The organism is Mesorhizobium sp. M0139 (assembly GCF_040322455.1).
Lineage (GTDB): Bacteria > Pseudomonadota > Alphaproteobacteria > Rhizobiales > Rhizobiaceae > Mesorhizobium.
Genome location: NZ_JAMYTN010000014.1, coordinates 54847 through 111236, shown reverse-complemented (window position 1 = coordinate 111236; position 56390 = coordinate 54847). Strand labels below are relative to the sequence as shown.

Annotated in this window: 52 protein-coding genes, 1 tRNA gene, 1 pseudogene and 1 riboswitch (2 of these 55 only partly in view); of the genes and pseudogenes, 24 read left to right on the top strand and 30 right to left on the bottom strand. The window is 63.8% G+C overall.

Annotation, left to right across the window (positions count from 1 at the left end; genetic code table 11):
• The 3 genes from NKJ58_RS23815 to NKJ58_RS23805 all read right to left on the bottom strand — a co-directional run.
• On the bottom strand, positions 1–470 hold the 5' end (the start) of the coding sequence (locus tag NKJ58_RS23815) for a UbiA family prenyltransferase (protein ID WP_352519664.1). 964 nt of this gene lie to the left of the window's left edge; only the first 470 of its 1434 coding nucleotides appear in the window; its start codon is at positions 468–470; its stop codon lies off the left edge, out of view.
• Positions 471–676: 206 nt separating this feature from the next.
• On the bottom strand, positions 677–940 hold the full coding sequence (locus NKJ58_RS23810) for a hypothetical protein (RefSeq protein ID WP_023670370.1): 264 nt from the start codon (positions 938–940) through the stop codon (positions 677–679).
• Positions 941–1085: 145 nt separating this feature from the next.
• Entirely contained in the window at positions 1086–3575 is a 2490-nt protein-coding gene (locus tag NKJ58_RS23805) for a mechanosensitive ion channel family protein (RefSeq protein WP_352853942.1), read from the bottom strand.
• 309 nt (positions 3576–3884) lie between these two features.
• On the opposite strand from NKJ58_RS23805, the gene NKJ58_RS23800 reads away from it, so the two are divergent.
• The 5 genes from NKJ58_RS23800 (at position 3885) to NKJ58_RS23780 (ending at position 10666) form a co-directional block, all read left to right on the top strand.
• A complete protein-coding gene (locus NKJ58_RS23800; RefSeq protein ID WP_352519662.1) occupies positions 3885–5144 on the top strand; it encodes a sarcosine oxidase subunit beta family protein in 1260 nt (419 codons plus the stop codon).
• A gap of 11 nt (positions 5145–5155) precedes the next feature.
• Positions 5156–5452, top strand: a complete 297-nt coding sequence (locus NKJ58_RS23795; RefSeq protein ID WP_023670367.1) for a sarcosine oxidase subunit delta — start codon at positions 5156–5158, stop codon at positions 5450–5452.
• Positions 5449–8460 (top strand): sarcosine oxidase subunit alpha, encoded by a 3012-nt coding sequence (locus NKJ58_RS23790; RefSeq protein WP_352519661.1) that lies wholly within the window; start codon positions 5449–5451, stop codon positions 8458–8460. The genes NKJ58_RS23795 and NKJ58_RS23790 overlap by 4 nt, the downstream gene beginning before the upstream one ends.
• Positions 8453–9070: a sarcosine oxidase subunit gamma gene (locus tag NKJ58_RS23785; protein WP_352853940.1), complete on the top strand. Its 618-nt coding sequence runs from the start codon at positions 8453–8455 to the stop codon at positions 9068–9070. Before NKJ58_RS23790 ends, NKJ58_RS23785 begins: the two co-directional genes overlap by 8 nt.
• Before the next feature lie 153 nt (positions 9071–9223).
• Entirely contained in the window at positions 9224–10666 is a 1443-nt protein-coding gene (locus tag NKJ58_RS23780; RefSeq protein WP_352519659.1) for an MFS transporter, read from the top strand.
• Between the two features lie 18 nt (positions 10667–10684).
• Here NKJ58_RS23780 and NKJ58_RS23775 read toward each other — a convergent pair whose 3' ends face one another.
• Positions 10685–11389, bottom strand: a complete 705-nt coding sequence (locus NKJ58_RS23775) for a nitroreductase (protein WP_023725586.1) — start codon at positions 11387–11389, stop codon at positions 10685–10687.
• Positions 11390–11650: 261 nt separating this feature from the next.
• Between NKJ58_RS23775 and NKJ58_RS23770 the strand changes: the two genes are divergently transcribed.
• The 5 genes from NKJ58_RS23770 to NKJ58_RS23750 all read left to right on the top strand — a co-directional run bounded on the left by NKJ58_RS23770 (position 11651) and on the right by NKJ58_RS23750 (position 19285).
• Entirely contained in the window at positions 11651–12214 is a 564-nt protein-coding gene (locus tag NKJ58_RS23770; protein WP_084558266.1) for a helix-turn-helix domain-containing protein, read from the top strand.
• A gap of 96 nt (positions 12215–12310) precedes the next feature.
• Positions 12311–14764, top strand: a complete 2454-nt coding sequence (locus tag NKJ58_RS23765) for a GcvT family protein (protein ID WP_352519658.1) — start codon at positions 12311–12313, stop codon at positions 14762–14764.
• A complete protein-coding gene (locus NKJ58_RS23760) occupies positions 14761–15660 on the top strand; it encodes a homocysteine S-methyltransferase family protein (protein ID WP_023698308.1) in 900 nt (299 codons plus the stop codon). The genes NKJ58_RS23765 and NKJ58_RS23760 overlap by 4 nt, the downstream gene beginning before the upstream one ends.
• Positions 15660–16841: a pyridoxal phosphate-dependent aminotransferase gene (locus NKJ58_RS23755; RefSeq protein ID WP_352519657.1), complete on the top strand. Its 1182-nt coding sequence runs from the start codon at positions 15660–15662 to the stop codon at positions 16839–16841. The genes NKJ58_RS23760 and NKJ58_RS23755 overlap by 1 nt, the downstream gene beginning before the upstream one ends.
• Positions 16838–19285 carry a GcvT family protein gene (locus tag NKJ58_RS23750; RefSeq protein ID WP_352519656.1) on the top strand — a complete coding sequence of 816 codons (2448 nt, stop codon included), beginning with the start codon at positions 16838–16840 and terminating at the stop codon, positions 19283–19285. Before NKJ58_RS23755 ends, NKJ58_RS23750 begins: the two co-directional genes overlap by 4 nt.
• 170 nt (positions 19286–19455) lie before the next feature.
• On the opposite strand, the gene NKJ58_RS23745 is transcribed toward NKJ58_RS23750, so the two are convergent.
• From NKJ58_RS23745 to NKJ58_RS23715, 7 genes and pseudogenes are all read right to left on the bottom strand, one after another.
• Complete coding sequence (locus NKJ58_RS23745; RefSeq protein ID WP_023690990.1) at positions 19456–20037, bottom strand: NAD(P)H-dependent oxidoreductase; 582 nt, start codon at positions 20035–20037, stop codon at positions 19456–19458.
• Complete coding sequence (locus NKJ58_RS23740; protein WP_023700354.1) at positions 20037–20618, bottom strand: NAD(P)H-dependent oxidoreductase; 582 nt, start codon at positions 20616–20618, stop codon at positions 20037–20039. The genes NKJ58_RS23745 and NKJ58_RS23740 overlap by 1 nt, the downstream gene beginning before the upstream one ends.
• 286 nt (positions 20619–20904) lie before the next feature.
• The gene (locus tag NKJ58_RS23735; protein WP_352853970.1) at positions 20905–22308 is read right to left on the bottom strand and encodes an FAD-binding oxidoreductase; all 1404 of its coding nucleotides are present in this window, start codon (positions 22306–22308) and stop codon (positions 20905–20907) included.
• A complete protein-coding gene (locus tag NKJ58_RS23730) occupies positions 22308–23609 on the bottom strand; it encodes a cytosine deaminase (protein WP_352853937.1) in 1302 nt (433 codons plus the stop codon). Before NKJ58_RS23730 ends, NKJ58_RS23735 begins: the two co-directional genes overlap by 1 nt.
• Before the next feature lie 198 nt (positions 23610–23807).
• Positions 23808–24659 (bottom strand): ABC transporter permease, encoded by an 852-nt coding sequence (locus tag NKJ58_RS23725; protein WP_023670772.1) that lies wholly within the window; start codon positions 24657–24659, stop codon positions 23808–23810.
• Positions 24646–25471 (bottom strand): annotated as a pseudogene (locus NKJ58_RS23720) (ABC transporter ATP-binding protein). Before NKJ58_RS23720 ends, NKJ58_RS23725 begins: the two are co-directional and overlap by 14 nt.
• A gap of 2 nt (positions 25472–25473) precedes the next feature.
• The gene (locus NKJ58_RS23715; protein ID WP_352853934.1) at positions 25474–26478 is read right to left on the bottom strand and encodes an ABC transporter substrate-binding protein; all 1005 of its coding nucleotides are present in this window, start codon (positions 26476–26478) and stop codon (positions 25474–25476) included.
• A 255-nt stretch (positions 26479–26733) separates the two neighbouring features.
• Here NKJ58_RS23715 and NKJ58_RS23710 point away from each other — a divergent pair, with 255 nt between their 5' ends.
• On the top strand, positions 26734–27117 hold the full coding sequence (locus NKJ58_RS23710) for a RidA family protein (protein ID WP_023731928.1): 384 nt from the start codon (positions 26734–26736) through the stop codon (positions 27115–27117).
• Between the two features lie 53 nt (positions 27118–27170).
• Positions 27171–27974, top strand: a complete 804-nt coding sequence (locus NKJ58_RS23705; protein ID WP_023805479.1) for a creatininase family protein — start codon at positions 27171–27173, stop codon at positions 27972–27974.
• Positions 27975–27983: 9 nt separating this feature from the next.
• On the opposite strand, the gene NKJ58_RS23700 is transcribed toward NKJ58_RS23705, so the two are convergent.
• Together NKJ58_RS23700 and cobD are read right to left on the bottom strand one after the other, a co-directional pair.
• Positions 27984–28493 carry a tyrosine phosphatase family protein gene (locus NKJ58_RS23700; RefSeq protein ID WP_352853932.1) on the bottom strand — a complete coding sequence of 170 codons (510 nt, stop codon included), beginning with the start codon at positions 28491–28493 and terminating at the stop codon, positions 27984–27986.
• A complete protein-coding gene (cobD, locus tag NKJ58_RS23695; RefSeq protein ID WP_352853968.1) occupies positions 28490–29545 on the bottom strand; it encodes a threonine-phosphate decarboxylase CobD in 1056 nt (351 codons plus the stop codon). The genes NKJ58_RS23700 and cobD overlap by 4 nt, the downstream gene beginning before the upstream one ends.
• On the opposite strand from cobD, the gene cbiB reads away from it, so the two are divergent.
• Complete coding sequence (gene cbiB / locus NKJ58_RS23690; RefSeq protein ID WP_023710809.1) at positions 29544–30533, top strand: adenosylcobinamide-phosphate synthase CbiB; 990 nt, start codon at positions 29544–29546, stop codon at positions 30531–30533. The genes cobD and cbiB overlap by 2 nt on opposite strands.
• Before the next feature lie 14 nt (positions 30534–30547).
• On the opposite strand, the gene NKJ58_RS23685 is transcribed toward cbiB, so the two are convergent.
• The 6 genes from NKJ58_RS23685 to NKJ58_RS23660 all read right to left on the bottom strand — a co-directional run bounded on the left by NKJ58_RS23685 (position 30548) and on the right by NKJ58_RS23660 (position 33996).
• Positions 30548–30862, bottom strand: a complete 315-nt coding sequence (locus tag NKJ58_RS23685) for a hypothetical protein (RefSeq protein WP_352853930.1) — start codon at positions 30860–30862, stop codon at positions 30548–30550.
• A gap of 24 nt (positions 30863–30886) precedes the next feature.
• Complete coding sequence (gene cobO / locus NKJ58_RS23680) at positions 30887–31501, bottom strand: cob(I)yrinic acid a,c-diamide adenosyltransferase (RefSeq protein ID WP_352790934.1); 615 nt, start codon at positions 31499–31501, stop codon at positions 30887–30889.
• Positions 31501–32013: a bifunctional adenosylcobinamide kinase/adenosylcobinamide-phosphate guanylyltransferase gene (cobU, locus tag NKJ58_RS23675; RefSeq protein WP_352794357.1), complete on the bottom strand. Its 513-nt coding sequence runs from the start codon at positions 32011–32013 to the stop codon at positions 31501–31503. Before cobU ends, cobO begins: the two co-directional genes overlap by 1 nt.
• Positions 32006–32809 carry a CbtA family protein gene (locus tag NKJ58_RS23670; RefSeq protein ID WP_352853928.1) on the bottom strand — a complete coding sequence of 268 codons (804 nt, stop codon included), beginning with the start codon at positions 32807–32809 and terminating at the stop codon, positions 32006–32008. The genes cobU and NKJ58_RS23670 overlap by 8 nt, the downstream gene beginning before the upstream one ends.
• Positions 32810–32824: 15 nt before the next feature.
• Complete coding sequence (locus NKJ58_RS23665) at positions 32825–33004, bottom strand: CbtB domain-containing protein (protein ID WP_023670784.1); 180 nt, start codon at positions 33002–33004, stop codon at positions 32825–32827.
• A gap of 36 nt (positions 33005–33040) precedes the next feature.
• Positions 33041–33236: riboswitch (cobalamin riboswitch) on the bottom strand.
• A 67-nt stretch (positions 33237–33303) separates the two neighbouring features.
• A complete protein-coding gene (locus tag NKJ58_RS23660) occupies positions 33304–33996 on the bottom strand; it encodes a gamma-glutamylcyclotransferase (RefSeq protein ID WP_352853925.1) in 693 nt (230 codons plus the stop codon).
• 133 nt (positions 33997–34129) lie between these two features.
• Here NKJ58_RS23660 and NKJ58_RS23655 point away from each other — a divergent pair, with 133 nt between their 5' ends.
• Positions 34130–35305: an aromatic ring-hydroxylating oxygenase subunit alpha gene (locus NKJ58_RS23655; RefSeq protein ID WP_352853923.1), complete on the top strand. Its 1176-nt coding sequence runs from the start codon at positions 34130–34132 to the stop codon at positions 35303–35305.
• Positions 35306–35312: 7 nt separating this feature from the next.
• Here NKJ58_RS23655 and NKJ58_RS23650 read toward each other — a convergent pair whose 3' ends face one another.
• Positions 35313–36509, bottom strand: a complete 1197-nt coding sequence (locus tag NKJ58_RS23650; RefSeq protein ID WP_352853921.1) for an MFS transporter — start codon at positions 36507–36509, stop codon at positions 35313–35315.
• 233 nt (positions 36510–36742) lie between these two features.
• Between NKJ58_RS23650 and NKJ58_RS23645 the strand changes: the two genes are divergently transcribed.
• Complete coding sequence (locus NKJ58_RS23645; RefSeq protein ID WP_023710816.1) at positions 36743–37753, top strand: heparan-alpha-glucosaminide N-acetyltransferase; 1011 nt, start codon at positions 36743–36745, stop codon at positions 37751–37753.
• Positions 37750–38256 carry a methyltransferase family protein gene (locus NKJ58_RS23640; RefSeq protein ID WP_352723555.1) on the top strand — a complete coding sequence of 169 codons (507 nt, stop codon included), beginning with the start codon at positions 37750–37752 and terminating at the stop codon, positions 38254–38256. The genes NKJ58_RS23645 and NKJ58_RS23640 overlap by 4 nt, the downstream gene beginning before the upstream one ends.
• A gap of 301 nt (positions 38257–38557) precedes the next feature.
• Here the strand turns inward: NKJ58_RS23640 and NKJ58_RS23635 are convergent, their stop codons facing one another.
• Together NKJ58_RS23635 and mgtE are read right to left on the bottom strand one after the other, a co-directional pair.
• Positions 38558–38944, bottom strand: coding sequence for a MerR family transcriptional regulator (locus NKJ58_RS23635; RefSeq protein WP_006203215.1), 387 nt, complete (start codon positions 38942–38944; stop codon positions 38558–38560).
• A 158-nt stretch (positions 38945–39102) separates the two neighbouring features.
• Complete coding sequence (gene mgtE / locus NKJ58_RS23630) at positions 39103–40521, bottom strand: magnesium transporter (RefSeq protein ID WP_352723554.1); 1419 nt, start codon at positions 40519–40521, stop codon at positions 39103–39105.
• 313 nt (positions 40522–40834) lie between these two features.
• On the opposite strand from mgtE, the gene NKJ58_RS23625 reads away from it, so the two are divergent.
• The 5 genes from NKJ58_RS23625 to sucD all read left to right on the top strand — a co-directional run bounded on the left by NKJ58_RS23625 (position 40835) and on the right by sucD (position 45893).
• Entirely contained in the window at positions 40835–41455 is a 621-nt protein-coding gene (locus tag NKJ58_RS23625; protein WP_352723560.1) for a LuxR C-terminal-related transcriptional regulator, read from the top strand.
• A 145-nt stretch (positions 41456–41600) separates the two neighbouring features.
• Entirely contained in the window at positions 41601–42791 is a 1191-nt protein-coding gene (locus tag NKJ58_RS23620; RefSeq protein WP_023685219.1) for an aminotransferase class V-fold PLP-dependent enzyme, read from the top strand.
• Between the two features lie 10 nt (positions 42792–42801).
• Complete coding sequence (locus tag NKJ58_RS23615) at positions 42802–43743, top strand: HpcH/HpaI aldolase/citrate lyase family protein (protein WP_352853919.1); 942 nt, start codon at positions 42802–42804, stop codon at positions 43741–43743.
• A gap of 51 nt (positions 43744–43794) precedes the next feature.
• Positions 43795–44979, top strand: a complete 1185-nt coding sequence (locus NKJ58_RS23610; protein WP_352853917.1) for a malate--CoA ligase subunit beta — start codon at positions 43795–43797, stop codon at positions 44977–44979.
• A gap of 14 nt (positions 44980–44993) precedes the next feature.
• A complete protein-coding gene (sucD, locus tag NKJ58_RS23605; protein ID WP_352519644.1) occupies positions 44994–45893 on the top strand; it encodes a succinate--CoA ligase subunit alpha in 900 nt (299 codons plus the stop codon).
• A gap of 42 nt (positions 45894–45935) precedes the next feature.
• On the opposite strand, the gene NKJ58_RS23600 is transcribed toward sucD, so the two are convergent.
• Complete coding sequence (locus tag NKJ58_RS23600) at positions 45936–46865, bottom strand: TauD/TfdA dioxygenase family protein (RefSeq protein WP_352853915.1); 930 nt, start codon at positions 46863–46865, stop codon at positions 45936–45938.
• Between the two features lie 398 nt (positions 46866–47263).
• Here NKJ58_RS23600 and NKJ58_RS23595 point away from each other — a divergent pair, with 398 nt between their 5' ends.
• Positions 47264–48343 carry a sensor histidine kinase gene (locus NKJ58_RS23595; protein ID WP_023685214.1) on the top strand — a complete coding sequence of 360 codons (1080 nt, stop codon included), beginning with the start codon at positions 47264–47266 and terminating at the stop codon, positions 48341–48343.
• A gap of 235 nt (positions 48344–48578) precedes the next feature.
• A complete protein-coding gene (locus NKJ58_RS23590) occupies positions 48579–48812 on the top strand; it encodes a GcrA family cell cycle regulator (RefSeq protein ID WP_352519642.1) in 234 nt (77 codons plus the stop codon).
• A gap of 200 nt (positions 48813–49012) precedes the next feature.
• Here the strand turns inward: NKJ58_RS23590 and NKJ58_RS23585 are convergent.
• Positions 49013–49097: transfer RNA gene (locus NKJ58_RS23585), tRNA-Leu, on the bottom strand.
• Positions 49098–49434: 337 nt separating this feature from the next.
• Here NKJ58_RS23585 and lipB point away from each other — a divergent pair.
• Positions 49435–50178 carry a lipoyl(octanoyl) transferase LipB gene (lipB, locus tag NKJ58_RS23580; protein WP_023731224.1) on the top strand — a complete coding sequence of 248 codons (744 nt, stop codon included), beginning with the start codon at positions 49435–49437 and terminating at the stop codon, positions 50176–50178.
• A gap of 19 nt (positions 50179–50197) precedes the next feature.
• On the opposite strand, the gene NKJ58_RS23575 is transcribed toward lipB, so the two are convergent.
• The 6 genes from NKJ58_RS23575 to mce all read right to left on the bottom strand — a co-directional run.
• Positions 50198–51448: a peptidase M50 gene (locus NKJ58_RS23575; protein ID WP_023700369.1), complete on the bottom strand. Its 1251-nt coding sequence runs from the start codon at positions 51446–51448 to the stop codon at positions 50198–50200.
• Positions 51449–51908: 460 nt separating this feature from the next.
• Positions 51909–52592, bottom strand: a complete 684-nt coding sequence (locus NKJ58_RS23570) for an ABC transporter ATP-binding protein (protein WP_023685211.1) — start codon at positions 52590–52592, stop codon at positions 51909–51911.
• Complete coding sequence (locus NKJ58_RS23565; RefSeq protein WP_031244030.1) at positions 52589–53827, bottom strand: lipoprotein-releasing ABC transporter permease subunit; 1239 nt, start codon at positions 53825–53827, stop codon at positions 52589–52591. Before NKJ58_RS23565 ends, NKJ58_RS23570 begins: the two co-directional genes overlap by 4 nt.
• 104 nt (positions 53828–53931) lie before the next feature.
• Positions 53932–55260, bottom strand: coding sequence for a proline--tRNA ligase (proS, locus tag NKJ58_RS23560; protein ID WP_023751639.1), 1329 nt, complete (start codon positions 55258–55260; stop codon positions 53932–53934).
• Between the two features lie 730 nt (positions 55261–55990).
• Positions 55991–56275, bottom strand: a complete 285-nt coding sequence (locus NKJ58_RS23555; RefSeq protein WP_023670803.1) for a DUF1467 family protein — start codon at positions 56273–56275, stop codon at positions 55991–55993.
• Positions 56272–56390, bottom strand: the end of a protein-coding gene (gene mce, locus NKJ58_RS23550; protein ID WP_023670804.1) for a methylmalonyl-CoA epimerase. It continues 286 nt past the right edge of the window; 119 of the gene's 405 nt are visible here — the last part of the coding sequence; the start codon falls outside the window, past its right edge; the stop codon is at positions 56272–56274. Before mce ends, NKJ58_RS23555 begins: the two co-directional genes overlap by 4 nt.

Here is a 56390-nt window from a genome sequence, read left to right as displayed (position 1 = left end):
GCGGCTCCGAAAACCTTGAGGTCGTGCCGGCTGTTGCCGGCATAGTCGAAACCGCCGTCGCCATAGGCGGCGATAAGCGCGTCGCGCTTGCGGCCCGAGGTCATGTTGTGGGGACCGTCGGTCGCCAGCACATAGTCGAAGACGCCCAGATGCGCGGCGATCGTCTCGGCGAACTTGCGTGGCGTACCGGTCGCCAGCACGATCTTGCGTCCGTCGCTATGGTCGGCGAGCAGCCGCTGCAGCAGCGCTTCGCGATAGGGCAGCGAGGCCGGATCGATGTCGATGCGGTCGGCGATGGCTTGTTTCAGCCGCGCCGGGCCGGCGGCCAGCCAGAACGGAACCAGGAAAACATAGAGCGGATTCTTCTTGAGCAGGATGAACAGGCCTTCCCAAAGAAGATCGGTCGCAATCAGCGTGCCGTCGAGGTCGACCGCAAGCGGGATTGCGTTCTTGTCCGACCGCGCATCCATGTCCGTTCTGCCCTATTCATAACCGGTTGCGCCGTGTTTCGGCGTCTTCGCACCGGTATAGCGGCGGAACGGCGTATTGAACGTTAAAACGCACGGTTGCAGCCGGTAGGCGCCACGATATTTCCCGCGTCATTGTTAAGCAATCGCTACCGCGGACAATAAAAGGCCGGGCATTGCCCGGCCTCTACTACATCTGCTTGCCGACTTTACTTGATGCGGGCAACGCCACCCGAGATTTCGACCGTTTCCGAGCCGGTCAGGGCCTCGAGGTCACCATTGGGCAAGGTGACGAAACAGCCGTTCGGGCAGAATTCCACCGTTTCGCCGGCGGCCAGCGCCAGCTCCGTCTTGCCGCCGCCTTCGGTCACGATCAGCGTACGGGTCTCAGCATCCTTGTTGACTGCGCTGGCGGCAAAGGCCGAGCCACTCGCTGCGGTAAGAGCAATGGCGACGACGAGCGACTTCCACATTTTGCAATATCGGTGTTTCCACACCGCCTCTGTTGCATTTCGCAAGGCATTCTCGCCTTTGCATGTGAGCTTATATGAGATGCAAGCTGAACCGCAACTGAATGCCGCATTCATGCCGCAATTGGTTTGGGAGGAGCTTGGGGCCTTAGCTGGGATCGGGTTTGCGGGCCTTGCGACCAGTTTTGGCCAGCCGCTTCGCCTCGGCGGCGGCTCTGGCCTCCGCCTGCTCCTTCTCGGCGAACTCGACCTCGATCTTGTCGTCGTCGATCGGCCATGCGTCGGTCTTCTTGACCTTGACCTCGGCGCGCGGCGTCGAGGGGATTTCTATGTGCTCGGCGTCAAAAGCATCGAGAACGGCAAAGCGGATATCGTTCTGAACGATGGCGCCGTTCAGCACATCGGCCAGGAACACGCGGATCTCGAACTCGAGTGCTGCCGGCCCGAAATTGGTGAACAGCACGAAGGGTTCCGGGTTCTTCAGCACCAGCGCATGGCCGCGCGCAATCTCAAGCAGAACCGCGTGTACCCGCTTGACGTCGCTGCCATAGGCGACCCCGACCTTGATCTCCACACGTCCGAGCTTGTTGCGGTGCGTCCAGTTGCCGACGGCGTTGTTGATGAGGTTCGAATTGGGCAGGATCACCGATTGCCGCTGGAAGGTCTCGATTTCGGTGGCGCGCACGCTGATCTTCTTGACCGTGCCTGATGTGTCGCCGGCGACGATCCAGTCGCCGACCTTGAACGGCCGCTCGGCGAGAAGGATCAGGCCCGACACGAAGTTGGACACGACATTCTGCAGGCCAAAGCCGATACCCAGCGAGAGTGCGCCGGCAACGAGCGCCAAATTGGAAAGATCGATGCCCGCCGCCGAGATGCCGACGAGGCCGGCGAGCGCGACGCCGGCATAGCCGACCGCCAGCCGGATCGAGTTGCGCACGCCGGTATCGACCTTGCCGCGCGCCATAACCGAGCCGTCGAGCCAGCCCTGGAACCAGCGGGTCAGGAAATAGCCGATGATGAAGACGACGATGCCGGTGAGGATGCCGGTGACCGAAATCGTCACCGAACCGACGGTGACGCCTGTCGCCAATTTATAGCCCCAGGCCTGGATATCGCCGGGCTGGAAGCCCCACATCAACAGGATCAGCGGCAGGAACACCAGCACGATCATCAGGTTGATGGCGACGCTGACGACGAGGCCGAGCTGGTCGAGCGCGGTGTCCTCATAGCTGGAGTTGGTCTTCAGCCAGCGCCCAATCGAGGTGCCGGCGAAACCACCCTCCTCGCCGATCTCGCGCGCCGACAGGAAGCCGATATAGGCGGTAAGCAGGATGGTGCCGGTGACCACGACCTGCAACGAGACGAAGATGGCAAGACCGATATAGCCGAACAGCGCCGCCGCAATCGTGAACAGGCCGAGCGCGACACAGGTGTAGCGCAGCCAGGCCGGCCAGCGGCGCCAGCGCCCAGCGACGTCCTTGTAAGGCTTCAGCAGCGCCATCAGGATCAGGATGACCCCGACGATCACGGTGGCGACAAAACTCCTGGCCACCGTCAGCGACAGAGGCGAGCCCATCTTGTCGTTGACGATCGACAGGAAATTGTTGATGCCGATGACGACTGCCATGGCCGTCGTCAGCCGCACCAGCCAACGCGCCGGGCCGGTCTCGACCTGGATCAGGCGCCAGTTCGGCATGCTGGGCGACAGCGCCGCATTGGTCAGGCGGTTGACACAGAACACTATGGCGATGACGGCTGCCAGAGCGTTGAGGAACACGCCTATGTCGCCGCGCAGCACATTGTAATAATTGTACAGGAACACCGTCGAGGCGAGGAAGGCGCTGACCGCCAGCGTCGGCAGCAAGGTCGACCAGAACGCCACCGACAGGCGACTGAGATACGTCGGATCTTCAACCGACGCGTCGGCCTCGAAGATGCGCCCAAACAGGCGGCGCCCACCGACCAGAAGCACCACGGCCAACGCGAGCGCCATGAGGGTCGCCGCGAGCATCGCCTGGAACTTGAACTTGAAGGCAAAGCTCAGCCAGGACGACACCGCCCTGTAAAGATTGGCGTATTCGTCCCTGGCGTCGGAAAACACTTGCGGGCTCAGTGCATCGGACAGCACGTAGCGCTTGGTCAGCCCGCTGCGAAACAGCTCGCTGCGCATATTGCCGATCTTCTCGATCAGCGCATTGATGCGGATCGACAGGTTCTGCGCGCCGGCGATGACGGCGTTGATCTCCGCCTTTTCCGACGCCAGCGCCTGGCGCTCGCCGGTCACGATGTCCGGTTCAGGGGGCTGTCCGGCAGCCGGCGGTGCGCCAAGCTGCTCAAGCCTCGAATTGATCTCTCCCAGCCGCGAACGAAACGCCAGCGCGCTATTCAGCGCAGCGCGCGACAGCTCTTCCAGCTGCAGGCGGATTTCGACAAGGGTGGTGTCGTCGACGCCGTCCTCCTGGACTTTCTTCTCCAGAGCGTCGGTCTTCGTCGTCAAACCCTGCAGGATTTTCTGCTGGTCGGCGACCAGCCCGGCAGGCGCCTGGCCCAGCCCCTGCGCCATGGCGCCGAACGAATGCGGCGCCAAGGCAACGAGCGCTAGGACCAGGATCAGGCGAAAGAAGCGAAAAAGCATAATGGTGGCGACTCAAGGGCGGCAAGGCCGCTTCTAAAGCGGTCCTTGATAGAGACGCTCATCCCGTGGGGCAAGTCGTGGCGAAGTCATCGCAGTTGGGCGCCTTGCGGGAGTCGGCCAGTCGAAAAGCCATGGCGCAATCTTGGCTTTGCGCCCGCCGCCTGCTCTATAGTCTGCCGCATCGCGCCGAGCCGGAAGGTTTCAGGTCTGTCCGACCTGAAACCTTCCGGCTCTAGAAATCAAAGATATAGAGCATGATGTCGTCCGAAAAACACTTTTCGGCATCATGCTCTAGGGATGACATGAAGAATGGCGGAATATTCAGCCCTTTCGCTTCTCACGAACGCGCTCAAGGGAAACAAGGACTGGAAGCCGGCCTGGCGCAAGCCCGACCCCAAGGCTTCCTATGACGTCATCATCATCGGTGGCGGCGGCCACGGCCTGTCGACGGCGTACTATCTGGCCAAGGAGCACGGCATCACCAATGTCGCGGTGCTGGAAAAGGGCTGGCTGGGTTCCGGCAATGTCGGCCGCAACACCACGGCGGTGCGCTCCAACTACCTTTTGCCGTCCAACACCCGCTTCTACGAACATTCGATGAAGATGTGGGAGAACCTTTCGCACGACCTCAACTACAACGTCATGTTCTCGCAGCGCGGCTGCCTGAACCTGGCTCACACCCCGGGCCAGTTCGACGACTTGGCAAGGCGCGGCAACGCCATGCGCCATCTCGGCGTCGATGCCGAGCTGATGAGCACCGCCGAGATCGCGCGCCTGGTCCCGGCGCTGGACATGTCGGCCTCCGCGCGCTTTCCCATCGTCGGCGGCCTGATGCAGCCGCGCGCCGGCACCGCCCGTCACGATGCGGTTGCCTGGGGCTATGCCCGCGGCGCCGACCGACGCGGCGTCGACATCGTCGAGAATTGCGAGGTCACCGGCTTCCTGCGCGACGGCGACCGCATCACCGGCGTGCAGACGACGCGCGGAGAGATCCGCGCCAAGAAGGTCGCCGTGGCCGTTGCCGGCAGCACCGGACGGGTGATGCAGCTTGCCGGCATCGACAGGATGCCGATCGAGAGCCATGTACTGCAGGCCTTCGTCACCGAATCGCTGAAACCCTTCATCGACACGGTGCTTACCTTCGGCATGGGTCATTTCTACATGTCGCAGTCCGACAAGGGCGGCCTTGTCTATGGCGGCGATATCGACGGCTACAACAGCTACGCCCAGCGCGGTAATCTGCCCATCGTCGACGAGGTCATGAGCGAGATGCTGGCGCTGTTTCCCGGCCTTGCGCGTGTACGCATGCTGCGCTCCTGGGGCGGCGTCTGCGACATGTCGATGGACGGTTCGCCGATCATCACCACCGGCCCGCTGCCCGGCATGTATCTCAACTGCGGCTGGTGCTATGGGGGCTTCAAGGCCACGCCGGCCTCGGGCTGGTGCTTCGCATACACCATCGCCAAGGACGAACCGCACGCGTTCAACGCGCCGTTCACGCTCGACCGTTTTTATCGCGGCCTGGTGATCGACGACAAGGGCCAGGGCGCAACGCCCCGGCTGCATTAGGGTTCAAACAAATGCTTATCACTTGTCCCTATTGCGGCCCGCGCGACGTCATCGAGTTCACCTATCAGGGCGACGGCAACCGCGAGCGCCCGCAGCCCAACTCGCAGGACCTCGACGCCTGGAACGCCTATGTCTACGATCGGCTGAACCCGGCCGGCGACCACAATGAGATCTGGCAGCATTCGGGCGGCTGCCGCACCCATCTGAGGATGGTGCGCAACACGGTCACGCATGAGATTTCCAGCACCGGTTTCGCCCGCGGCGACCACAATGCCGCCGCCCGGCACAAGGCCGGAGGCAAGTCGTGAGCCCGCGCCGCACCGAGACCGGCGGCCGCGTCGACCGCATGCGCACCATCCGCTTCACCTTCGACGGCACGCCCTACACCGGCCATGGCGGCGACACGCTGGCCTCGGCGCTGCTTGCCAACGGCGTCACGCTTTTCGGCCGCTCGTTCAAATACCACCGCCCGCGCGGCCTGCTCTCGGCCGGCGTCGAGGAACCGAACGCGCTGGTGACGGTGCTGCGCGGCGAAGTGCGCGAGCCCAACATCGCCGCAACCATGGTCGAGATCTATGACGGGCTGGTGGCCGTCAGCCAGAACCGCTTTCCCTCGCTCGCCTGGGACATCAACGCCGTCAACCAGCTCGGCGGCAAGATCCTGGCCGCCGGCTTCTACTACAAGACCTTCATGGGCCCTGTCTTCGGCCCCCTGAAAGGCACCCGCTTCTGGATGTTCTGCGAGCATTTCATCCGCCGCGCCGCCGGCCTGGGCCGCGCCGGTATTGCCGCCGACACCTCGCGCTACGAGCGCATGAACGCGTTTTGCGACGTGCTGGTGGTCGGCTCCGGCCCGGCCGGCCTGTCAGCCGCCAAGGCCGCTGCCGACCAGGGCGCGCGCGTCATCCTGGCCGAACTCGAGCCGCGTTTCGGCGGCTCGGCCAACTGGTCCGGCGAGGCCATCGACGGCGCGCCGGCCGCCGACTGGGCGGCGCGCGCCGTCAGCCAGCTCGAAGGCCATGACACGGTCCGCCTGCTGCCGCGCACCACGGTGTGGGGCTATTACGACGGCAACACGCTAGCCGCGCTCGAGCGCGTCACCGACCACAAGGAAACGCCCGGCAAGGGCGAGCCGCGCCATCGCTACTGGGCGATCCGCGCCAAGACGGTGGTGCTGGCCACCGGCTCTTTCGAGCGGCCGCTTGTGTTCCCCGGCAATGACCGGCCGGGCGTCATGCTGGCGCATGCCGCCGAGCGCTATGCCAACGATTATGGCGTGCTGCCCGGCGACAGGATCGCGCTGTTCACCAACAATGACAGCGCCTATCGCTCGGCGCTGGCGCTGAGGAAGGCCGGGGCGGCTATTGTCGCCATCGTCGATGTGCGCCCCGAGCTTTCGGCCGAAATGCGCAGCCTCGCCACCGAGGCCGAAGCCGAAATCCTCTCCGGCCATGCCGTGGTCGCCACCGAAGGCGGCAAGGCGCTCTCCGGCCTCAAGGTGCAGCGCTTCGACATGACCTCGGGCGCGCTCAGCGGTGACGCCCGCAGCATCCACGCCGATAGCCTGCTGATGTCGGGCGGCTGGTCGCCGACCATCCACCTCGCCAGCCAGGCTGGCGCGAGAGCCGAGTGGAATCCTGCCCGCCAGGCCTTCCTGCCGCCAAAGCAAACGCAACAGCGCTGGCCAAATCAGCAATGGATTGGTGCGGGTGCTTTCAACGGCAGCTTCTCGACCATCGAAGCGATCACTGAGGGCCGCGCAGCCGGCCTGTCCGCAGCGGGCGGAGCGGCTGCGCCGGCAGCCTTGCCGGATGTCGAAGCAGCCCCGGGAAACCCAGATCCGGCCCCGGTGTTCGAGATCAAGGCGAAAGGCAAAAGCTTCGTCGACTTCCAGCATGATGTCACCGCCGAGGACGTGCGGCTGGCGCATCGCGAAGGCTTCGTCTCGGTCGAGCACCTGAAGCGCTACACCACGCTCGGCATGGCGACGGACCAGGGCAAGAATTCCAACGTGCCGGGTCTCGCCATCATGGCCGAGGCGCTGGGCAAACCGATCCCCGAAGTCGGCACGACCCGCTTCCGCCCGCCCTATTCGGCGGTCTCCATCGGCTCGCTCGCGGCCGAGCGCTTCGGCGATCTGAAACCCGAGCGCCTGACGCCCATGCATGACTGGCACCTCGCCAATGGCGCAACGATGTATTCCGCTGGCCTCTGGTATCGACCAATGATCTACGGCCTTGCCGGCGAGACGGTCGAGCAGGCCTATGTCCGCGAAGCCAGGGCGACGCGCGAAAGCGCCGGCATTGTCGACGTCTCGACGCTGGGCAAGATCGCCGTGCAGGGACCGGATGCCGGTGAATTCCTCGACCGCGTCTACACCAACATGTTTTCCACCCTCCCCGTCGGCAAGGCCCGCTACGGCCTGATGCTGCGCGAGGATGGGCTGGCCTTCGACGACGGCACCACATGGCGGCTTGGCGTACAGGATTTCCTGATGACGACCACCACGGCCAACGCCGGCAAGGTGATGCAGCATCTGGAATATTTCCTCGACGTCATCTGGCCGGAACTCAAAGTGCATGTCACCTCGGCAACCGACGAATGGGCGGGCGCGGCCATCGGCGGGCCGAAGGCGCGGGCCATCCTCGCCGCCTGTGTCACGGGCACCGCCGTCGACAACACAGCCCTGCCCTTCATGGGCATCGTGCGCGGCGAGATATCAGGCGTGCCGGTGATGATTTGCCGGCTGTCCTTCTCCGGAGAAATGGCCTTCGAGATCTATTCCGGCGCCGGCTACGGCACCCATGTCTGGCAAGCCCTTGTCGAAGCCGGCAAGCCGTTCGGCCTGGTCACCTACGGGCTGGAGGCGTTGGGCACGATGCGCATCGAAAAGGGCCATGTCACCGGCGCGGAGATCGACGGCCGCACCACGGCGCGCGACCTGCATCTCGACTGGATGCTGTCGAAGAAGAAGCCGTTCATCGGCTCGGCGATGATGGACCGCGAAGGCCTGATCGCGCCCGAGCGGCTGCAGCTGGTCGGTCTGGTCTCGCTCGACAATCGGCCGTTCAATGGCGGAGCCCACCTCGTCGAGGAACTGGACGAAGCCAATCCGCACGACTCCATCGGCCATATCACCGCCTGCTGCTACTCGCCGGCGCTGGGCAAGCACATCGCGCTGGCTTTGGTCGAGGGCGGCAAGGCGCGCCATGGCACCCGGGCATTCGTCTCCGATCCGCTGCGCAAGCGGTTCGGGCCGGTCGAAATCGTCTCCAACCATTTCTACGACCCGGACGGGAGCCGCATGCATGGCTGAGCGCCAATCACGTGAACGCCAGCCACCCGAGCGGCTCTCGCCGCTCGAGCCGGTGTTCCATCCGGGTTCGCACGGCAACTTCGAGCATGGCGTCGATGTCATTCTGACCGAAATCAGGCCAGGCTCGATTCTGCAGCTGGCCGCATGGCCGGGCGCGGAAAAGCAGCTGATCGAAGCGATCCGCAAGGTCACCGGCCTAGATTTGCCCGATGGCGCCGGCGGCGGCGTTGTCAAGGACGGCAAGGCCGCGTTCGGTTTCGCGCCTGGAAAATTCACCGCCGTCGACGATGCCGAGGGCCTGGCGACGCGTTTTGCCGGGGACGTAACCCCGGCAATCGGCACGATCACCGACCTGTCGCATGGCCGCACCGCTATCCGCATCGCCGGCCCTAAGGCCGAATGGGTGCTGGCGAAATTCTTCGCCATCGACTTTGCGCTGCCCGCCTTCCCGATCGGCTCCGGCCGTTCGACCACCCATCACGACATCTTTGCGCAGATCCAGCGCACCGGCACCGACCAGTTCGACATCTATGTCTTCCGCTCCTTCGCCCGCTCGTTCTGGAAGGCGCTCTGCCATGCCAGCGAGGAGGTCGGCTACGAGGTTCAGTAGGGCCGACAGCCGTTCTGGCCTCAAGGCCAGCCGGTTCTGCCGCTAGAGAATGCTCCAATGGAAGCCCATGGTGGGGAACGTGGCCCAACCGGCCCAGGGGATCAAAAAGCTCCCGTCTCAGAGTCGGCATCGTCGTTTGGTTCGAACATCCCCATGACCGCAGAACTATCCGCCGGCGCCACGGATCGCGCCGATGTGTCGGCCAGAGCCTTGCTCCTGCTGCCGCTGACGGTCGCCTGCGGTGTGTTCATGACGAGCCTCGACCAGAATGTCGTGGTCACCGCCCTGCCCGGCATCAGCGACAGCCTCGGCCGGCCGCCGAGCCAGCTCGGCCTGTTGATCACCGTCTATGTCGCCAGCCTGATCATCTCGATGCCGCTCGGCGGCTGGGCCGCCGACCGCTTCGGCTTGCGCAACGTTTACTGCTTCGCCTTGCTGGTGTTCGCCGCGTCATCGGCGCTGTGCGGATTGTCCAACGACATCTGGACGCTGGTCGGCGCCCGCGCGCTGCAAGGCTTCGGCGGCGCCTTGATGGGGACGCTCGGCCAGGTCGTCATCCTGTCGACCTTCCCGCGCAGCCGCACGCTGAAGATCAACATGTATATTTCGCTGGCCGGCCAGTCCGGACCGCTGGTCGGCCCGCTGGTCGGCGGCGCGCTGACGACCTACATTTCCTGGCGCTGGATCTTCTTCATCAACGTGCCGTTCGCGCTGGCGGCGGCCGTGCTTGCCGCCTCGCTGTTTCCGACCGTTACCAAACCGGTGCGCACGCCGTTCGATTTCCCGGGCTTCCTGCTGGTCGGCAGCGGCATGGTCCTGCTGGTCTTCGGCATGGATTCGCTTGCGGCCAAAGACGCCGCCGGCAGCATGATCGCGGCCGAGCTGGCGCTGGCGATCGTCATCCTGACGCTTGCCTCCTTCTACTGCCTGCGCGCCCGCAACCCCTTGCTTGACCTGAAACTCCTGCGCATCCGCACCTTTCGCATCTCATTCCTCACCGGTGGTGGGCTGGACACGATCGGCCTGAGCTCGGTCGTTTTCCTTTTGCCGCTGATGTTCCAGCTCGGCTTCGGCATGAGCGCGGTGCAGGCGGGATCGCTGACTTTCGTCGCCGCAATCGGCTCGCTGATCATGCGTGTGTTCATGCCGCGCCTGCTCAACCGTTTCGGCTTTCGCCGCGTGCTGGTCATCAACACGCCGATCGTTGCTGCCATGGTAGCGGGCTTCGCCTTGATTGAGGCGACAACGCCGGTTTGGATCGTGCTAGCCTATATCTTTGCCTTCGGCGTTCTGCGCTCGGCGCAGTGGGCTTCGACCGGCAATCTCGCCTATTCCGACATCGCGCCCGACCAGCTCGCCCGCTTTAGCGCGCTCTACTACATACTGTGGCAGTTGGGGGTGGCGATCAGCGTCGGCCTGGCGGCGGCGCTGTTGTCGTTCCTGGCTGGCGGCGGGCCGGCGGTGACCAGCGATTTCCGCATCCTGTTCGTGGTCGAGGGCGTCATCACGTTGTGCGCGCTGATCGCCTATCTCAGACTGACACCGCAGGACGGTGCCCATGTCAGCGGCCATGGCGCGCAGATGAACGTGGAATAAGGCCCCGGTAGCCGAGGCCTAGCCGCTGAACGTCACCCACTCTTCCAGCGGCACGCGGTCGGTGCGGAAGTCGTTTTCGGGTTTCGACGTATCCTCGAGGCCGAGCGCCATGCCGCAGACGACGATCTCCTCGTCGGGGATGTTGAGCACCGGCCGGATCTGCCGGTGATAGGGCGCGAAGGCGGCCTGCGGGCAGGTGTGCAGGCCCCTGCCTCGCGCCGCCACCATGATGTTCTGCAGGAACATTCCGTAGTCGATCCACGAGCCCTGGTTCAGCCGCCGGTCGATGGTGAAGATCATGCCGACCGGCGCGTCGAAGAAGACGAAGTTGCGGTCGTGCTGGGCGCGCATCTTGTCGACCTCGCGGCGGCCGATGCCGAGTGCCCCATAGAGCCCGAAACCGTTGGCGCGGCGGCGGGTGAGATACGGCTCGAAGAACTGGGTGGGGTAATAGCGATACTCGTCCCAATCGGCCTTTTCGGCCCGGATACCGGAATTCAGGATGGCATTGGTGATCTGCTGCTTGACCTCGCCCTTGACGACATAGACTCGCCAGGGCTGCATATTGGTGCCCGAAGGCGCGCGCGCGGCGACGCCAAGAATGGCTCGGATCGTCTCGTCATCGACCATGTCGGGCAGGAAGGCGCGCACCGAACGGCGCGAGATGATCGCCTCGTCGACAACAGCCGCGTTATGCGCTGCCAGGCCGTTTTTTTCCAGCATGGGCCGTCCCTTTGCGCACACTTCGAAAGCCGAACCGGCTATCGGAAAAGACCTTGCGCAGATTTCAATCCTTGGTCGCCGACCCGCATTCCCACACCCGCCGCTCGTGCCAGAGCCTTTGCATGAACCGCCAAAATCGCGCAAGCAAATCTTGTGTGTACATGAAAATTCGCTTGATTTTTTCACGGACGTGAGCTCTCATGAAATTCATTTCCAGTTTTTCATCAAGTGAGCGTTTTGCCCCCAGCTATCCCCAAAACATTGCAGGGACCTGACGAGCGCCTGCTGGCGAGCGACATCCGTGCGCTGCGCAAGGCGCGCGGGCTGACGCTGGCTGAGATCGCGCTGAAGCTTGGTCGCTCCGTCGGCTGGGTCAGCCAGGTCGAGCGCGGCCTGTCTATCCCTTCGCTTGGCGACCTCAGGGCTTTCGCCGATTTGTTCGGCGTGCCGCTCAGCCTGTTCTTCAGCCACGACGTGCCGATCGAAAAGGAGCGCGGTTTTGTCGTGCGCGCCGGCAGCCGGCGCACGCTTGGCACAAGCGAATCCGGCCTGGTGGAGGAGCTTCTGTCGCCCGATCTCGGCGGTAGTTTCGAGATGGTGCGTTCGATCTTTGCGCCGGGCGCCGAGATGAAGAGCGAGCAGCTGCGGCCGACCGAGGAAGCCGGCTACATCGCCTCTGGCGTTTTCGAGATCGAGATCGCGGGCGTCTGGCACCGTCTTGTCGAAGGCGATTCCTTCCGCTTCGAGCGCAAGCCATACCGCTGGCGCAATCCCGGCAGCGAGCCGGCCGTAATCATCTGGGTGGTTTCGCCGCCTGTTTATTGAATGCATGTCGCCCAAAAGTGTGCAGCGGTTTTGGGACAACGACATGCATCAAGCAAAAAATAGAAGCGCAGCGCGCTTCAGGTTTGGGAGAAGAATATGGCCGGTTTGCCGACCACGGCACGCGTGGTGATCATCGGAGGCGGTGTCGTCGGCACCTCCTCGCTCTACCACCTTTGCAAGGCGGGCTGGACCGATTGCGTGCTGCTTGAAAAGAACGAGCTGACATCGGGCTCGACCTGGCATGCCGCCGGCAATGTGCCGACCTTCTCGTCGTCCTGGTCGCTGATGAACATGCAGCGCTATTCGACCGAGCTCTATCGCGGCTTGGCTGATGCCGTCGACTATCCCATGAACTACCACGTTACCGGCTCGCTCCGCCTCGCCCACACGAAGGAGCGCATGCAGGAGTTCCAGCGCGCCAAGGGCATGGGCCGCTACCAGGGCATGGACATCGACATCGTCGGCCCCGACGAGATCAAGCGCCGCTATCCCTTCATCGAGACGCATGAATTGAAAGGCGCGCTCTACGATCCGAACGACGGCGACATCGACCCCGCGCAGCTGACGCAGGCACTTGCCAAGGGTGCGCGCGACATGGGGGCAAAGATCATCCGCTTCTGCCCAACCACGGGCGTGCGCCGCGAGAACGACGAATGGGTTGTCGAGACGCCGCAAGGCGAGATCCGTTGCGAGATCGTCGTCAACGCCGCCGGCTACCGAGCCGCGGAAGTCGGCAAAATGTTCGGCCGCGACGTCCCGATGATGGTGATGAGCCATCAGTACATCTTGTTCGAGGAAATCCCCGAACTGGTGGCCTGGTCGAAGGAGCAGGGCAAGAAACTGCCGCTGCTGCGCGACGTCGACACCTCCTACTATCTGCGCCAGGAAAAGAACGGCATGAATCTCGGCCCCTATGAGCGCAATTGCCGCGCGCATTGGGCGACCCACAACGACCCGATGCCGGAGGATTTTTCCTTCCAGCTATTCCCCGACGATCTCGACCGTCTCGAGCACTACCTTGCCGATGCCGTCGCCCGCGTGCCGATCCTGGGCACTGCCGGCCTGTCCAAGGTGATCAACGGGCCGATCCCTTACGCGCCGGACGGCAATCCGCTGATCGGTCCGATGCCCGGCGTTCCCAACGCGTTCGAGGCCTGTGTCTTCACCTTCGGCATCGCCCAGGGCGGCGGCGCCGGCAAGGTGCTGGCCGAATGGGTTACGCAGGGCCAGACCGAATGGGACATGTGGTCTTGCGATCCGCGCCGTTTCACCAGCTTTGCGGCCGCCCCCGACTATAGCGTCGCCAAGGGCATGGAGATCTACGGCAACGAATACGCCATCCAGTTCCCGCGCCATGCCTGGCCGGCCGGGCGCGACCGCAAGCTGTCGCCGATTCACGATCGCATCAAGGCGCTCGGCGCCCAGTTCGACGCCTATAATGGCTGGGAGCGTGCCACCTGGTATGCGCAACCCGGTGACGACACGTCGGAAGAAGCAACACTCACCTTCCGCCGCGACGGGCCGTGGCAGCACCGCGTGCGCGAAGAATGCCTGGCGGTGCGCGACGCCGCCGGCATTCTGGACCTGCCCGGCTTCTCGCGCTTCAACCTCGAAGGTCCTGGCGCAGCCGAATGGCTGGCGCTGCAGGTCACCGGCCTGGTGCCCAAGCCCGGCCGCATCGGCCTCGCCTATTTCGCCGACGACAAGGGCCGCATCGTCACCGAGATGTCGGTGGTGCGCCATGGCGAAGAGCAGATGACGCTGATCACCGCGGCGGTAGCGCAGTGGCACGATTTCGAATGGCTGAAGTCGCGCCTGCCGAAGGACGCGGCTTTCACCCTCACTGACCGAACCGAAGACTATTCGACGCAAATCCTCGCCGGCCCCAGTTCGCGCAAGATCCTGGCCGAGGTCTGTGGCGCGGATCTCTCGCTGCCCTGGCTGACGCATCAGGAAACCACCATCGCCGGCCGCTGGGCGAAGCTGGTGCGGGTATCCTTCGCCGGCGAACTCGGCTGGGAAATCCACACCAAGGTGGGAGACACCGCCGCCATCTTCGACGACGTCTGGACGGCGGGACAAAAACACGGTCTGAAACCGTTCGGCATGTATGCGCTGGATTCGCTGCGCCTCGAAAAGGGCTACCGGACCTGGAAGGGCGACCTGTCGACCGACTATACGGTCCTGCAGGGCGGGCTCGAGCGCTTCGTCAAATGGGACAAGCCCGACTTCCGCGGCAAGGCAGCCCTGCAGAACGAAAAGCAGCAAGGCGTGAAGAAGCGCTTCGTCACGCTGGTGGTCGAAAACCCAGGCGATTGCGACGCGCCGTCCGTGTCGACGCTCTGGCATGACGGCAAGATCGTCGGCGAGACGACGTCCGGCGGCTGGGGGCATCGCATCGACAAATCGATCGCGCTCGGCATGCTGCGCGCCGACCTGGCTGAACCCGATACCGCGATCGAGATTGAAATTTTTGGCGATCGTTTCAAGGCAGTCGTGCAGAAAGACGAGCCGCTGTGGGATCCGAAAAACGAAAGACTGAGAGCATGAAGAAAGTCATTCTCACCGATGGCGGCATGGGCCAGGAACTGGTCCGCCGCAGCAGCTCCGAGCCGACGCCGCTCTGGTCGGCCAGGGTGCTGATCGACGAGCCGGATCTGGTGCGTGACCTGCATGCCGAATTCATCCGGGCCGGCGCTCGCGTCATCACCATCAACACCTATTCGGCAACGCCGGAGCGGCTCGCGCGGGAAGGAGCAGAAGACCTCTTCAAGCCCTTGCAGAAGCGCGGCATCGAATTGGCAAGACAGGCACGCGACGAGGCAGGCGATGCAGCGATCGCCGGCTGCCTGTCACCGCTGTTCGGCAGCTATGCGCCGGCGCTGACCATATCGTTCCAGGAGACGCTGGACATCTATCGCCGCATCGTCGCAGAGCAGGCCGATGGCGTCGACCTGTTCCTGTGCGAGACCATGGCCTCAGCCGAGGAAGGCCGTGCGGCCGTTACCGCTGCGTCGGAAAGCGGCAAACCTGTCTGGGTATCTTGGACGCTCGCCGATCACGGCGCGGCGCGGCTGCGCAGCGGCGAAACAATAGCGGCAGCGGCGGACGCCCTCGACGGCCTGACGGTTGCAGCGCGCCTGGTGAATTGCTGCCGGCCAGAAACTATCGTCGCGGCACTGCCCGAATTGATTGCCCTCGGCGGCCCGGTCGGCGCCTATGCCAATGGCTTCACCTCTGTCGAAGCGCTCAAGCATGGCGGAACGGTCGAAGTGCTGCACGCACGCCACGACCTTGATCCGGATGCCTATGCCGACCAGGCGCTCGGCTGGGTCGCCGCTGGCGCCACCATCGTCGGCGGCTGCTGCGAAGTCGGCCCTGCCCACATCGCCGCGTTGCGCGATCAGCTCGAACAGGCCGGCCACGAAATCTCGGGAGTATCCTGATGCCCAGACCCTCATCGCGCATTTCCGGCATCGTGCCTTCGGGCAAAGATGGCTGGGAGGTCCACACCGAGGCATGGGCCCGCAAGGAGGCCGGCCAGGACATCATCATGCTGTCGGTCGGCGACCATGATTTCGATACGCCGAGCCAGACGATCGAAGCCTGCGTGACGGCGGTTCGCGGCAGCAACCATCACTACACCCCGCTGTCCGGCGTTCCGCGCCTGCGCAGGGCGATGGCGGCGGCCTCGACCGCTTGCACCGGGGTCGAGACGGCGCCTGACCAAGTCATCGCCACGCCGGGCGGTCAGGCCGCCCTTTACGCGGCGGTGCAGGCCGTTCTCGACCAGGGCGACCACGCCATCGTGGTGGCGCCCTACTACGCGACTTATCCCAACACCTTCAGCGCCGCCGGCGCCAGCTTCACCGTCGTCGAGACGCCGGCCGGAGACGGTTTCCAGCCGCACGCCGAGATGATCCGCGCGGCGCTCAAGCCCAACACGCGCGCCATTTTGATCAACACGCCGAACAACCCGACCGGCGCCGTCTATTCGCGTGAGCGTCTGGAAGAGCTGGCCGAGATCTGCCGCGAGCACGATCTCTGGCTGCTGTCGGACGAGGTCTACTGGACGCTCGGCGGCGGCGAGCACATCTCGCCGCGCGGCCTGCCCGGCATGGCCGAGCGCACGCTGGTCATCAATTCGATGTCCAAGAGCCATGGCATGACCGGCTGGCGCATGGGCTGGCTGACTGGCCCGGCGCAGATGATCACGCTGTTGACCAATCTCAATCTGGTGACGACCTACGGCCTGCCGGCCTTCATCTCGATCGCCTGCGCCGAGGCGCTGGAGAACCGCTATGGCGTGAAAGAGATCGCCGAACGCTATGCGGCGCGCCGCACCGTCCTGCTCGACGCCGTGCGCGGCATGAACAATATCAGCGTGCACGGCTCCGAGGGCGGCATGTATGTCATGCTCGACATCTCAGCCGTCGAGCCCGACGACGAGAAATTCGCCTGGGCCTTTCTCGACCAGGAGAGTGTCGGCGTCATGCCGGGTTCCAGCTTCGGCAAGGCCGCTGCCGGCCACATCCGCATCAGCCTCTGCCAACCGGAGCCGGTGCTTCAGGAAGCCGCAAAACGCCTGCGCCGCTTCGCATCCGGCTATCGCCGCGAGGCCGCATGACCAGAAGCATTCCCACCAAGGCCCGCGCGGTTATTATCGGCGGCGGTGTCTCCGGCTGTTCGGTCGCCTACCACCTGGCCAAGCTCGGCTGGACCGACATCGTGCTGCTCGAACGCAAGCAGCTGACCTCGGGTACGACCTGGCACGCCGCCGGCCTGATCGGCCAGCTGCGCGGCTCGCAGAACATGACGCGGCTGGCGAAATATTCGGCCGACCTCTACGTCAAGCTGGAAGCCGAAACGGAAGTCGGCACCGGCATGCGCCAGGTCGGCTCGATCACCGTGGCGCTGACCGAGGAGCGCAAGCACGAGATTTACCGGCAGGCCTCGCTCGCCCGCGCCTTCGATGTCGATGTGCGCGAGATTTCGCCGAACGAAGTCAAGGCAATGTACCCGCATCTCAACGTGTCCGACGTGGTCGGCGCCGTGCATCTGCCGCTCGACGGCCAGTGCGATCCCGCCAACATCGCCATGGCGCTGGCCAAGGGTGCCCGCCAGCGTGGCGCCGCCATCGTCGAGAATGTGAAGGTCACCAAGGTCCATACCAAGGCCGGTCGCGTCACCGGTGTGTCGTGGGCGCAAGGCGAGGATCAGGGAACGATCGAGGCCGACATCGTCGTCAACTGCGCCGGCATGTGGGCGCGCGAGCTCGGCGCCCAGAACGGCGTCACCATCCCGCTGCATGCCTGCGAACATTTTTATCTCGTCACCGAGCCGATCCCCGGGCTCGGTCGTCTACCGGTGCTGCGCGTTCCCGATGAATGCGCCTACTACAAGGAAGATGCCGGCAAGATGATGCTCGGCGCTTTCGAGCCTGTGGCCAAGCCCTGGGGCATGGACGGCATCCGCGAGGATTTCTGCTTCGACCAGCTTCCCGAGGACATGGAGCATTTCGAGCCGATCCTCGAAATGGGCGTCAATCGCATGCCGATGCTGGCAACCGCCGGCATTCACACCTTCTTCAACGGCCCCGAAAGCTTTACCCCCGACGACCGCTACTATCTCGGCGAAGCGCCGGAGCTGTCGGGCTACTGGATGGCGACCGGCTACAATTCCATCGGCATCGTCTCGTCCGGCGGCGCCGGCATGGCGCTGGCGCAGTGGATCAATGACGGCGAAGCGCCCTTCGACCTCTGGGAAGTCGACATCCGCCGCGCCCAGCCATTCCAGAAGAACCGTAGGTATCTCAAGGAGCGTGTCTCCGAAACACTCGGCCTGCTCTATGCGGATCACTTCCCCTACCGGCAGATGGCAACGTCCAGAAATGTCAGGCGCTCGCCCCTGCACGAACACCTGAAGGCGCGCGGCGCCGTGTTCGGCGAAGTCGCCGGCTGGGAGCGCGCCAACTGGTTTGCGCGAGAGGGGCAGGAGCGCGAATACCGCTATTCCTGGAAGCGGCAGAACTGGTTCGACAACCAGCGCGAGGAGCACCTGGCGGTCCGCAACAAGGTCGGCCTGTTCGACATGACCTCGTTCGGCAAGATCCGTGTCGAAGGCCGCGACGCCTGTGCCTTCCTGCAAAGGCTGTGCGCCAACGATATGGACGTGGCGCCGGGCAAGATCGTCTACACCCAGATGCTCAACCAGCGCGGCGGTATCGAAAGCGACCTCACGGTGTCGCGGCTATCTGAGACCGCCTACTTCCTCGTCGTGCCGGGCGCGACGCTGCAACGCGACCTCGCCTGGCTGCGCCGGCATGTCGGGGATGAATTCGTAGTCATCACCGATGTCACGGCAGCTGAGGCCGTGCTCTGCCTGATGGGTCCGGATGCGCGAAAGCTGATCCAGAAAGTCAGCCCCAACGATTTCTCCAACGACAACAATCCATTCGGCACCTTCCAGGAGATCGAGATCGGCATGGGCCTCGCCCGTGCCCACCGCGTCACCTATGTCGGCGAACTCGGCTGGGAACTTTATGTCTCGACCGACCAGGCGGCTCATGTCTTCGAGGCGATCGACGAGGCCGGCGGCGATGTCGGCCTGAAACTTTGCGGCCTGCACACGCTGGATTCCTGTCGCCTCGAAAAGGCGTTTCGGCATTTCGGCCACGACATCACCGACGAGGACAATGTGCTGGAGGCCGGCCTCGGCTTTGCGGTCAAAACCGCCAAGGGCGAGTTCATCGGCCGCGATGCGGTGCTGAAGAGAAAAGAAGCCGGCCTGTCGCGCCGGCTGGTGCAGTTCCGTTTGAAAGACCCTGAACCCCTGCTCTTCCACAACGAGGCGATCCTGCGCGACGGCAAGATCGTCGGCCCGATCACATCGGGGAATTACGGCCACCATCTCGGCGGCGCGATCGGACTGGGCTATGTGCCCTGCCAGGGCGAGAGCGAGGCGGATGTGCTGGCCTCGTCCTACGAGATCGAGATCGCCGGCGAGCGTTTTGCGGCGGAAGCATCGCTGAAGCCGATGTACGATCCCAAGGCGGAACGGACGAGGATGTAGCACCTTTTTACCCTCCCCCTTGTCGGGAGGGTCGGCTCGCAGTCGGAGCGAAGCGGCGATTGCGAGCCGGGGTGGGGGTGCGCCCTACGAGACCCCCCACCCCGCTTCGCAAATGCCGCCTTGCGGCATTTGCTGCGCGACCCTCCCCACAAGGGCGAGGGTGAAGAAGCTCAAAACCGCTCCAGCTTCGCCCGCACTTTCACCAGAAACGCCGCCCTCGTCCTTGGCGTCGAGGCGTCCATCAGGTAGTGCGCCAGGAAAAACGTCCGGCAGCGGCGGGCGCACAGCGCGCGCATACCGCGCAGCAAGGTCTTGCGGCCGGGCTGGCCGACGACGACGCTCCACCAGGTCGGCGCGCCGCAGGTGGTAATGACGCCGACCCTGGTGACATGTGTCATCAGCGACGTGATGCGCCCCTTGCCCAGCTTGAAGGCGACATCGGTCGCCCAGACCCGGTCGAGCCAGCCCTTCAGCATGGCCGGCAGCCCGTACCACCAGGTCGGATAGATGAACAGGATCGCCTCAGCCCAGGCGAGATGCTCGAAATGCGGTTTTAGGGCCGGATCCTCCGGCGCCCGCTCATTGTAGGCGCGTCGCTCTTCGCAGCCCATCACCGGATCGAATTTCTCCGCATAGAGGTCGAGCAGCCGCACCTCCCAGCCGCGTGCCTTCAGCACATCGACTGCGGCATCTCTGATGGCGGCGCAAAAGCTTTCGGGCACCGGATGGCAATAGACCACCAGCACGCGCATCAGAATTCATCCATCCCGGCCGCGACCTTGGCCATGAAGGCTGCCCGCGTCTCGTCGGTCGACAGGTTCATCGAATAATGAGCGAGGTAGGACACCGAGGCGCCGGGCCTGATCGTCGCGCGCAGCATCCGCTTGACCAATCTGCGTGGCGGATCGCCCATCAGCATGGCGCGGAAGCGGCTGCCGCCATAGGTGGTGACGGCGGTCAGCTTGCGGATGTTGTGGAGCGAAGGCTGCGCCTTGCCGTCGACCAATTTGAACGACACGCCGGGCAGAAACACGCGGTCGAAAAAGCCTTTCAGGATGGCCGGGAAGCCGTAGTTCCAGACGGGATATGACAGCACCAGCGCCTCGGCCTTGAGCAGCCGCTCGACATAGGGCGCGGCCGGGTCCGCAGGGCTGCGTTGGTTATGATAATCCAGCCTCTCCCCGCGCGTCAGCCTGGGGTCGAAATCCTCTGCATAGAGATCGCAATCGTCGACCTCATGGCCGGCGGCCGTCAGCCGCTCGACGATCGTGCGGTGCAGGCCTGCATTGAAGCTGGTCTCCACCGGGTGTGCGTAGAGGACGAGGACTTTCATGGGGAAATGCTTGCGAGGTGGGCGCGAGGCACCCCCCTCTGCCCTGCCGGGCATCTCCCCCGCAAGGGGGGAGATCGGACTGCCGCATCGCTTTCACTAATTGTCAGCGTGTCAGATTGGCCGCGGCGTTCAGGCTGCCAATCTCCCCCCTTGCGGGGGGTGAGAAGTGGTCGGCGAAGCCGATGGGAAGCCAATTGCTTGGCTTTCCAAACGACGAACGCCCGAAGCGGCAGCGTAGGGCCTGTGCCGGCAGGACAGAGGGGGGTGCTCAAGCTCAAACCTCTGCTCATTCTGCTTTCTGCAAACCCTTGAACAAAAAAGTCCGGCCCGAGCGATAGTCGTAATCCGGATTTTCCCAGGCGATCATCTTGCCGGGATTGAGCAGGCCTTGCGGATCGGTCTCGCGCTTGAAGGCGAGCTGGATTTCATCCGTCTGCTTCATGCCGCCCTCTTCCAGCGTGTAGCGGTGCGGGTTGAAGATCGGGCAGCCGTTCTCCTCATGCAGCCGGATGATTTCGTTGAGCCGCGCCTCGGTGGTGAATTTCACCAGCGGCAGGCCGAAGCAGGTGATGTTGCCGTCGAGGCGCACGAATTCGAGATGCGAAAAGACCTCGTTCGGAAACATCGCGTCCATCTTCTCCACCAGCGCCAGCTGGTTGGGAAACGGATAGAGCGATTGCAGATAGGTGATCGCGGGATCGACCCGCAGTGCCCTGAGCGTGGTGTGGTTCCACGCCAGTTCGAAGCCCGGCGGCAGGCCCTTTTTCTCTTCGTCCGTTGCCGTCGCCGCATTGAAGATGACTTCGCCGCCGGCGCGGCGGGTGAAGGCGAGGAACGCGTCTAGCCCATGCCGGGCAACCATGACGACGCAGATGCTTTGCCCGTCCCGGAAGAACTTCTGGTGGCGCTTGAAATAGAGCTGCGGCACGGGCGCGGCGATCGGCGTGATCAGCTTGGTCAGGATGCCGTCCTGGCGTGCCAGCGCGTTGCCGTAGCGGGCTGCCGGCATGAAAGCGTCGAAGCCGACGATCACGTCGATCCATTCATAGGCTGCAGTCAGCGGCATCTCGACCTCGGTGATGATGCCGTTGGTGCCATAGGCGTGGGTGACCTTGTGCAGGTCCTCGCCGGCGAGTTCGAGCGCCTTCGGCTTCGCCTCCATAGTGACGACGCGCAGGCGCAGCACATTGCCGAAATCACGCAGACCGCCGAAATTGATCGAGCCAACGCCGCCCGAGCCGCCGGCGATGAAGCCGCCGATCGAGGCGGTGTTGTAGGTCGACGGCGACAGCCGCAGTTCCTGCCCGGAATGCGCGCGCGTCGCTCTGTCGATGTCGGCGAGGATCGCGCCCGGCCCGGTGACGACGCGGCCCGGCGCTATGGCCTTGATCTCGTTCATCTCGGCAAGGTTCAAAACCACGCCGCCCGATAGCGGCATCGCCTGACCGTAATTGCCGGTGCCGCTGCCGCGCGGCGTCACCGGAACGCCATGACGGTGGCAAGCGGCAAGCACGCGGATCAGTTCGGCCTCGTTCCTGGGCGTCACGATCAGGTCGCCGGTGACGTGGTCGAGCTGCTGCTTCAGCACCGGGCTGTACCAGTAGAAGTCGCGGCTCTTCTGCTGGACGATGGCCGGATTGTCGTCGAGCTTTATCCCGTCGAGATCGCGTTTGAGCGCCGAAACATCCATCATTCCACCATCAGTTCGTCGAGCTCGGCATAGTCGGGCAATTGCCTGTCGATCGCTCGCCCCGCGCGCACGACGATGCGATCCGATTCGGGCCGCGACAGCAATTCCGTCCAGCTCCGCCCTTTGAAGACGATGAAATCGGCGCTGCCACCGGCTGCCAGTGTCCCAACACCGTCGAGCCGCATCACCTTGGCCGGCGTCGCCGCCACCGTCTGCGGCCAGTCGCCGACCGGATGGTCGAAATGCAGGATGCGCGTCGCCATGCGGTAGACCTCCAGCATGTCGAGATCGCCATAGGCATAGAAAGGATCGCGGGTGTTGTCGGAGGCGACCGCGACCGCAATGCCCCTCGCCTTCATCTCGTGCAGCAAGGTCACGCCGCGCCTGCGTGGCGTGGTCTGGTCGGCGCGCCGGTCCTGCAGATAGAGATTGCACATCGGCAGCGACACCACGGCAAGTTTGGCCTTGGCGACCTTGTCCAGCGTGTCGAGCACGTCGAGGTCCGGCTGGCGCGCCAGCGAGCAGCAATGTCCCACCAGTATGTTGCCCTCAAAACCGTTCCAGAGTGCGGCCTCGGCGATCTTCTTCAGCGAGATCGCCGCGATATCGTCGGTCTCGTCGGCGTGGAAATCGAGATCGAGCCCGTGCTTGTTCGCCTCGGCGAACACCTTGTCGAGAAGCTCTTCGAGATCCGGCACCATATAGGTGACGACGCCGAGCACGCCCTTGGCCGCAGCCACACGCTTGGCCAACCTCTCGAACCACTTTCTGTCGCGCACGCCTTCGATGCCGAGCAGGCAGGCCGCCTGCAGCTCGATGCGGCCGCGCCATTTCTCTCGCATCGCCTCGAACACCGGCCAGGAGATCTCCTCCTGCGGCGGCACGCTGTCGAGATGAGTGCGCAAGGCCTTGGTGCCGTGCGCGTAGGCCGAGCACAAAGAGAAATCCATGCGCCGCGCCACGTCCTCGGCGCTCCAGCGCGCTGCACGGTCGGCGCCGGTGGCGTTGAGCGCGCCGATGAAACTGCCGTCGGGATTGGGTTTGCGCGGCCAGATATGGCCCTTGTCGATATGAGTGTGGCAATCGACGAAACACGGCAGGATGATGCGGCCGGCAAGGTCGATGGCGGTGGCTGGCGCTTTTGATTTCTTGTGCGCGGCGATGGCTGAGATCTTGCCATCGGCGACCGTTATGTCGGCCAGGGCGAAGCCGTCGCTGTCGTAAGTCGCGGCAAGGCCTGATGTCAGCGACCGGTGAAGGCGGACGTTTGTGAGATGGTACGAGCCAGAGGTCGGTATCAAGGACCGCCCCCCTCTGCCCTGCCGGGCATCTCCCCCTCAAGGGGGGAGATTGGCAGCTTTTCCGACAGCACCCGTCTTCCAACGTCGATAATTGGCGAAATCCCGGATGACGTCCAATCTCCCCCCTTGAGGGGGAGATGGCCGGCAGGCCAGAGGGGGGTGTTTCGCGCCAGCATCTCAATCACGTCACCCAACCCCCTACCGCTCCTGCTTCAGCGCGCTCTCGTGCCAGCGGCGCAGGATGAGATGCGACACCAGCGACAGCACCAGGAAGATCAAGATGCCGGTAAGCGAGATCAGGATCAGCGCCGCGAACAGCCTTGGCGCGTTGAGGCGGTAGCCGGCCTCGATGATGCGCGACGCCAGCCCCGACGACTGCCCCTGCGCGCCGGCGACGAACTCGGCCACCACGGCGCCGATCAGCGACAGGCCGCCGGCGATCTTCAGGCCTCCTAGAAAATACGGCATGGCCGCCGGCAGTCTGAGATAGCGCAATTGCTGCCAGCGCGTCGCGCCGTTGAGCTTGAACATGTCGCGCAGATTGCGGTCGACCGAATTGAGGCCGAGCGTGGTGTTGGACAGGATCGGGAAGAAGGCGACGATCCAGGCGCAAAGCAAAAGCTTCACCGTCTGGTTGTCCACATAGATGTTGATGAGCGGGAAGACCGCCACGATCGGCGTTACCTGCAGCACGATGGCGAAGGGAAAGAACGACATCTCCACCCATTTCGATTGCGCAAACAGCACCGCTAGTCCGACGCCGCCGACCACTGCAAGCAGCAGACTGAGGAAGGTTATGCGCAACGTGACCAGCAGCGCGGAGAACAGGAGCCCGGCATCGCTATAGAGCGTCCACAGCACCACGCCGGGGCGCGGCAGGATATATTGCGGGATCGCGTTCCACACGCAGATGCGGTCCCACAGCCAGATCGCCAGGATCATGATCGCCAGCGGCAAGACCCACCGGCCGATCCGCTCCAGCCGCTCCTGGCGTACGCGGCCGGCCTCTTCCGCGTCGAGCGTTGCGGCATTCTGGTCAATGGCCGTCATGGTTGCGGTCCGGCTGATGTGTTGATGGCGTTGACCAGGATGTCCGAGGCCTGGCGGCAGAGCGCGGCATAGTCGGGCGAAGTGCGGAACACCTCGTCGCGTGGATAGGCGGCATCGATTGCCAACTCGGCATGGACGCGGCCCGGCCGCGCCGCCATGACGACGACGCGGTTTGACAGGAACACGCTTTCGAAGACGCTGTGGGTGACGAAGACGACGGTGAAGCGCTCGTCCTGCCACAGCTCCAGAAGGTCGTTGTTGAGCTTGAAGCGGGTGATCTCGTCGAGTGCCGCGAACGGCTCGTCCATCAACAGAATGCGCGGCTTCGTCACCATGGCGCGTGCGATCGAGACGCGCATCTTCATGCCGCCGGAAAGTTCGCGCGGCACGGCGTTTTCGAAACCGGTCAGGTGCACCCGCTCCAGCATCTCCATCACCACCGGCGCCGCTTTGGCACGCGACACGCCTTTCAGCCTGAGCGGCAGCCAGACATTGTCGAAGACATCGGCCCAGGGCAGCAGCGTCGGTTCCTGGAAGACGAAGCCGATATTGGCGCGGTCGATCGAACCGCCCCAGTCGAGCTGACCGGATGTCGGCGTCGACAGGCCCGCGATCAGCCTCAACGCCGTTGACTTGCCGCAGCCGGACGGCCCGAGAAGGCTGACAAAATCGCCCTCGCGGATGGCGAGATCGACGTCGCTCAATGCAGTCACGCCATTGGAAAACACCTTGCCGACATGGCGCAGCGTCAGCAGCATCGGGCCTTCACCCGATGCCGTCATGGGCGCCTGCGCCATCTTTTCCAGCTTCACGATTACTTCTTCAGCTCGATTCCGACACCTTTGTTGATGAAGGCCAGCGTATAGGCCTTCTTGATATCGATGCCCTCGGGCGTGACCTTGGCCTTGACCATCTTGCCATAGAAGCTCTTGATCCGGTCTTCGTTCATGGCGCCGATGCCGAGCTTTTCGGTGTCGCCGGAATCGGCCAGGCCGAACTTCTTCATCTGCTCGATCGAGAAGGCAATCTGCTCGTCGCTCATGTCGGGATTGTCTTTCTTGATCATCTCGTTGGCGGCCTTGTTGTCGCCGTAGAGGTAGTTGTACCAGCCCTTGGCCGAGCCATCGACGAAGCACTGGACCACCTCCGGCCGCTTGTCGATCGTGTCCTGCATCACCTCGATCGTCGTCGAATAGGTGTCCCAGCCATAGTCGGCGAGCAGGAACTGGTTGGGCACGAAGCCGCCTTCCTTCTTGACCGCAAAAGGTTCCGAGGTGACGTAACCCTGCTGGATCGACTTCTTGTTGGCCAGGAATGGAGCGGTGTTGTAGGTGTAGGGCACGCGCTTGGCGGCATCGAAACCGAGTTCGATGACCATCCACTGGAAGAAGGTCTGGACGCCCTCGTCGCCGAGAATGTACTGGTCGGCGTTCTTCAAATCCTCCCACTTGTCCAGCCCCTGCCCCGGGTGGGACATGATGACTTGAGGGTCCTTCTGGAAATCGGCGGCGACGACGCGCATCGGGATGCCCTGCTGGACGGCGTCGAAAGCCGACAGCAGATTGCCGCCCATGTAGAAATCGAGCTTGCCGGCCAGCAGCAGCGGCCGCCCGCTGACCTGCGGACCTCCCTGCGAAATCGTCACGTCGAGGCCACATGCAGCGTAGGTGCCGTCGGCGACGGCCTGGTAGTAGCCGCCATGCTCGGGCTCGGCCAGCCAGTTGGTGCCGAAGGTGACCTTCTCGTTTGCTGCCGCGCCGAACGTGCCGGCTCCAAGCAGCGCGACCGCAAGCGCTGAAATCTTCTGTTTTCCGTACATCGACACCACCCTTTGTTGGCTCCGGAGCGTCACGCGCCGGGCTCGACACCATTGATCCAAGAAGCAAGACACATGCCACCGCCCGGGCCGCCTGCTTGCGCGGCAGTCACTGCCAACACCGGACGGGTCATGCTGTGCGGGAGGCATCGTGCCTATTTTTTGGACGCCTGTCCACAATCGCCCTTGTGCCATGCACCACATCTTGAACGTACTATCGGTCACGTCTTAGGCTGGTCTCGCAGACAGGAGATTGCCATGTTCAGATACCTCGCGCCGAAGTCGATCAAGCCGCCTTTCGCCCGCTACAGCCACGGCGTCGAGGTGCCGCCAGGCAAGCGGCTGGTTCTGTGCTCCGGCCAGGTCGCCATCACGGCGGACGGCCAGATCCCCGAGGATGCCGGCGCGCAGGCCGAGCTCTGCTTTCAAAACATAGCGGCGATTCTGGCTGAAGCCGGGCTGGGGCTAGGCGACATCGTGCGCATAAACGCCTACGTCACCGACCGCGCCTTTCTGCGGCCCTATATGGACGTCCGCGACCGCTTGTTTGCCAGCCCCGCGCCCGCCTCGACGCTGATGATCGTGTCAGGCTTTGCGCGGCCGGAGTTCAAGGTCGAGGTCGAGGCGATTGCGGCTGGGTGATCGACAGGCGACGTTTGGCGCGCTAGGTCTCCCTCACAGTCAAGAGGCATGACATGACCGTTGCAAACAGACGCGTGTGGTGGGGCGACTACCGGACCACCGAATACGCCGCGATCGATCCGGAGGCGACGATTGCCGTGCTGCCGGTGGCGGCGATCGAGCAGCACGGCCCGCATCTGCCTGTATCAACCGATACCTCGATCATGAACGGCATGCTGGAGACGGTCATCGCCCGCCTGCCCGGCGATCTCGACATCCGCATCCTGCCGGTCCAAACGGTCGGCAAGTCGAACGAGCATCTGCAGGCGCCGGGCACGCTCACCCTGCCGGCGGCCACCCTGGTCGATACCTGGACCGAGCTTGGCCTGTCCGTTGCCCGCGCAGGCGTAAGGAAACTGATCGTCGTCAACTCGCATGGCGGCAATGAAGAGATCATGGGCATCGTCACGCGCGAGCTGCGCGTGCGTGAGAGGATGCTGGCGGTGAAGACCAGCTGGCAGCGCTTCGGCCGCCCCGCCGGCATGTACACCGAGCTTGAGGACCGCCATGGCATCCATGGCGGCGACGTCGAGACCTCGTTGATGCTGCATTTTCGCCCGGAGTTAGTCGACATGGCCAAGGCCGACAATTTCGCCTCCAAGGTCGCCCGCGCCGAAACCGAATTTGCGCTGCTGCGCCACACCGGAACGCACGCTTTCGCCTGGATCGCTGGGGATCTCAACCCCAACGGCGTGGTCGGCGATGCCAGCATTGCCACGGCCGAGAAAGGCCGACTGACGGCGGAGCATCAGGCCGACGGCTTCATCACCCTGTTGAAGGATGTGCGCAAGGCGAAGCTTGCCGACTGGCTGGCATAGCGGGCCGCCTTAGCCGTCGATCTTCAACACGAAAGGCGTACCCTCAAAAGCATCGGCGCCCCGCCCGATCGCTTCGATCGCTTCGATCATGCGGCCTTGTCGTGAGAGCAGAGCATCCGCGACGACGATCAACCGTGGATTGGGTGTCGCCGAGGGCGAAAGCTTCCGCAATGTCTGCGCAAGTTCGACTTCGTCGCGCTTCGGGGCGAGCGCCGCCGCAATGATATAGGCCGAGGCGGTCGAGCGGCTGATGCCGGCATAGCAATGGACGACCATGGGTTTGGCGCGGTCCCATTTCCGGGCGAAATCGAGCAGATTGCGCACATGGCCTTCGCCGGGCATGGTCATGCCGTCCTGCGCCACCGCGATGTCGTGCATGACCAGATGCAGGTGGTTTTCCCTCGCGATTGAGGCCGGCCGCGTCACCTCGGTGCCGGCAGCGAGCAGCGACAGCACGCGCTCGGCGCCGCTTTTGGCCACCGTCTCCTCAAGCTTTGCCAGCGAACAGATATGGATCATGGCGCGATCTCCTTCGACCCATCGTCGCGCCGTGCGCCCCAGTCGGCAAGCGCCGATTCAAGCCGCTGCCATTCCTCCTGACTTCCAGGCAGCCCCGCGCGGAGCACCTGAGGACGCTCGGAAAAATGCCTGAGCAATATGCCGCGCTCACCGAGCGTCGAAAACAGCCCGGCCGCGTCCGGCATCTGAAGATAGCGGAACAGCGTCGTGCCGCCGGCGACAGCAACGCCAAAGCGCGAAAGCAGCGCATCGAGCCGCGCCGCATCCTGCGCCAGCCGCCGCCGCATGTCGGCCTGCCAGCCGCTGTCGACAAGCGCGCGGATGCCGTATTCGAGCGCTGGGCCGGCGACCGCCCAAGGGCCGAATTGCGTTTCAAGCCTTTCGACCGTCACCGCATCGGAAAGTGCGAAGCCGAGCCGCAGGCCGGCGAGACCGAAGAACTTGCCAAACGAGCGCAGCACGACGATGCCGCCCCGCCCGACATCGCCGGCCAGGCTTTCCGCGTGCGGGCCGACATCCATGAAGGCTTCGTCGACGACCAGCAGACCGCCTATGGCGCGCAATGTCTCGGCAAGCCGAAGCAGCCTTTCCCGCGACACGACTCGCCCGTCGGGATTGTTGGGATTGACGACGATGGCAATTTCGGCTCCGGCAAGCGCCTCGAAATCGTCGACCTCCGCCACCGCATGGCCGGCAATCGCGGCGGCCCTGGCATGCTCGGCATAGGTCGGCCCGAGCACCAGCGCCTTGCCGGGGCTGACCAGCGAGGCGACGCGCGGCAGCAGGATCTGCGTGCCCGGGGCGACCGTCACATTCTCGGCCGAAGGCGCGCCATAGGCGCCGGCCGCGACCCTGGCCAGTTCACGCAGGCGCGCGGCCTCCGGCAATCGTGACAGGGCGGTGGCGGGCAGCTCGAAAAGCGGGTAGGAGTGCGGATTGATACCTGTCGAAAGATCGACGAAAGGCTGTGGCGCGTGAGGGAAGAGCGCGCTCGCCCGGCCAAGGGATCCACCGTGATCCACCGCAGCAATCGCTCCATCAGAAAGCTTCATGTCGGTCCTGATCGCTTTCCTGTCGCTGGCCATCGAACGCATCCTGGGGTACCCGGACTGGCTGTTCCGTGCCGCCGGCCATCCCGTCACCTGGTTCGGCAGGCTGATAGCCTTTCTCGACCTCAGGCTCAACCGCGCCACTGATTCCGACGCATTGCGTCGCCGCCGGGGCGTGCACGCCCTGCTGGTCATTGTGCTGGCGCCGGCGGCGATTGCCTTCATTGTGCAAATCCTGCTCTGGCAGCTCTTTCCCGCCGGCATGATCATCACCGCCATCCTGGCGTCGTCGCTGCTGTCGCAAAAGAGCCTCACCGAGCATGTCGAAGCGGTGGCCGACGCGCTCGATACCGGCGGGCTGGCGCTCGGCCGCATTGCGGTTGCGCGCATTGTCGGCCGCGATCCCGAAAAGCTCGACCATGCCGGCGTCAGCCGCGCCGCGATCGAAAGCCTGGCCGAGAATTTCTCCGACGGCATTGTCGCGCCCGCCTTCTGGACCGGCGTCTGCGGGCTGGCCGGCGGCGTCGCCTACAAGGCCGCCAACACCGCCGATTCGATGATCGGTCACCGCACCCCGCGCCACGAGGCTTTTGGCCGCGCGGCAGCACTTTTCGACGACTGGATCAACCTGCCGGCCTCGCGGCTGACGGCACTGCTGATCATTGCCGCTGCCTTTCTTGTTGACGGCGCCGATCCCCGCAATGCTTGGGAAGCGGTACGGCGCGACGCGAAAAAACACCGTTCGCCCAATGCCGGCTGGCCGGAAGCGGCGATGGCGGGTGCGCTTGGCCTGGCGCTCGCCGGCCCGCGTACCTACGGCGGCGTTGTCGTCGAGGATGCGTTCATGGGCGAAGGCGGCCGCCGCGAGGCGGAGAGCCTGGACATCAGGCGGGCGCTGAAGCTTTACCACGTCGCGGATTATCTGCTGATTGGGCTGTTCGGATTGCTGTCGGCGGTCGTCATCTATCTGGAAATCTTGGTCTCGCAGTAAAGAAGCCGCCTGACTCACCAAGAGACACGGACTTCCTTCGCGTTTGGATCCACAGCTTCGCCAAATCTTTTGATCGCGTAGACGCCAGCGGCCACAGCCGAGGATTTCAGCACAGGCTCAATCACAAGGAAAAGCTTCTCGGCGTCTGGCCCGTACAGATAGAGGGTGCATTTGCCCCCACCAAACTCGTCACCATCAAATTCGCCGACATGCGCATTTGAAACAGCTTTTTCCAACCGATCCTCCAGAACTTGGACCGATTGCCGCTCTTCCGGCGCCCCGAACTGACCGCCGCTCAGAAGAAGGTAGACAATCACGGCTTGTTCCAACGGTGATCTCCCGAAGTTAGACCTTCAAAACTCGATCCCTTGCTGCGCTTTCACGCCCGCCGAAAAGTGATGTTTCGTCACGCCCATCTCCGTCACCAGATCCGCCGCCTCGACCAGCGCCGGCTTGGCGTTGCGGCCGGTGACGACGACATGCAAGCCTTCGCGCCGCGCCTTCAGCCCCGCCACCACTTTGTCGAGATCGAGATAGTCGTAGCGCAGCGCGATGTTCAGTTCGTCGAGCACAACCAGGTTGATCGAGGGATCGGCGATTAGCTCCAGCGCCTTGGCCCAGGCCGCTTCGGCCGCGGCGATGTCGCGCTTCAGATCCTGCGTTTCCCAGGTAAACCCCTCGCCCATCGCGTGCCAGACGACACGGTCGCCGAATGCCGCGAAAGCATCCTTTTCACCGGTGTGCCATTTGCCCTTGATGAACTGGACGATGCCGACGCGCTTGCCGTAGCCGAGCATGCGCAGCGCCAGCCCGAAGGCGGCGGTGGTCTTGCCCTTGCCGGGGCCGGTGTTGACGATCAGCAGCCCCTTCTCGACCGTCTTTTCCGCGACCTCGGCGTCCTGCACCGCCTTGCGCTTGGCCATCTTGGCGCGATGGCGTTCCTCGTCTTTTGCGTCAATATCGGTCATTATTTCACCTTGAGCGGCAGCCCCGCCACCATCAGAAGCACCATATCAGCTACCGCCGCGACCTGCTGGTTGAGCCGGCCGGCGGCGTCGCGGAACCGGCGTGCCAGCGCATTGTCGGGCACGATGCCTTGTCCGACTTCGTTGGAGACCACGAACCACGGTCCGCGCGGCCGCGACAGCACGTCGGCCAGCCGCAGGCACTCCCCCTCCAGATCATGATCGGCCAGCATATGATTGGTCAGCCACAGCGTCAGGCAATCGACGAGCACCGGCTGGTTGTCCGGCAAGGCTTCGAGCGCGCCGGCAAGATCGAGCGGCGCATCGATGGCCGCCCATCCCTCGCCGCGGCGCGAGCGGTGCTGCGCGATGCGCTCGCGCATTTCGCCGTCATAGGCTTGCGCGGTGGCGATATAGGCCCATGGCGGCGGCAACGCCGTCGCCAAAGTTTCGGCATGCGCGCTCTTGCCGGAGCGCGCACCGCCGATGATGAAGGTCAAACTGCGATCAGGCAAAGCTGTCGCGCAGGCTGGTCGCGGTGCCGGTGAAGCGCGAGTGCACTATGCCGACAACTGCGCCGAGCACCAGCCAGAACACCAGATTGGTCAGCGTCACCGCCACCACGAACTGATGATGCAGGCCCTCCGGGATCGGCGTTACGAAACTGTCAGGCTGCGGCGCGCCGACAATATGCGGGGCGACGATCAGGAGGACGGCGAGCACGGTCAGGGGCGCCGACGTGCGGAAGGTAATAAGGGCAAGGCCGATCGCGGTTGCCATCACCGTTGCCCACCACCAGATCTGGCGCTGCATGAGATCGGCTGCCGGCATTGCCGGCAGTTCCGGCGGCAGGCCGAGTCCCGGCGCCAGCGTGAACACGGCAAAGCCCGCCAGACCCCAGAACACGCCCTGGCGCCAGCTGCCGATGCCGCCGGCGAACTCGGAAACCGCCACCAGGACCAGCGCGAAGCCGATGCCGGTGACGATATTGGCGACGACACTGAAGGCGAAACGCTCGAAGCCGTCGGCCGGCGCCCAGCCTTCGTCCTCCGCCGGCGCGGCTGCTTCAGCCGGTGCTGCGCTGCTCACCGCATTTTCCGCCGGCGCGGCGGTGCTCATGGCATCGGTGTCCGCAGCGTTGGCGGCGGGCGCCGCGGCATGCTGATGCTCATGGCCGCCACCAGCATTTTCGTAGACCTCCGCCTTGAGGATCAGCGGCACGGTGGCGTAGGCCTGCATGCAGGCGAGAGCGACACCGGCCACGAGCCCTGCGATCGCCGCGATGAACACGACGTTGCGAAACAGGTTCATGATGTCAGATCCTCGTCAGTGGCAGGGAAACGCCATCGAATGGCGATAGTCGTGCGCCGCATTGTGGACCGCATCGATGTGCGAGAAACCGACAACGCCGACGACGAAAATGCCCAGAAACGCGCTAAGCACGAGCTGCATGAAGCGCGACTGCGAGGAGACGGAAGCGCCGAGGGAGACGGAAGCGGTATTCATATCTTGTCCTTTCGCCCTCCACCCGAGGGCATCGAAGTCAGTTCCCTGTCGCCGGCAGGTCTCCTGGCTCGCGGATCAGCGCCCTTCCCCACCTTCCCGAAGAAAAAATCCCCAGTGGCTTGGAGAGGACTACCGCACACAGTTGCGGGGGCAGCCACGGCATTGGGCAACAAGTCAGCCCTCACCGCATTCCCTCTTGGTCCCTAACGGAACCGACGACATGCATGACTATAGGCTGAAACGGTCGCATCCGGCAAACCAAATTCCGCCGGCCAACAGCGCGAATGCGCCATGCGGCGTTACGGGTTCAACGCGGTGATCCGCTCGGCAACCAGCCGCTGCAGCCGCCACAGATGGCGATCGTGAATGCCGCGCTCTTCAAGGTTTTTCACCGTGTTGTAGAGATAGTCGGCGCCCGACCCCCAGTGCCCGCAGGACGTTGCCAGCCTTTCGACGACCTTGCCCTCGTCGAGCGGTCCTGAATAGGTCAGGCCGTTGCGGTTGATGACGAAGGCCAATGCCCTGAGCGGTCCGGCCTCGCTTGCAAGCTTGAGCATGCGCGGCCGGTAGCTTGTCGGCTTCAGCGTGACTTCGCGCCGGAAAAGCCGGCCCAACTGCTCGCGCCGGTTATTGTCGGTCAGCCGAAAGGCGACGCCCTTGCATTGTCCGCCACGGTCCAGCGCCATCATCAGGCCGGGGCTGTCCTTGGTGCCGCGCCAGCGCGTCATGTTCATGCAAAAGGACCGATGCCAGCCGCGCGCCAGCGCAACGCGGTCCTCGACATAATCTATTTCCGGTTTCCAGATCAGCGATCCATAGCCGAACAGCCATAGCGGTTCGCTATCCGGGAGTTCGACCTGCAATTCATCCAGAAGCGCGTTATAGTCGGCTTCATCGAGGTGCATCGCGTCCGGATCAGGCCCGGGGTCCCTGATCTCGCGCCAGCAGCGCGCGACCAGCTCCGGCGTAAGCGACATCTGTCGTGCGGCCACGTCCGAATCCCCAATTTCCGAATGTCCCATGTCCACGACATGATTATGCGCCGCGCCTGCAACCGGCAATGCGGCACTCTGATTGACAAACGATTTGCCGGGGTGTCGGCTGACGCTTCATAGGAAACCAGCCATGCATCCCAACCCGAGCGAGCGCGACCCCTATAACGGCCTGAGCCGGGCCGAACCGACGCTACCGTCGTTGGCCTATTGGGATAGCGAGGCTTACCAGCGCGATCTCGAGGCCATCTGGTACAAAAGCTGGCTGCTCGTCTGCCGCGAGGCCGATCTTGCCCAGCCTTTGGCATTCAGGACATTCCGCGTCGGCACGCAGGAAATCGTCGTGCTGCGCGACGACACCGGCGAGTTGCGCGCCTTCCACAACACCTGCCGGCATCGCGGCTCGCAGCTTTGCCAGGAAAGCGAGGGCCGGCTGAAAGCGCGGCTCATCACTTGCCCCTACCATGCCTGGTCCTACTCGCTGCGCGGCGATCTCGTGCGCGTTCCCTCGAAATCGCTGCCAGATGGTTTCGACAAGGCAGATCATCCGCTCTACCGGGTGGCGCTGTCGGTGTGGCGCGGCTTTGTCTTTGTGAACCCTCAGCAGGCGACGGCCGGCTCCGCCGAGACCTCCTTCGATCCCGCATCCGGCGACCTCGCCAACTGGCCGCTGGAAACGCTGGTATCAGGCCATGTCCTGCGCAAGGTGATGAACTGCAACTGGAAGATCTTCTGGGAGAACTTCAACGAGTGCCTGCATTGCCCAGGCGTCCACAAGGACCTGTCTCGGCTGGTGCCGATATACGGCCGCGGCCTGATGAGCCGGCACGACGACCCCGACTGGGTCCGCCATGCCGACAATGACGCGCCGGAGTTTTCGGGTGGCCTGCGCGCCGGCGCCGAGACCTGGTCGCGCGACGGACATGCCCATGGCCCGGTCTTACCGGGCCTGACGCCAGCCGAGCGTGCGGCCGGACAGACCTATGCCACCAGCCTGCCCTCGATGTTCATCGTCGGCCATGTCGATTATGTCAGGACGGTGCGACTGATGCCGCTCGGTCCCGAACAGACCGAACTCACCGCCGAATGGCTGTTCGCGCCCGAGGCGCTGGCTGAGACGGACATCGACAATGTCGTCGCCTTCGGCACCCAGGTGCTGGAGGAGGATGCCGCGATCTGCGAGATCAATCAGAAAGGCCTGCGCTCGATGCGCCACCAGGCCGGCGTGCTAATGCCGGAGGAGTACGATCTGCACCGCTTCCACAACTGGGTGCGCGAGCGGCATGCAGCGCTTGAGGCAACCGCCTGATCGGCGACTAAAGCGACTTCGGCAGATAGCGCCAGGTGATAAAGCCGCAAACCGCGGCCAGAATGCCCAGCGTCACGAACACCGAGCCGAGGCCGAAAAACGCCAGCACCACCGAATAGACCAGCGGCGTCAGCTCGGAAAAGTCGAGATAGGTGCGGTAGACCGCGGCCATCTGCGCCCGCTCATAGGACCGCACCGAGCGCATCAAGGCGGTCGAGCCCAGTGCATCGAGCGCGATGGTGAAGAAGGCGCCGCAGAGCAGGAAAAAGCCCGTAAGCAGCGGCGCGGTAGTGCCGACCGCGCCCGCCGCAAGCAGCGTCGCCGACATCGCGAAATAGGCGAAGGTCATGGTGCGCCGGCCGCCGAAGCGTTTTCCCGCTTTGCCCCAGAAGATCGCCATGAACAAAAGCGCATTGCCGGCCGAAACCAGCAGGCCGCCGGCAAGCTTGCCCTCGCCGGTAATCACCATGAACAGCGGCCCGTAGACGAAGAACGTCGTCCAGAAGCAGGAGCGGCCGAAGGCGATCAGCCAGGCCAGCCTGAGTCTCGGTTGTGCTACGAAGCGGCCGATATTGGCCAGCGGATTGGCCGGCCGTGTCTTGCCCGGCCGGATCGACCGGTTGTCGCCCAGCCTGTAGGTCCAGAACAGCGCCAGCAAGGCCAACGCAAACACCGCGACCGCGCCATGCGCGGCATAGATGCCGTAGCGTGTGTAGAGGAAGATGCCGAGTGTCGGCCCGCCGGTCCAGGCCAGCATCGACCACGCCATGCGCAGCGATTCGGCCTGCATGAAATCGGTCTTGCGGATGTGGTCCATGATGTAGAGGTTGAGCGTGATCGACAGGGCGCTCGCCCCCATGACGCGGCACAGCATGCCTGCCAGTTGCCCGGCAAGCGTGTGGGTGACGAAGAACAGCGAGCCTATCGCCAGCAGGCAGGCGCCGGCGGTATAGACCCAGCGCCGGGCAAACCTGCGGATCAAGATCGGCATGAACAAGGTCACCGACAGGCCGAGCAGCGCCACGATAGTGTAGAGGATCGAGACGATCTGCTCGTTGTGCAGAATCTCATAGGCCTGGATCGGGATGACGCTCGACACCGTGGCACGGGCGAAGGATTCGACCGCATAGAGCGAGGCAAAGGTGCGCGCATCCGCCGGACGCAGGGCCGGAAGCCAGATCGGATGGCGCACATGGGTGGACATTTGATCCCCAAATCAGACTCGCGGCGTCAAATCTGCGCTGGCGCTTCCTCCGCCGGTAACAGGAAACCGACCCCTTCCCGGCAAAAAGCGAATTCGGCCAAAGGCTTTCCGGCTCTGGCCTAAAGCGCCGCCCGATGCAGCCGCACGGCGCGACCCGGAGCGTAGAGGGCGGCCTTCTTTTGTCCGGTGCAACCGTGATAGTCGTCTTTGGGGCTGAATCAGATCGCGAGACCATGAGCATCCATACCGCACCCCCTGGAGATCAACTGAAGCGAGATCAACCGAAGCGCATCGTCGCCATCGATGTCGTACGCGGCATCGCGCTGATCGCCATGGCGAGCTACCACTTCACCTGGGATCTCGAAAATTTCCACTACACCGATCCCGGCCTCACCGCCGTCGGCTGGTGGAAGATCTATGCGCGCTGCATCGCCTCGACCTTCCTGTTCCTGGTCGGCGTCAGCCTGTTTCTCGCGCATGGCAGGCAGATCCGCTGGACCGGCTTCTGGAAACGCTTTGCCATGGTCGCCGTCGCGGCCGCCGCTATATCGGCGGTCACGTACTTCATCACGCCGGACAGCTTCATCTTCTTCGGCATCCTGCATCAGATCGCGCTGGCCAGCCTGCTCGGCCTTTTGTTTCTGCGGCTGCCTTCCTGGCTGACGCTGGTCGTGGCGGCGGTGGTGATCGCAGTCCCCCTCTATCTCCGATCCGAAGCCTTCGATCATCCGGCGCTTTGGTGGGTCGGCCTGTCGGCGATCAACCCGCGCTCCAACGATTACGTGCCGCTGTTTCCCTGGTTCGGCGCCGTGCTTCTCGGCATCGCCGCGGCAAGGTTTGCGTCCACCACCGGCCTGCTGGCGCGGCTGGCCACGCTGGCATCGGGAAGCTGGACCAGGCCGCTCACCTTCATCGGCCGCCACAGCCTGGCTTTCTACCTGATCCACCAGCCGCTGCTGTTCGGCTGCGTCTGGCTGTTCTCGCAGATTGCGCCGGCGCCCGTCGAAACAAGGGAAGTGATCTTCCTCAAGGAATGCCAGGTATCTTGCGAACAGCAGCGCGACACGGAGTTCTGCACCAGCTATTGTGTGTGCATGCTGGACACGCTGCAAAGCGAAGCGGCATTCGACCGGCTCTACAATGGCGACCAGACCCCGGAGTTCAAAGCGCATCTCGGTGAACTCGCCGGCATCTGCACCGCCAGGACGGAGGAGAGCCCGATGACGCAGGGAGGGCAACAATGACCGACAAGCTCACAAAACCCGGGCTGGCAAAACCCGATCTACCGAGACCACGGCTGATCCCATGGCCGCCGCTGATCTACATCGCCGCCATTGCCATCAGCATCGCGCTCGGCCTGTTCTATCCCCTGCCCTGGATCGGCGACCTCTTGGGCGACCTTTTGTTTGCAGCCGGCTTTGTGGTGCTGTTTGCCGTCGCAGCCCTCTGGTTCACCGCTATCCGCACCATGATTCGGGCCAAAACGACGATGAACCCCAATGGCGTGCCGGATCATCTGGTGACGTCCGGCCCGTTCGGCGTGACGCGCAACCCGATGTATCTGGCCAACACGCTGCTTTTGATCGGCGTTGCCTTCGTCTCGGGGATCGTATGGTTCCTGCCGCTGGCTTTGATCGCGGCATTTGCAACGCAGAAGGTCGCCATCGAGAGCGAGGAGAAGGTGCTGTTCGCCAAATTCGGCAAGAAGTACCGCGACTATGCGAAGCGGGTCAGGCGCTGGATCTGAGGCGACGTGACAGGGGTGTATACCTTGGCGATTAGCTGGCGCATCCGTCTCTTCGTCATCCACGGGCGGAGCAAGGAGCGTAGCGACGCAGCACAGACCCGAGGATCCATGCCGCGACTCCAGAGCGTTGCTATGGTCCAGAATTCGCAACCGCTGCACTCCACGACCGATGTCACGGAATGGATTCTAGGGTCTCCGCGATGGAGCTTCGCTCCTGCTTCGCCCTAGAATGACGAAGTGCGGAAGGGCTCCGGCTAATCGCGAACGTTTGCGACGGGCGCGCAAACGCTCGAGGGTCCGCTCAGGTATTAACCCCCAGCTCCACCAGCCGCTCAACACATGACTCCTCAGCCTGGTCGAGCTCCGCCAGCGTCTCCTCGAGATCGCGCCGCTTCTGGCGCAAATCCTCGCGCTTTTCCTCGATGCGCTTGATCATCAGCTTGAGTTGACCGACCTCGCCGGGCGGTTCCTTGTACATCTGGATGATTTCGCGGATCTCGTTGATCGAGAAGCCGAGCCGTTTCCCGCGCATGATCTGACGGATCAGATGCCGGTCCGACGGACGAAACAGCCTTGTGCGGCCCCGCCGGACCGGTTGCACCAGCCCCTCGTCCTCATAGAAGCGCAGCGTCCGCGTCGACACGTCGAATTCGCGGGTCAGTTCGGTGATCGAATAATATTCCCGCATCTTTGCTCCAAATGTCGGAACATCGGAAAACGCCCAGTCGCCCGGGATTTCCAACGCATTCCGATCAACCCCGTTCCAAGCCGGACTCGGCATGAAACCCCGCGCAAGCCTCGCACCACATTTACGTAAAAGTCAATTGAACCCGCAACGCCTCTTTCTCAAGGGATAGCGAACCACCAGGTGGCCAGCCCCAGGAAGGCAAAGAAGCCAACGACGTCGGTGACCGTAGTGACGAAAACCGCCGACGCCACCGCCGGGTCGATCTTGAACCGGTCGAGCAATAGCGGGATCAGGATACCGGCAAGGGCTGCCACGAACATATTGATGATCATCGCCGCCGCTATGATGCCGCCCAGATTGGGATCGCGGAACCAGACGGCCGCGACGATGCCGATCAGCACGGCGAAGATGATGCCGTTGATGGAACCCACGCCCATTTCGCGGCGGATGATGCGGCCGGCATTGTAGATGTCGAGATCCCTGGTCGCCAGCGCGCGTACCGTGACGGTCATGGTCTGCGAACCGGCATTGCCGCCCATGCCGGCCACGATCGGCATCAGCACGGCCAGTGCCACAATGTGCTCGATGGTGCGGTCGAACAGGCCGATCACCGATGCCGCCAGGAACGCCGTCAACAGGTTGACCAGCAGCCAGGGCACGCGCGAGCGCGAGGTCGAAAGAATGCTGTCGGACAACTCTTCGTCGCCGACGCCGCCCATGCGCAGCAGATCTTCCTCGGCCTCCTGCTGGATGACGTCGACGACGTCGTCGATGGTCAGCACGCCGACCAGCCGCTCGTTCTCGTCGACGACGGCGGCGGACAGAAGATCGTATTGCTCGAAGTCCCGCGCCGCCTCTTCCTGGTCCATGGTGGCCGGAATGGCGTGCCTCGTCTCGTGCATCACGTCTCCGACCTTGGTCGTGCGCTTGGTGCGCAGGATCTGGTCGAGGTCGATGGCGCCGAGCAACTTGAAGCTTGGATCGATGACGAAGATCTGGCTGAAGCGCTCGGGCAGGTTCTTGTCTTCGCGCATGTAGTCGATGGTCTGGCCTATGGTCCAGAACGGCGGCACGGCGACAAACTCGGTCTGCATGCGGCGACCGGCGGTCTCTTCCGGGTAGTCGAGCGAGCGGCGCAGCCTGATCCGCTCGGTGAACGGCAGCTGCGACAGGATCTCGTCCTGGTCTTCCTTTTCAAGGTCTTCGAGAATGTAGACCGCGTCGTCGGAATCGAGGTCCTGCATGCCCTGGGCAATTTGCTCATTGGGCATATTGTCGACGATATCGCGGCGGATCGCCTCGTCGACCTCGGTCAGCGACGAGAAGTCGAAGTCGGCGCCGAGCAGTTCGACAAGGGCGCGACGCTGTTCGGGGTGCAGTGCCTCGAGCAGATCGCCAAGTTCCGACTGGTGCAGGTCGTCGACTTCGCGCTTCAGCGTCAGCGTATCGCGATCGGCGATCGCCGCCCCGATCTGGGCGAGGAATGATGACAGGACGGCGCCGTCCTCGCCATAGATGTCGGCGTTGGCATCGTCAGCGGCTTTGGCGCCGGTCTTCTGGTCGTCCTGGCGTTCCACCAGCGGCTCCCGCCATGGGAATTTCGGAAAAGGTGCCTGTCAGGTCTAGCGCGCAACGCACGGGAATATCAAACGAAATGCGCCCCGCCCTGCATATGGGGAGAGAGCGATTTCATCAGGATATGACGCCGCCCAGGATTCAGGCGGCGCGACAGCACATGTCGCTGGGGAAAGAGCACCCGAGCACGGTTGGGGCAGAATTGTCATGATGCAGGTCCTGCCATCTGCCGGACCCGCCCAGGCCAGGAACCAGAACAGCCGGAAGCCCTTGAAGATCAGGTCACAGACGCAGAAGGCAATCGAGGAACGGCGCGTGCGCGTGGTCGTCGCCGAACGCAATCCGCTCGTCATATCGGCGCTGCGCGACATGCTGGACTGCGACGGGCGCTTCGATCTCAGGGCCTGCGTGCAAAGCGGCAGGCATTTTCTGGAATTGGCAGCCGAAGCGGAATTCGACGTCGCCGTTATCGGCTGGAAGCTCTCCGACATGGACGGCGCCGATGTGCTGGCCGAGGTTCACAGCCGCAAGCTGGGCGTGCGCATCGCGGTGTTTTCCAACGACCACGACATCGGCATCCTGAAGCAGTGCGTGCGGCTCGGCGCCCAGGGCTACTGCTTCCAGTTCGACGATCCGGCGATCATCTTCGAGACCATCCTGGCCGTCGCGCATGGCCGCATCTGCATCCCCTACATCGACATCAACAAGGTCAACGACACACCCTTGTCGCTGCTCACCGTGCGCGAGCGCGAGCTGCTGGCGGTGCTGTCCGACGGCTGGACCAATCTGCAGATCGCGACGCGCACCGGGATTTCGGAGAACACGGTGAAATACCACCTCAAGAATCTCTACGACAAGCTCGACGTCCGCAACCGGGCGATGGCCGTCGCGCTCTATGCGCGCGAGCGGCGTACCCAGAACCTGCCGTTCGGGTAGGAAAGCGATGAGCCGCGGGTAGGTCACCCGGGTGGGCAACCCCCACCCGCGCGCGGCAAGATGTTACCCCTTGAGGTGTTGTTGCCATTAGCCGTCGAGACGAAACTCCCCTCACCGCTTTGCTGGATCAGGAGGAGTTCGCGACATGGCCGGTTTCACCCATCTTTTCATTCCCGGACCGACCAACATCCCCGAACAGGTCCGGCAGGCGATGAACCTGCCGATGGAGGACATGCGTGCAGCATCCTTCCCCGATCTCACGCTACCGCTGTTCGAAGACATCAAGACGGTGTTCAAGAACGAGACCGGCCGCGTCTTCATCTATCCCTCCTCCGGCACCGGCGCCTGGGAAGCGGCGATGACCAATGTGCTCAGCCCCGGTGACCGCGTGCTGATGTCGCGCTTCGGCCAGTTCTCGCATCTGTGGGTCGACATGGCCGAACGGCTCGGCTTCGAGGTCGATGTCATCGACTGCGAATGGGGAACCGGCGTGCCGCTCGAGCTCTATGCCGAGCGGCTCAGGGCCGACAAGGCGCACCGCATCAAGGCAGTCTTCTGCACCCAAAACGAGACCGCGACCGGCGTGACCAGCGACGTCGCCGGCTGCCGCGCCGCGCTCGATGACGCCAACCACCCTGCTTTGCTCTTCGTCGACGGCGTCTCATCGATCGGCTCGATCGACTTTCGCCAGGAGGAATGGGGCGTCGATTGCGCGGTCAGCGGCTCGCAGAAGGGTTTCATGCTGCCCGCCGGCCTCGGTTTCCTCTCCGTCAGCAAGAAGGCGCTGGTCGCCTCGCGGAGCGCCACCCACCGCCGCTGTTTCTTCTCCTTCGAAGATATGATCCGCGCCAACGATGCCGGCTACTTCCCCTATACGCCGGCTACGCAGCTGCTGCGCGGCCTGCGCGCCTCGCTCGACCTGATCGCCGAGGAAGGGCTGGAAAACATCTTCGCCCGCCACCATCGCCTCGCCGAAGGCGTACGCAAGGCGGTCGACGCCTGGGGCCTGAAGCTCTGCGCCAAGACGCCTAAATGGCACTCCGACACCGTCAGCGCCATCCTGGTGCCGGACGGCGTCGACAGCGGCGATGTGGTCAAGCGCGCCTACCAGAAATACCAGACCTCGCTCGGCGGCGGCCTCAACAAGGTGATCGGCAAGGTCTTCCGCATCGGCCATCTCGGCTGGCTGAACGAGGTGATGGTGCTGGCCTCGCTCTCGGCCGCCGAAATGGCGCTGCTCGACTGCGGCGTACGGCTGGCGCCGGGCTCGGGCGTCGGCGCCGCCATCCAGCATTTCCGCGCCTCGGCCGCCGTGCCGGTCGCCGAAGCCGCCTGAGGAGCCGACAATGAGCCACACCATCAACCACCTGAAGAAACTCCGCCTGCAGCGCAGCGAGCTGGCGGTTCCCGGCTCCAGCCCGGAAATGATCGACAAGGCGGCGAACAGCGCCGCCGACTTCATCTTCCTCGACATCGAGGACGCCGTTGCCCCACCCGACAAGGAACGCGCCCGCAAGAACATCATCCAGGCGCTCAACGACATCGACTGGCGCGCCAAGGGCAAGACCGTCTCGGTGCGCATCAACGGCCTCGACACGCACTACATGTACCGCGACGTGGTTGACGTCATGGAGCAGGCCGGTGACCGGCTGGACACCATTTTGGTGCCGAAGGTCGGCGTGCCGGCCGACCTCTACATGGTCGAGGCCATGGTCAACCAGATCGAGATGGCAAAGGGTTTCAGGACCCGCGTCGGCCTCGAAGCGCTGATCGAGACCGCGCTCGGCATGGCCAATGTCGAGGCGATTGCCGCGACACCCGGCCGGCTGGAAGCAATGCATTTCGGCGTCGCCGACTATGCGGCAAGCTGCAAGGCGCGCACGGTCAACATTGGCGGCCTCAACCCCGACTATCCCGGCGATCAGTGGCATTTCGCTTTGTCGCGGATGACCGTCGCCTGCCGCGCCTATGGCTTGCGCGCCATTGACGGACCGTTCGGCGACTTCTCCGATCCGGAGGGCTACATCGCCGGCGCCAGGCGCGCCGCCGCTCTTGGCATCGAAGGCAAATGGGCAATCCATCCCTCGCAGATCGCGCTCGCCAACGACGTCTTCTCGCCACCGGAAAAAGAGGTGACGCGCGCCAGGCGCATCCTCGAAGTGCTGAAGGAGGCGGAGGCGCAGGGCAAGGGAGCAGCCGCACTCGACGGCAAGATGATCGACGCCGCGTCGGAGCGCATGGCGCGCAATGTTTTGGTGGTCAACGAGGCAATCGAACGCGCCGGTTAATTCACTAGCGAGCCGCGCGTCGCCACGCATTGACCGTTCAGGGAGGACAAAATGGACATCCACGAATATCAGGCCAAGGAACTGCTGGCACGCCACGGCGTGCATGTGCCGCGCGGCGGGCTGGCCTACAGCCCCGAGCAGGCAACCTACAGGGCGCGCGAGATCGGCGGCAGCAAATGGGTGCTGAAGGCGCAGGTGCATTCCGGCGCCCGCGGCAAGGCCGGCGGCATCAAGCTCTGCGCCAATGACGAGGAGATCTCCGACGCTGCCGAAGCCATGCTCGGCCGCAAGCTGGTGACCCAGCAGACCGGCCCGCGCGGCAAGCTGATTTCGCGCCTCTATCTCGAGGAAGCCGTCGATATCGCGCAGGAGCTCTATGTCGGCTTCGTTCTCGACCGCAAGGAAGAGCGCGTCATGATCGTGGCCTCGGCCGCCGGCGGCATGGAGATCGAGGACATCGTCGAGAAGGCACCGAACTCCATCCTGCGCACATCGGTCGATCCCGGCGTCGGCATGCAGCGTTTCCAGGCGCGCGAGATCGCCTTCGGGCTCGGCCTCGACCACAATCTGATCGGCAAGGCCACCGAAACCATCTTCGCCTGCTATCAGGTGTTCCGCGACTACGACGCCTCGATGCTGGAGATCAATCCGCTGGTGGTGACCCGCGACGGCAATCTGATCGCGCTCGACGCCAAAATGTCGTTCGACGAGAACGCGTTGTTCCGCCGGCCGGAAATCTCCGAGCTGCGCGACAAAAGCCAGGAAGATCCGCGCGAAACTTTTGCCAGCGACCGTGGCCTCTCCTATGTCGGCCTCGACGGCAACATCGGCTGCATCATCAATGGCGCAGGGCTCGCCATGGCGACCATGGACATGATCAAGATCGCCGGCGGCGAACCGGCCAACTTCCTCGACATCGGTGGCGGCGCCTCGCCGGAGCGGGTGGCGAAATCCTTCCGCGCCGTGCTCGGCGACAAGAATGTCGAGACCATCCTGGTCAACATCTTTGCCGGCATCAACCGCTGCGACTGGGTCGCCGAAGGCGTCATCAAGGCGATACGCGAGGTCGGCGTCAACGTGCCGCTGGTGGTCCGTCTCTCCGGCACCAGGGCCGAGGAGGGTCGCCGCATCCTGGCCGATTCCGGCGAGGCGGTGATCGTTGCCGACACGCTGGCCGAAGCCGCCGAAAAAGCCGTCGCCGCCTGGCGCGCGGCCACCAAGAAAAAAGCAGCCTGAGGGAGGTCGAGAAAATGGCAATCCTGCTCAACCGCAGCACCCGCGTTATCGTCCAGGGGTTCACCGGCAAGATCGGCAGCTTCCATGCCGAGGACATGAAACGCTATGGCACCAAGCTGGTCGGCGGCGTCACCCCCGGCAAAGGCGGCCAGAAGCATCTCGGCCTGCCCGTCTTCAACACGGTCAAGGGCGCGGTGCGCGAGACCCGCGCCGAGGCCAGCATCGTCTTCGTGCCGCCGCCCTTTGCCGCCGATTCGATCATGGAAGCGGCGGATGCCGGCATTAAACTCTGCGTCTGCATCACCGACGGCATCCCCTCGCAGGACATGATGCAGGTCAAGCGCTACATGCTGCGCTATCGCTACGAAGACCGCATGCGGCTGATCGGGCCGAACTGCGCGGGCGTCATCACACCCGGACAGGCGCTGATGGGCATCATGCCCGGCAGCATCTATCTGCCTGGCCGCGTCGGCATTGTCGGCCGCTCGGGAACCCTGGGCTACGAGGCGGCGTCGCAGATGAAGTCGCTCGGCATCGGCGTCTCGACCAGCGTCGGCATCGGCGGCGACCCGATCAACGGCTCCTCCTTCAAGGACGTGCTGAAACTGTTCGAACAGGATGACGACACCGACGCCGTGGTGATGATCGGCGAGATCGGCGGGCCGCAGGAAGCCGAAGCGGCCATCTGGGCGCGCGACAATATGAGAAAGCCGCTGATCGCCTACATCGCCGGCCTCTCCGCCCCCAAAGGCCGCCGCATGGGGCACGCCGGCGCCATCATCTCGGCCTTCGGCGAGTCGGCGCAGGAAAAGGTCGAAATCCTGAAGGAAGCCGGGGTAGTCATCGTGCCGACGCCGTCGTCGTTTGGCGAGGTGGTGGCGGATACGCTTGCGTGGATGAAGAAGGCGGCGTGACAGCAGCCCCCGAGTCCGACTGCGCCTCAGGCAGCCCGAACCTCAGGCAGCCTTGTCGGTCGCGGGCTTCGCGACCTTGGTGCGGGTGGCGCTGCGGCGGCCGTCGACGCTGACCGGAACGTCGCCGTCGACCGTGGCGCGACGCACCACCCGGTGCTGGTCGCCATAGTCGTTGACGGCGTAGTGTTGCGTCGCGCGGTTGTCCCAGATCGCCACATCGCCGGCTTTCCAGCGCCAGCGCACGGTGTTCTCCGGCGCGGTGACATAGGACTGGAACACCTCGTAGAGCTTCGCCGAATCGCTTTTGGAAAGGCCGATCAGCCGTTGCACGAAATTGCCGAGCAGCAGCGTGCGCTCGCCTGTTTCGGGATGGACGCGGACGACGGGATGCTCGGTCTCGTAGATCGTCGAGGTGAAGATTTCCTCGAAGTGCTTCTTTTCCGCGGCGCTCGCACGCGGCCGCACCGCGGCGTAATCGTAGGCGTTGCTGTGCACCGCCCAGAGATTGTCGGCGAGCAGTTTCAACGGCTCGGGCAGGTCCTGATAGGCGGCCGCGGTGTTCGACCAGGTGTGGCCGCCGGCCGGCGGTATGACGACGCCGCGAAGAACCGAGAATTTCGGATAGGCGTCGACGAAGGTGACATCGGTATGCCATTGGTCGGCGCGACCGCCGCCACGGCTGGAATCGAGTTCGAGAATGGACGCCGTTCCCTTGACGGGACCTTGGGTCGGATGCGGGACGAGGTCGCCGAGACGCTGGGCAAAGCGCTCCTGCCCGGCATCGTCGAGATGCGCCTGGTCGCGGAAGAACACCACCTTGTGCCGCAACAGGATCTGGTTGATCGCCGCGACCGTCTGCTGCGGCAGGTCGCCGGAGAGCCGAATGTTCCTGATCTCTGCGCCGACGCGTCCGGTAAGCGGGACAATATCGGCATCCGGGATGATCTGCTCTACGGGGGTAAGTCTGGTCATGGGAACCTCTTCCTCTAAAGCCGCGGGGCTGCTGGCAATGCTCCGCCGTCTGCCGGCCGCATAGCGATCGGCGGAGCAACTCCCTCATCGGGAGCCGACTTGCTTGGTAACGAGAGCACTGATCTCAACTCAGGAGGCGAGGCCGCCAACGCTGGCGAGCAGTACCGAGATGCCATTCAAAGCGTAATTCTACAAATTCCATAGACATTTCTTTTCAAAGTTCGGCGGCCCTGAGAAAAATGCCTTCTGTCCAATTCGTTCGTGAGCGGCAGGCGGTGGAGCCCTGCGCGACGCGGCCCGCACCAGTAGTGACGCTGTCGTATCCCTTCGATATTGGAGATGGCGGGTGAATTGCATGCCTGATATTGATGGCTTCCACGCATCACGCAGGCGCCGAGATGACAGACTCCGATAAGGCTGACGCTGTCGAGCAATTGCTCGATACGCCTGACCTCGCCACCGCGCTGGAAAGCGACCAGTTCAAGAAATTTCTCGACCAGATGCCGATCGCGATCGCCGTCTCGGAATTGATCGCGAAGGAGCGTGTCGTCTACGCCAATCCCGAATTCGAGAAGCTCTCGGACCTCAAGGCGCCGAAGCTTGCGCGGGAAAACTGGGCGGCCCTTTCCGGCAGGGGGCTTCATCGGCAGAAGGACAGGCCGCTCGCCGAGGCTGTCGTTGAAGACACCGATTTCGTCGGCACATTTCGCCTCGAGCGCGGCGAGGACAAGCCGGCAATCGTCGACGTTTATTCCAACGTTATCGAGGACGACAACGGCAAGCTCTGCTTCCGGCTGGTGGCGCTTGTCGACGTCACGGCACACGGTGAGACCGAGGACGCGCGACCCGCGGAGGAGCTCATCCGGGAGAAGGACACCCTGTTGCGCGAACTGCAGCACCGGGTGAAAAACAATCTGCAGATGATCACCGCTTTGATCCGGATGGAAACCCGCAACGCCACCGAACCGGACCAGAAGCGTTTCGAAAGGCTTGCCGGCCGGGTAGACGCATTGGCAATCCTCTACCAGACATTGTCGGCTGACCAGCAGAAGGATGAGGTGGATCTTGGCGTGTATCTTAGCCAGATCGCGTCCGCTGTCATGGCGTCGCACGCAGTCGAAGGTATCCGCCTCGACCTTAAGGTGGATACCTATCCGGTATCCATCAACGTTGCCATGCCGACAGGCCTGGTCGTCAATGAGTTGCTGACCAACGCTCTCAAACATGCATTCGTCGGGCGCGATGGCGGCACGATCACGCTGCACAGCGTCGTCAGCGGCGATGGTTGCCGGGTGACTGTCGCCGATGATGGGATCGGTCTGCCGACGGGTGAGACCTGGCCCAGGCCAGGCAAGCTCGGCTCCCTGATCGCGCGGTCGCTGACCGAAAATGCCAAGGCGCAATTCGACGTCAAGTCGAGTGCCGGCGAGGGAACCAGGGTCACCATCGTCTTCAAGCGATCGGCGGCGACGGACTGAGGCTATGCGACGGCGCGCCGGCAAATCCCGGCCGGACAGGTGCTTCGGGCGCTCGCGGGTGTGGCCTTAAGTCGCAAACGATTTGGCTGCAGAAGCGGGGCGCCGGGCTTCTTTGACGGTGCGATCAGCACCATATGTGGTCCACAGCCCTCCAAAACGAGAGAAGCTCGCTCCGGCGGGTCGCACCGCGGCCGTCAGCCGGCAATGGCTATGAACCAGGAAACTGAAAACCATCATGCGTGAAAATATCAGACCAGCGTCTAGAGACGTCCCCCTCATTCAGCTAGGCCTCAACCAGTGCCGCTTCCCGGTGAGCGAAGACCGCTCGGTACCCGGTGGCTACCGTTTTTGTGCCGGGCCGACGTCGCCGGATCGCGTCTACTGCGATCACCACCACACCGTCGTGACGGCCGTTGACCCTCGTCGAGCCCGTCCGGGTCTCCATTTCACGCAACGACGCGCCGCTTAGGTCACCCACATCCCCTGCCCCGCCACCGGCAAAGCCGGGGACTCGGGTGCAGGAGGCTGGCCGGTGCGAGCCAAGCGGCGTTCGCGTGCGGCTCTGCGACCTCTTGTTGCAACTCTGCTGCGGCCGGTTCAAGCGCCAAAGGCGATGATCTGGCGTCGACGGCCTGAGAAGTCGCAATGATTTCAATGGCCGAAAAATTATGGTGCGGTCGAGAAGACTCGAACTTCCACGGGTTGCCCCACAGCGACCTCAACGCTGCGCGTCTACCAATTCCGCCACGACCGCCCGTGGTAGGAGCCGGAACGAACCGGCTCGCGGCGTGTAGCAAATCGTTTCCGGCGAAACAAGGGCGCGGCGCGCAATAATCGCCGCGAATTGGCATATCGGCCTCTACAGCGCCGCGCGTCCTGTGAGACGCGCAACGACGCTGCAGCACTTTGATTTGGCGCATGATCCTTTCCGAAGATCGTTCCTATCTTCGGGGTCGTGCGCGAAGGCCGAAATGCGTGGCGAACTGGACGTTTCAGCCGGATACCGCCATATGAAGGGCAAATGCATTTGGCCCCAGAGCGCAAGGCGGTTTCGCCAAGCCGGCGTGCATCACGCGAAAAACGAAAAAGCCATGACCGAACGCAGCCAGATCGCCACGTCGTTCCTGCCCTTGCCGGGTTCGACGCCGGTCGAATGGCGCATCGAGCCCGGCCTGACCGGCTACACCGATGCGCTGGCCCTGATGGAAGCGCGCGCCGAGGCGATCCGCGCGGGTGCAGCCGCCGAGATGGTCTGGCTGGTCGAGCATCCGCCGCTTTACACCGCCGGCACCAGCGCCCGCATCGAGGACCTAATCGACCCCGACCGTTTCCCGGTCTTTGCCGCCGGACGCGGCGGCGAATACACCTATCACGGGCCGGGGCAGCGGGTTGCCTATGTCATGCTTGACCTGAAGCGCCGGCGTGAGGATGTGCGCGCCTTCGTCGCCGCGCTCGAGCAGTGGATCATCGGCACGCTTGCCGCCTTCAATGTACGCGGCGAACGCCGCGAGGACCGCGTCGGCGTCTGGGTGGTGCGGCCCGAGCGCCCGTCCCTGCCCGACGGCTCGCCGGCTGAAGACAAGATCGCGGCCATCGGCATCCGGCTGCGGCGCTGGGTGAGCTTTCATGGCATCGCCGTCAATGTCGAGCCGGATCTCAGCCATTTCAGCGGCATCGTGCCATGCGGCGTGCCGGATCACGGTGTCACCAGCCTCGTCGACCTCGGCCTGCCCGTGACCATGGGCGATTTCGACCTGGCGCTGAAATCCGCCTTCGAGGATGTTTTCGGGGCAGCGGAGTCAACTTCTGCAGAACCGGCTCGCAAGGCCGGCTGAGTCTCGCCTCGACCAACGCTCAAAGCAACCGCGCCGAGGCCCACAACAGCCCGAAACCGTGAATGGCGAAGACGGCCAGCAGCGCGCCGGCCATGGCGAAACGGTCGAAGATGCGGATCGGCTTCAATTCGTGGCGCGGTTTTACCCCGCTACCCACTGTCATCAGGCTGAGGATGGCAAAGACGGCGCCCGCCACCAGCAGAAAGCTTTGGGAAAAGCCGGCCAGCCAGCCAAGCCATAGCAAGGCCGAGAGCAGGGAAAACGAGGCGAGCGCCAGGGCGACCGGCCCCGGGCAGATCTGGCGCAGCACCTGACCGCCGTCGAATTTCCACACCGGCACCAGATTGGCGATGTTGAACAGCGCGGCAAAGCCGGCAAGCGTCGCCAGAAGGGCCGCGGCGAGCCGATGTCCCTCGCCGGATGCGAGCCCGCTGGCGACGATCAGCAGCGGTACCAGGAACGCGGAAAAACCAGCGCCCATCAGCGCCACGAAGGCGACCTCGAAGCGGCTGTCATAAGGCCGGCCGCCAATGGCGATGCCGCCGAGCAGCGGGATAAAGATCATCCGCGCCTTGCGATGACCGGTTAGCCGAAAGGCCGCCATGTGGCCGAGCTCATGCAGGGCAACCACCGAGGTCAGGATCGCGGCCAGCGCCAGGCCGCCGAGATTGAGCCCGAAGAACGGCCAAAGGATGAAAGCCGACAGAACGGCGAACCCGACCTGGCTCAGCGGATGCTCGAACCAGCCGCCCTTGCGATACTGTCCGGTCCTCGCCCAGATCTCCAGCTTGCCGAGCTCGCGGCGCATGGCGAAGTAGCGGAACACCAGGAAGGCGACGCCGCGATAGCGATCGGTCTGACTGAGCGTCACCCGCGTGCCGGCACCTTCCGAGGTGAGTTCGGTGGTCTCATAAAAATCCTTCCAGAACGACGCGTCGAGCGCGGTGTCCTCGATGACCCGCATCGAAAAACGACTGCCTTCGACGACGTCCTCGAAGCGCGACCTTCGCTCGATCGGCTGGCCGTCCCGGCCCTCCCAGGACAGCAGGATGCGGGCCGTGCCCTGCCCGTCCAGCGGCTGGGCCGAGAGTATCTCGCCGGACCAGCCGGCATCGCTGCCGAGCGGCCACAGCGCCTGCCAGAGGCGCTGCCGGTCCACCGCAACCACGCGGCTCAGCCGCACCGTGCGCAAACCGAGCGGCGCGGTCATCAGAAGGAAAATCAGTCCGAGATTACCGGCCACGAGAAGGGCCGTCACGATCGGCGACACCTGAGGTTTTTGCTCCCTGTCTTGGCGGGGCAGCCTAGCGTCATGGCGGCAAGAAAGGCTTAACGGCACAGCGCCTTCCTGCCCGCCTAAAACAGTGCGGCGAACCGCAGTTGCATCACATGGCGCCGATCCAGACAGCCATGGAAACCAGAAACGCACTCATGCACACCAACGAAACGACGTCCTGAACAAGATCGCTCATAACTCTCTCCTGTTGTTGATATGTTCGTATTTTGTTCTAACTTTGTTCGAAAGTCAATGAGCGGAAAGCGGCATGCCGACGAATCCTGACAGCCGGTTTGGGCAGGGTTAAGGAAAGGTTGACGGGGTGACGGCAGTGCTGACGCAGGGCGCATCGCATGCCTTTGCGATCGGGACACGCACCAATCACTTCGTGATCCTAGGGCGGAGCAAGGAGCGCAGCGACGCGGCGCAGACCCTAGGATGAGGAAGTTGGGGCCTACAACGGAACGACCTTGCCATCCGCCAACGTCACCCGGCGGTCCATGCGCGAGGCGAGTTCGTGATTGTGGGTCGCGATCAGCGCGGCAAGGCCGGACTGCTTGACCAGCGCGCCAAGCGCCTCGAACACATAGGACGCGGTGACCGGGTCGAGATTGCCGGTCGGCTCGTCGGCGAGCAGCAGCAATGGCGCGTTGGCGACCGCGCGAGCAATGGCGACGCGCTGCTGTTCGCCGCCGGACAGCTCCGACGGACGGTGCGACGCGCGCTTGCCAATCTGCATATAGTCGAGCAGCTGTGCTGCGCGCTCCGACGCCTCCTTGCGCGAAAGCCCCTTGATCAGCTGCGGCATCATGATGTTTTCCAGTGCCGAAAACTCCGGCAGCAGATGATGGAACTGATAGACGAAGCCGACATCGTTGCGGCGGATTGCCGTGCGTTCGTCGTCGGAGAGCCGTCCGCAGGCGCGGCCGGCCAGAATGACGTCACCGGCATCGGGGCGCTCGAGCAGGCCCGCCGTGTGCAGCAGCGTCGACTTGCCGGTGCCCGACGGCGCCACCAGCGCCACCATCTCGCCGCGCTTCAGCGAAAAGTCGGCGCCGTTCAAAATGGTGAGCTTGCGCGGCCCCTGGACATAGTGCCGCTCGACGCTCTTCAGCTCGATAATGATCTCGGACTTCATTCGTATCTCAAGGCCTCGACCGGATCGAGCCGTGCGGCGCGCCATGCCGGAAACACCGTTGCTAGGAAGGACAGGCCGAGCGCCATCAGGATGACATAGGTGGTCTCGCGCGGGTCCATCTTTGCCGGCAGCTGGCTGAGGAAATAGAGCTCCGGGTTGAACAGCACCTTGCCGGTCATCCAGGAGAAGAACTGGCGGATGGATTCGATGTTGGTGCAGATGAGCACCCCGAGCAGCACGCCGGCCAGCGTGCCGGTGACGCCGATCGCAGCACCCGTCATCAGGAAGATGCGCAGGATGGCGCCGCGCGAGGCGCCCATTGTGCGCAGGATGGCGATATCGTGGCCCTTGTCCTTCACCAGCATGATCAGGCCGGAGATGATGTTGAGCGCCGCCACCAGCACGATCAGCGTCAGGATCATGAACATGACGTTGCGCTCGACCTGCAGTGCTGAAAAGAACGTCTCGTTGCGCTGGCGCCAGTCGACCATGTCGATCGGCCGTTGCGCCGCCGCATCCACCAGCGGTTTCAGCGCGTCGACATTATCGGGGTTGTCGACATAGATCTCGATCGTCTGCGCCCTGCCGTCCATGTTGAAATAGAGCTGCGCTTCGGAAAACGGCATGTAGACGATGGAGCTGTCATATTCCGACATGCCGACCTCGAAGATCGCCGCCACCTTGTAGCCCTTCAGCCGCGGCGTCGTGCCCATCGGCGTCACATCGCCGTCCGGCGAGATCAGCGTGATGGTGTCGCCGAGCACAAGGCCGAGATTCTCGGCCATGCGCTTGCCGATGGCGACGCCATCGCCGGAGTCGAAGCCGTCAAGCGTGCCTTGCTTGACGTTTTGGGCGACGATGGCGATCTTGCCGAGGTCTTCGGCCCTGATACCGCGCACCAGCGCGCCCATGCCGCCGCCGACATTGCCTTGCGCCAGGACCTGGCCGTCGATCAGCGGTATCGCGTATTTGACGCCGGCCACGCCGTTGATGCGGGCTGCGACCTTCGCATAGTCCTCAAGCGGCGAATCCAGCGGCTGCACGATCAAATGGCCGTTGACGCCGAGGATGCGGGTCAGAAGTTCGGCTCGAAACCCGTTCATGACAGCCATGACGACGATCAGCGTGGCGACGCCTAGCATGATGCCGAGGAAGGAGATCGAGGCGATGACCGAGATCACCGTCTCCTTGCGGCGCGACCGCAAATAACGCCAGGCGACCATGCGTTCGAACATGGAGAACGGGCCGGCGACCGGAGACTTGGTGACCGGAGACTTGGCGACCGGAGACTTGCCAACCGGAGACTGGGCTACCGAAGACTTCGCTGCCGCGGCTTCGCTCATGCGGTTGCACCGAAGCGTTTCCTGGCCTCCGCGACCGGCAGCGTCTCGCGCTCGCCGGTCCGACGGTTCTTGATCTCGATCTCGCCGGCGGCCACGCCGCGCGGCCCGACGATCACCTGCCAGGGCAGGCCGATCAGGTCGGCGGTGGCGAACTTGCCGCCCGGCCGCTGGTCGGTGTCGTCGTAAAGCACATCCTTGCCGGCGCCGGTGAAGGCGGCGTAGAGCTCGCCGCAAACGCGGTCGCACTCGGCGTCGCCGGCCTTCATGTTGATCAGGCCGATGTCGAACGGCGTCACCGCTTCCGGCCAGATGATGCCGTTGCCGTCATGGCTGGCCTCGATGATCGCCGCCACCAGCCGCGACGGACCGATACCGTAGGAGCCGCCGGAAACGAAATGATCCTTGCCGTCGGGCCCGGTCACCTTGGCGCCCATGGGCTTGGAATATTTGTCGCCGAAATGGAAGATGTGGCCGACCTCGATGCCGCGTGCCGAGACCCGGTCGGCCTCGCTAAGCTTGTCCCAGGCCGCCTCGTCATGCATCTCGTCGGTGGCGGCGTAAGGCGTCGTCCACGTTTTGACGATGTCGGCGATCTCGCCGTCATTGCCGAAGTCGGTTTTCTCGCCGGGCACCTGGAGCGACAGATATTCGCGGTCGCAATAGACCTGGCTCTCGCCGGTGTCGGCCAGGATGATGAATTCATGGCTGAGATCGCCGCCGATCGGCCCGGTGTCGGCCCGCATCGGAATGGCCTGCAGCCCCATGCGCGTGAACGTTCGGAGATAGGATACGAACATGCGGTTATAGGCGGCCTTCGCGCCCTCGAAATCGAGGTCGAAGGAATAGGCATCCTTCATCAGGAACTCGCGCGAGCGCATGACGCCGAAGCGCGGCCGCACCTCGTCGCGGAACTTCCACTGGATGTGGTAGAGGTTGAGCGGCAAATCCTTGTACGACTTGACGTAGGCGCGCACGATCTCGGTGACCACTTCCTCATTGGTCGGACCGTAGAGCATGTCGCGGTCCTGCCGGTCCTTGATGCGCAGCATCTCCTTGCCATAGTCGTCATAGCGGCCGCTTTCGCGCCACAGATCGGCCGACTGGATGGTCGGCATCAGGATTTCCAGAGCGCCGGCGCGGTTCTGCTCCTCGCGGATGATGCGGCAGACCTTGTCGAGCACCAGCTTGCCTAGCGGCAGCCAGGAAAAGCTGCCCTGCCCCTGCTGGCGGATCATGCCGGCACGCAGCATCAGCCGGTGCGAGACGATCTCGGCCTCGCGCGGATTTTCTTTCAGGATGGGCAGGAAAAACTGCGACAAACGCATGGACAGGTCCGTGAGAGAGGAGGCTGCGCCGGAATCGGCGCGGCTGGCTTGCTTGCCCCGGCTTCATAGCTATTTCGTGACGGAATGGAAACCCGACCGGCCGCATCGGTCCGAAATCGCAAAAATCGATTCTTCTTCCAAAGACCTTCGCACCGAAAACGATAATGCTTTTGATGCAAAATGATGACCCTGACTCCGAAGTGCTCACACACGCTTTGCGCGTCCGGGCGACGCGGCACACCTGACCAGATTAAGGCGGCAGCCCGGGTGTTGTTCGTTTCGCAAGCAAAGCCTGCCGCACTATTGTGCACTGCAGCACAGATTGCCCGATTGCGGGCAAAATTCTGCGTGACAATTTCATCAGGGTTAGGCTAGTGTGCCCCGATAACCGAGAGGGTGGAGAAAAATCTGCTCTCCTACGCGGTCAAAGTCTTGGGAGGATGCGATCTAGGCGCGGTTACCCGCTGCCGCCGGAAACCGGAAAACAGATCGGAACGCGTTTAAATTGCAAGGCCTTGTGCCTTGCATTTTTTTTGCCCGATCATCTGGTTAGATCAACCTGTTCCCAAATCACGTGAGCTTGCGTCAGCCTGACACCAAGGCGTGATTCTAATGCGGGTGGGCCATGCCTGGCCGCCTATTGCGCATCGCAGGCTGGCGAGACAAAATCTGAGTTTGGCGCTCCGAAACAGACACAAACATGCCAGCCGATCTGCCGGCGGGAAAGTGGTTAGTTAGCCGGTGCCTGGCTGGCTTCGGGGATGATGTGCGGGACTTCGTCGAGGCTGTAGCCCAGCCCGTGCGTCAGGCTATAGAAAACCCCCATGACGACAGCCGTGACGATGGTGGTGCGGATCACGGCGCGCAGCATATGCGGCCCGCGCGGCGCACTCGCAACCGTGCCCAGCGTCACGTCCTGGTCGTCATCCTGCGTCTTGACGCTGAACGGCAGCACGATGAACAGCATCAGCCACCAGGTGATGAAGAACAGCGCGGCAAACGAAATCCAGCTCATGCCTGCTCCAGTTCGACCAGCGTGCCGAAGAAATCCTTGGGATGCAGGAACAGCACCGGCTTGCCGTGGGCGCCGGTTTTGGGATTGCCGTCGCCCAGCACGCGGGCGCCGCTCG

What these genes read in the sequence shown, in the direction of transcription:
- NKJ58_RS23570 (WP_023685211.1), bottom strand. Translation starts at nt 52,592, where the DNA reads ATGAAGTCCGAGATCATTATCGAGCTGAAGAGCGTCGAGCGGCACTAT.
- NKJ58_RS23725 (WP_023670772.1), bottom strand. Translation starts at nt 24,659, where the DNA reads ATGACGGCCATTGACCAGAATGCCGCAACGCTCGACGCGGAAGAGGCC.
- NKJ58_RS23615 (WP_352853919.1), top strand. Translation starts at nt 42,802, where the DNA reads ATGAGCCACACCATCAACCACCTGAAGAAACTCCGCCTGCAGCGCAGC.
- proS (WP_023751639.1), bottom strand. Translation starts at nt 55,260, where the DNA reads ATGCGTTTGTCGCAGTTTTTCCTGCCCATCCTGAAAGAAAATCCGCGC.
- NKJ58_RS23750 (WP_352519656.1), top strand. Translation starts at nt 16,838, where the DNA reads ATGACCAGAAGCATTCCCACCAAGGCCCGCGCGGTTATTATCGGCGGC.
- cbiB (WP_023710809.1), top strand. Translation starts at nt 29,544, where the DNA reads ATGTCGGTCCTGATCGCTTTCCTGTCGCTGGCCATCGAACGCATCCTG.
- NKJ58_RS23650 (WP_352853921.1), bottom strand. Translation starts at nt 36,509, where the DNA reads ATGTCCACCCATGTGCGCCATCCGATCTGGCTTCCGGCCCTGCGTCCG.
- NKJ58_RS23705 (WP_023805479.1), top strand. Translation starts at nt 27,171, where the DNA reads ATGACCGTTGCAAACAGACGCGTGTGGTGGGGCGACTACCGGACCACC.
- NKJ58_RS23795 (WP_023670367.1), top strand. Translation starts at nt 5,156, where the DNA reads ATGCTTATCACTTGTCCCTATTGCGGCCCGCGCGACGTCATCGAGTTC.
- NKJ58_RS23800 (WP_352519662.1), top strand. Translation starts at nt 3,885, where the DNA reads ATGGCGGAATATTCAGCCCTTTCGCTTCTCACGAACGCGCTCAAGGGA.
- NKJ58_RS23565 (WP_031244030.1), bottom strand. Translation starts at nt 53,827, where the DNA reads ATGTTCGAACGCATGGTCGCCTGGCGTTATTTGCGGTCGCGCCGCAAG.
- NKJ58_RS23640 (WP_352723555.1), top strand. Translation starts at nt 37,750, where the DNA reads ATGACCGACAAGCTCACAAAACCCGGGCTGGCAAAACCCGATCTACCG.
- NKJ58_RS23590 (WP_352519642.1), top strand. Translation starts at nt 48,579, where the DNA reads ATGCGTGAAAATATCAGACCAGCGTCTAGAGACGTCCCCCTCATTCAG.
- NKJ58_RS23700 (WP_352853932.1), bottom strand. Translation starts at nt 28,493, where the DNA reads ATGATCCATATCTGTTCGCTGGCAAAGCTTGAGGAGACGGTGGCCAAA.
- NKJ58_RS23740 (WP_023700354.1), bottom strand. Translation starts at nt 20,618, where the DNA reads ATGAAAGTCCTCGTCCTCTACGCACACCCGGTGGAGACCAGCTTCAAT.
- NKJ58_RS23715 (WP_352853934.1), bottom strand. Translation starts at nt 26,478, where the DNA reads ATGTACGGAAAACAGAAGATTTCAGCGCTTGCGGTCGCGCTGCTTGGA.
- NKJ58_RS23555 (WP_023670803.1), bottom strand. Translation starts at nt 56,275, where the DNA reads ATGAGCTGGATTTCGTTTGCCGCGCTGTTCTTCATCACCTGGTGGCTG.
- NKJ58_RS23595 (WP_023685214.1), top strand. Translation starts at nt 47,264, where the DNA reads ATGACAGACTCCGATAAGGCTGACGCTGTCGAGCAATTGCTCGATACG.
- lipB (WP_023731224.1), top strand. Translation starts at nt 49,435, where the DNA reads ATGACCGAACGCAGCCAGATCGCCACGTCGTTCCTGCCCTTGCCGGGT.
- NKJ58_RS23655 (WP_352853923.1), top strand. Translation starts at nt 34,130, where the DNA reads ATGCATCCCAACCCGAGCGAGCGCGACCCCTATAACGGCCTGAGCCGG.
- NKJ58_RS23775 (WP_023725586.1), bottom strand. Translation starts at nt 11,389, where the DNA reads ATGCTGGAAAAAAACGGCCTGGCAGCGCATAACGCGGCTGTTGTCGAC.
- sucD (WP_352519644.1), top strand. Translation starts at nt 44,994, where the DNA reads ATGGCAATCCTGCTCAACCGCAGCACCCGCGTTATCGTCCAGGGGTTC.
- NKJ58_RS23765 (WP_352519658.1), top strand. Translation starts at nt 12,311, where the DNA reads ATGGCCGGTTTGCCGACCACGGCACGCGTGGTGATCATCGGAGGCGGT.
- NKJ58_RS23600 (WP_352853915.1), bottom strand. Translation starts at nt 46,865, where the DNA reads ATGACCAGACTTACCCCCGTAGAGCAGATCATCCCGGATGCCGATATT.
- cobD (WP_352853968.1), bottom strand. Translation starts at nt 29,545, where the DNA reads ATGAAGCTTTCTGATGGAGCGATTGCTGCGGTGGATCACGGTGGATCC.
- NKJ58_RS23635 (WP_006203215.1), bottom strand. Translation starts at nt 38,944, where the DNA reads ATGCGGGAATATTATTCGATCACCGAACTGACCCGCGAATTCGACGTG.
- NKJ58_RS23670 (WP_352853928.1), bottom strand. Translation starts at nt 32,809, where the DNA reads ATGAACCTGTTTCGCAACGTCGTGTTCATCGCGGCGATCGCAGGGCTC.
- NKJ58_RS23710 (WP_023731928.1), top strand. Translation starts at nt 26,734, where the DNA reads ATGTTCAGATACCTCGCGCCGAAGTCGATCAAGCCGCCTTTCGCCCGC.
- NKJ58_RS23785 (WP_352853940.1), top strand. Translation starts at nt 8,453, where the DNA reads ATGGCTGAGCGCCAATCACGTGAACGCCAGCCACCCGAGCGGCTCTCG.
- NKJ58_RS23760 (WP_023698308.1), top strand. Translation starts at nt 14,761, where the DNA reads ATGAAGAAAGTCATTCTCACCGATGGCGGCATGGGCCAGGAACTGGTC.
- NKJ58_RS23755 (WP_352519657.1), top strand. Translation starts at nt 15,660, where the DNA reads ATGCCCAGACCCTCATCGCGCATTTCCGGCATCGTGCCTTCGGGCAAA.
- NKJ58_RS23645 (WP_023710816.1), top strand. Translation starts at nt 36,743, where the DNA reads ATGAGCATCCATACCGCACCCCCTGGAGATCAACTGAAGCGAGATCAA.
- NKJ58_RS23810 (WP_023670370.1), bottom strand. Translation starts at nt 940, where the DNA reads ATGTGGAAGTCGCTCGTCGTCGCCATTGCTCTTACCGCAGCGAGTGGC.
- NKJ58_RS23735 (WP_352853970.1), bottom strand. Translation starts at nt 22,308, where the DNA reads ATGGATGTTTCGGCGCTCAAACGCGATCTCGACGGGATAAAGCTCGAC.
- NKJ58_RS23780 (WP_352519659.1), top strand. Translation starts at nt 9,224, where the DNA reads ATGACCGCAGAACTATCCGCCGGCGCCACGGATCGCGCCGATGTGTCG.
- NKJ58_RS23665 (WP_023670784.1), bottom strand. Translation starts at nt 33,004, where the DNA reads ATGAATACCGCTTCCGTCTCCCTCGGCGCTTCCGTCTCCTCGCAGTCG.
- cobO (WP_352790934.1), bottom strand. Translation starts at nt 31,501, where the DNA reads ATGACCGATATTGACGCAAAAGACGAGGAACGCCATCGCGCCAAGATG.
- NKJ58_RS23610 (WP_352853917.1), top strand. Translation starts at nt 43,795, where the DNA reads ATGGACATCCACGAATATCAGGCCAAGGAACTGCTGGCACGCCACGGC.
- NKJ58_RS23745 (WP_023690990.1), bottom strand. Translation starts at nt 20,037, where the DNA reads ATGCGCGTGCTGGTGGTCTATTGCCATCCGGTGCCCGAAAGCTTTTGC.
- NKJ58_RS23805 (WP_352853942.1), bottom strand. Translation starts at nt 3,575, where the DNA reads ATGCTTTTTCGCTTCTTTCGCCTGATCCTGGTCCTAGCGCTCGTTGCC.
- NKJ58_RS23620 (WP_023685219.1), top strand. Translation starts at nt 41,601, where the DNA reads ATGGCCGGTTTCACCCATCTTTTCATTCCCGGACCGACCAACATCCCC.